Annotated in this window: 66 protein-coding genes, 2 tRNA genes and 1 other RNA gene (1 of these 69 only partly in view); 35 read left to right on the forward strand and 34 right to left on the reverse strand. The window is 34.1% G+C overall.

Features of this window, described 5'->3' with window-relative positions:
* Positions 1–165 precede the first annotated feature (165 nt).
* Positions 166–789 carry a bifunctional 2-polyprenyl-6-hydroxyphenol methylase/3-demethylubiquinol 3-O-methyltransferase UbiG gene (locus Nisw_RS01760; protein WP_141975981.1) on the forward strand — a complete coding sequence of 208 codons (624 nt, stop codon included), beginning with the start codon at positions 166–168 and terminating at the stop codon, positions 787–789.
* 38 nt (positions 790–827) lie between these two features.
* An RNA gene (gene rnpB, locus Nisw_RS01765) (RNase P RNA component) lies at positions 828–1,107 on the forward strand.
* A 5-nt stretch (positions 1,108–1,112) separates the two neighbouring features.
* Here rnpB and Nisw_RS01770 read toward each other — a convergent pair.
* On the reverse strand, positions 1,113–1,412 hold the full coding sequence (locus Nisw_RS01770) for a hypothetical protein (RefSeq protein ID WP_141975983.1): 300 nt from the start codon (positions 1,410–1,412) through the stop codon (positions 1,113–1,115).
* Between the two features lie 30 nt (positions 1,413–1,442).
* On the reverse strand, positions 1,443–2,810 hold the full coding sequence (locus Nisw_RS01775) for a hypothetical protein (RefSeq protein ID WP_141975985.1): 1,368 nt from the start codon (positions 2,808–2,810) through the stop codon (positions 1,443–1,445).
* 115 nt (positions 2,811–2,925) lie between these two features.
* Here Nisw_RS01775 and cofD point away from each other — a divergent pair, with 115 nt between their 5' ends.
* The 3 genes from cofD to Nisw_RS01790 all read left to right on the forward strand — a co-directional run bounded on the left by cofD (position 2,926) and on the right by Nisw_RS01790 (position 5,513).
* The gene (cofD, locus tag Nisw_RS01780; protein WP_141975987.1) at positions 2,926–3,846 is read left to right on the forward strand and encodes a 2-phospho-L-lactate transferase; all 921 of its coding nucleotides are present in this window, start codon (positions 2,926–2,928) and stop codon (positions 3,844–3,846) included.
* A 1-nt stretch (position 3,847) separates the two neighbouring features.
* Positions 3,848–4,486, forward strand: coding sequence for a 2-phospho-L-lactate guanylyltransferase (cofC, locus tag Nisw_RS01785; protein WP_141975989.1), 639 nt, complete (start codon positions 3,848–3,850; stop codon positions 4,484–4,486).
* Positions 4,487–4,604: 118 nt separating this feature from the next.
* Entirely contained in the window at positions 4,605–5,513 is a 909-nt protein-coding gene (locus Nisw_RS01790) for a transcription initiation factor IIB family protein (protein WP_014962921.1), read from the forward strand.
* Here Nisw_RS01790 and Nisw_RS01795 read toward each other — a convergent pair.
* Both Nisw_RS01795 and yciH read right to left on the reverse strand, forming a co-directional pair.
* Positions 5,502–6,491, reverse strand: coding sequence for a CPBP family intramembrane glutamic endopeptidase (locus Nisw_RS01795; RefSeq protein WP_141975990.1), 990 nt, complete (start codon positions 6,489–6,491; stop codon positions 5,502–5,504). The two genes, Nisw_RS01790 and Nisw_RS01795, sit on opposite strands and share 12 nt — an antisense overlap.
* A gap of 6 nt (positions 6,492–6,497) precedes the next feature.
* A complete protein-coding gene (yciH, locus tag Nisw_RS01800) occupies positions 6,498–6,806 on the reverse strand; it encodes a stress response translation initiation inhibitor YciH (protein ID WP_141975992.1) in 309 nt (102 codons plus the stop codon).
* A gap of 102 nt (positions 6,807–6,908) precedes the next feature.
* Here yciH and Nisw_RS01805 point away from each other — a divergent pair, with 102 nt between their 5' ends.
* The 3 genes from Nisw_RS01805 to Nisw_RS01815 are packed head-to-tail and all read left to right on the forward strand — an operon-like array spanning position 6,909 to position 9,192.
* Complete coding sequence (locus Nisw_RS01805) at positions 6,909–7,232, forward strand: Sjogren's syndrome/scleroderma autoantigen 1 family protein (RefSeq protein ID WP_141975994.1); 324 nt, start codon at positions 6,909–6,911, stop codon at positions 7,230–7,232.
* A gap of 42 nt (positions 7,233–7,274) precedes the next feature.
* On the forward strand, positions 7,275–7,439 hold the full coding sequence (locus tag Nisw_RS01810; protein ID WP_141975998.1) for a preprotein translocase subunit Sec61beta: 165 nt from the start codon (positions 7,275–7,277) through the stop codon (positions 7,437–7,439).
* 7 nt (positions 7,440–7,446) lie between these two features.
* Positions 7,447–9,192, forward strand: a complete 1,746-nt coding sequence (locus tag Nisw_RS01815; protein ID WP_141976000.1) for a DUF2070 family protein — start codon at positions 7,447–7,449, stop codon at positions 9,190–9,192.
* Here Nisw_RS01815 and Nisw_RS01820 read toward each other — a convergent pair.
* Entirely contained in the window at positions 9,176–9,829 is a 654-nt protein-coding gene (locus Nisw_RS01820; RefSeq protein ID WP_141976002.1) for a hypothetical protein, read from the reverse strand. The genes Nisw_RS01815 and Nisw_RS01820 overlap by 17 nt on opposite strands.
* 80 nt (positions 9,830–9,909) lie before the next feature.
* On the opposite strand from Nisw_RS01820, the gene Nisw_RS01825 reads away from it, so the two are divergent.
* On the forward strand, positions 9,910–12,372 hold the full coding sequence (locus tag Nisw_RS01825; protein ID WP_141976004.1) for an ABC transporter substrate-binding protein: 2,463 nt from the start codon (positions 9,910–9,912) through the stop codon (positions 12,370–12,372).
* Here the strand turns inward: Nisw_RS01825 and Nisw_RS01830 are convergent.
* From Nisw_RS01830 to Nisw_RS01845, 4 genes are all read right to left on the reverse strand, one after another.
* Positions 12,357–12,848, reverse strand: coding sequence for a DUF367 family protein (locus Nisw_RS01830; protein ID WP_141976006.1), 492 nt, complete (start codon positions 12,846–12,848; stop codon positions 12,357–12,359). The two genes, Nisw_RS01825 and Nisw_RS01830, sit on opposite strands and share 16 nt — an antisense overlap.
* Before the next feature lie 34 nt (positions 12,849–12,882).
* Positions 12,883–16,176 (reverse strand): lamin tail domain-containing protein, encoded by a 3,294-nt coding sequence (locus Nisw_RS01835; RefSeq protein ID WP_141976008.1) that lies wholly within the window; start codon positions 16,174–16,176, stop codon positions 12,883–12,885.
* A gap of 138 nt (positions 16,177–16,314) precedes the next feature.
* A complete protein-coding gene (locus Nisw_RS09060) occupies positions 16,315–16,560 on the reverse strand; it encodes a hypothetical protein (protein ID WP_255430816.1) in 246 nt (81 codons plus the stop codon).
* 136 nt (positions 16,561–16,696) lie between these two features.
* A tRNA-Pro gene (locus Nisw_RS01845) sits at positions 16,697–16,773 on the reverse strand.
* Between the two features lie 72 nt (positions 16,774–16,845).
* On the opposite strand from Nisw_RS01845, the gene map reads away from it, so the two are divergent.
* Positions 16,846–17,739, forward strand: a complete 894-nt coding sequence (map, locus tag Nisw_RS01850) for a type II methionyl aminopeptidase (protein WP_141976010.1) — start codon at positions 16,846–16,848, stop codon at positions 17,737–17,739.
* Between the two features lies 1 nt (position 17,740).
* On the opposite strand, the gene Nisw_RS01855 is transcribed toward map, so the two are convergent.
* Both Nisw_RS01855 and Nisw_RS01860 read right to left on the reverse strand, forming a co-directional pair.
* On the reverse strand, positions 17,741–17,920 hold the full coding sequence (locus tag Nisw_RS01855) for a hypothetical protein (RefSeq protein WP_141976012.1): 180 nt from the start codon (positions 17,918–17,920) through the stop codon (positions 17,741–17,743).
* On the reverse strand, positions 17,920–19,041 hold the full coding sequence (locus Nisw_RS01860; RefSeq protein WP_141976014.1) for a DUF1512 domain-containing protein: 1,122 nt from the start codon (positions 19,039–19,041) through the stop codon (positions 17,920–17,922). Before Nisw_RS01860 ends, Nisw_RS01855 begins: the two co-directional genes overlap by 1 nt.
* Before the next feature lie 137 nt (positions 19,042–19,178).
* Here Nisw_RS01860 and Nisw_RS01865 point away from each other — a divergent pair, with 137 nt between their 5' ends.
* Positions 19,179–19,739, forward strand: coding sequence for a TATA-box-binding protein (locus Nisw_RS01865; RefSeq protein WP_012214981.1), 561 nt, complete (start codon positions 19,179–19,181; stop codon positions 19,737–19,739).
* A 171-nt stretch (positions 19,740–19,910) separates the two neighbouring features.
* On the opposite strand, the gene Nisw_RS01870 is transcribed toward Nisw_RS01865, so the two are convergent.
* Positions 19,911–20,240, reverse strand: a complete 330-nt coding sequence (locus tag Nisw_RS01870; protein ID WP_141976016.1) for a tRNA-binding protein — start codon at positions 20,238–20,240, stop codon at positions 19,911–19,913.
* Between the two features lie 38 nt (positions 20,241–20,278).
* The gene (locus Nisw_RS01875) at positions 20,279–20,476 is read right to left on the reverse strand and encodes a hypothetical protein (RefSeq protein ID WP_141976018.1); all 198 of its coding nucleotides are present in this window, start codon (positions 20,474–20,476) and stop codon (positions 20,279–20,281) included.
* A gap of 173 nt (positions 20,477–20,649) precedes the next feature.
* Here Nisw_RS01875 and Nisw_RS01880 point away from each other — a divergent pair, with 173 nt between their 5' ends.
* The 6 genes from Nisw_RS01880 to Nisw_RS01905 are packed head-to-tail and all read left to right on the forward strand — an operon-like array spanning position 20,650 to position 27,300.
* The gene (locus Nisw_RS01880) at positions 20,650–21,066 is read left to right on the forward strand and encodes a type II toxin-antitoxin system RatA family toxin (protein WP_141976020.1); all 417 of its coding nucleotides are present in this window, start codon (positions 20,650–20,652) and stop codon (positions 21,064–21,066) included.
* 3 nt (positions 21,067–21,069) lie between these two features.
* On the forward strand, positions 21,070–22,278 hold the full coding sequence (locus Nisw_RS01885) for a glycosyltransferase family 2 protein (RefSeq protein WP_141976022.1): 1,209 nt from the start codon (positions 21,070–21,072) through the stop codon (positions 22,276–22,278).
* 38 nt (positions 22,279–22,316) lie between these two features.
* Positions 22,317–23,459 carry a S1C family serine protease gene (locus Nisw_RS01890; RefSeq protein ID WP_141976024.1) on the forward strand — a complete coding sequence of 381 codons (1,143 nt, stop codon included), beginning with the start codon at positions 22,317–22,319 and terminating at the stop codon, positions 23,457–23,459.
* Between the two features lie 56 nt (positions 23,460–23,515).
* Positions 23,516–24,685 carry a 7,8-didemethyl-8-hydroxy-5-deazariboflavin synthase subunit CofG gene (gene cofG, locus Nisw_RS01895; protein ID WP_141976026.1) on the forward strand — a complete coding sequence of 390 codons (1,170 nt, stop codon included), beginning with the start codon at positions 23,516–23,518 and terminating at the stop codon, positions 24,683–24,685.
* A complete protein-coding gene (gene cofH, locus Nisw_RS01900; RefSeq protein WP_141976028.1) occupies positions 24,682–25,941 on the forward strand; it encodes a 5-amino-6-(D-ribitylamino)uracil--L-tyrosine 4-hydroxyphenyl transferase CofH in 1,260 nt (419 codons plus the stop codon). The genes cofG and cofH overlap by 4 nt, the downstream gene beginning before the upstream one ends.
* Positions 25,942–27,300, forward strand: coding sequence for a TldD/PmbA family protein (locus Nisw_RS01905; protein ID WP_141976030.1), 1,359 nt, complete (start codon positions 25,942–25,944; stop codon positions 27,298–27,300).
* Positions 27,301–27,312: 12 nt separating this feature from the next.
* On the opposite strand, the gene Nisw_RS01910 is transcribed toward Nisw_RS01905, so the two are convergent.
* From Nisw_RS01910 to Nisw_RS01920, 3 genes are all read right to left on the reverse strand, one after another.
* A complete protein-coding gene (locus Nisw_RS01910; protein WP_141976032.1) occupies positions 27,313–28,248 on the reverse strand; it encodes a calcium/sodium antiporter in 936 nt (311 codons plus the stop codon).
* A gap of 284 nt (positions 28,249–28,532) precedes the next feature.
* Positions 28,533–28,901, reverse strand: coding sequence for a DUF6659 family protein (locus Nisw_RS01915; RefSeq protein WP_141976034.1), 369 nt, complete (start codon positions 28,899–28,901; stop codon positions 28,533–28,535).
* Between the two features lie 118 nt (positions 28,902–29,019).
* Positions 29,020–30,327: an ammonium transporter gene (locus Nisw_RS01920; protein WP_141976036.1), complete on the reverse strand. Its 1,308-nt coding sequence runs from the start codon at positions 30,325–30,327 to the stop codon at positions 29,020–29,022.
* A 117-nt stretch (positions 30,328–30,444) separates the two neighbouring features.
* On the opposite strand from Nisw_RS01920, the gene Nisw_RS01925 reads away from it, so the two are divergent.
* Both Nisw_RS01925 and Nisw_RS09405 read left to right on the forward strand, forming a co-directional pair.
* The gene (locus tag Nisw_RS01925) at positions 30,445–30,774 is read left to right on the forward strand and encodes a P-II family nitrogen regulator (RefSeq protein ID WP_141976038.1); all 330 of its coding nucleotides are present in this window, start codon (positions 30,445–30,447) and stop codon (positions 30,772–30,774) included.
* An 11-nt stretch (positions 30,775–30,785) separates the two neighbouring features.
* Complete coding sequence (locus Nisw_RS09405) at positions 30,786–30,914, forward strand: hypothetical protein (RefSeq protein WP_255430818.1); 129 nt, start codon at positions 30,786–30,788, stop codon at positions 30,912–30,914.
* 91 nt (positions 30,915–31,005) lie between these two features.
* Here Nisw_RS09405 and Nisw_RS01930 read toward each other — a convergent pair whose 3' ends face one another.
* Positions 31,006–31,587, reverse strand: coding sequence for a P-II family nitrogen regulator (locus Nisw_RS01930; protein ID WP_141976039.1), 582 nt, complete (start codon positions 31,585–31,587; stop codon positions 31,006–31,008).
* A gap of 188 nt (positions 31,588–31,775) precedes the next feature.
* Here Nisw_RS01930 and Nisw_RS01935 point away from each other — a divergent pair, with 188 nt between their 5' ends.
* Entirely contained in the window at positions 31,776–32,141 is a 366-nt protein-coding gene (locus Nisw_RS01935) for a hypothetical protein (RefSeq protein ID WP_141976041.1), read from the forward strand.
* On the opposite strand, the gene Nisw_RS01940 is transcribed toward Nisw_RS01935, so the two are convergent.
* Positions 32,133–33,785: a hypothetical protein gene (locus Nisw_RS01940; protein ID WP_141976043.1), complete on the reverse strand. Its 1,653-nt coding sequence runs from the start codon at positions 33,783–33,785 to the stop codon at positions 32,133–32,135. The two genes, Nisw_RS01935 and Nisw_RS01940, sit on opposite strands and share 9 nt — an antisense overlap.
* A 428-nt stretch (positions 33,786–34,213) precedes the next feature.
* On the opposite strand from Nisw_RS01940, the gene Nisw_RS01945 reads away from it, so the two are divergent.
* The 8 genes from Nisw_RS01945 (at position 34,214) to Nisw_RS01980 (ending at position 42,065) form a co-directional block, all read left to right on the forward strand.
* Positions 34,214–34,939, forward strand: a complete 726-nt coding sequence (locus Nisw_RS01945; protein ID WP_141976045.1) for a proteasome assembly chaperone family protein — start codon at positions 34,214–34,216, stop codon at positions 34,937–34,939.
* Positions 34,940–34,988: 49 nt separating this feature from the next.
* Positions 34,989–36,011: a phosphoribosylformylglycinamidine cyclo-ligase gene (purM, locus tag Nisw_RS01950; protein WP_141976047.1), complete on the forward strand. Its 1,023-nt coding sequence runs from the start codon at positions 34,989–34,991 to the stop codon at positions 36,009–36,011.
* A 74-nt stretch (positions 36,012–36,085) separates the two neighbouring features.
* Positions 36,086–37,336, forward strand: coding sequence for a cation:proton antiporter (locus Nisw_RS01955; protein ID WP_141976049.1), 1,251 nt, complete (start codon positions 36,086–36,088; stop codon positions 37,334–37,336).
* A 45-nt stretch (positions 37,337–37,381) separates the two neighbouring features.
* Positions 37,382–37,825: a hypothetical protein gene (locus tag Nisw_RS01960; protein ID WP_141976051.1), complete on the forward strand. Its 444-nt coding sequence runs from the start codon at positions 37,382–37,384 to the stop codon at positions 37,823–37,825.
* Between the two features lie 56 nt (positions 37,826–37,881).
* Positions 37,882–39,465 carry an elongator complex protein 3 gene (locus tag Nisw_RS01965; protein ID WP_141976053.1) on the forward strand — a complete coding sequence of 528 codons (1,584 nt, stop codon included), beginning with the start codon at positions 37,882–37,884 and terminating at the stop codon, positions 39,463–39,465.
* A gap of 8 nt (positions 39,466–39,473) precedes the next feature.
* Positions 39,474–41,063 carry a lysine--tRNA ligase gene (gene lysS, locus Nisw_RS01970; protein ID WP_141976055.1) on the forward strand — a complete coding sequence of 530 codons (1,590 nt, stop codon included), beginning with the start codon at positions 39,474–39,476 and terminating at the stop codon, positions 41,061–41,063.
* 2 nt (positions 41,064–41,065) lie between these two features.
* On the forward strand, positions 41,066–41,266 hold the full coding sequence (locus Nisw_RS01975) for a hypothetical protein (RefSeq protein ID WP_141976057.1): 201 nt from the start codon (positions 41,066–41,068) through the stop codon (positions 41,264–41,266).
* A 40-nt stretch (positions 41,267–41,306) separates the two neighbouring features.
* Positions 41,307–42,065: a DNA repair protein gene (locus tag Nisw_RS01980; RefSeq protein WP_141976059.1), complete on the forward strand. Its 759-nt coding sequence runs from the start codon at positions 41,307–41,309 to the stop codon at positions 42,063–42,065.
* Here Nisw_RS01980 and Nisw_RS01985 read toward each other — a convergent pair.
* The gene (locus tag Nisw_RS01985) at positions 42,060–42,506 is read right to left on the reverse strand and encodes a pyridoxamine 5'-phosphate oxidase family protein (protein ID WP_141976060.1); all 447 of its coding nucleotides are present in this window, start codon (positions 42,504–42,506) and stop codon (positions 42,060–42,062) included. The genes Nisw_RS01980 and Nisw_RS01985 overlap by 6 nt on opposite strands.
* 223 nt (positions 42,507–42,729) lie before the next feature.
* On the opposite strand from Nisw_RS01985, the gene Nisw_RS09065 reads away from it, so the two are divergent.
* The 3 genes from Nisw_RS09065 to Nisw_RS09070 are packed head-to-tail and all read left to right on the forward strand — an operon-like array spanning position 42,730 to position 43,407.
* The gene (locus Nisw_RS09065; RefSeq protein ID WP_185736646.1) at positions 42,730–42,873 is read left to right on the forward strand and encodes a hypothetical protein; all 144 of its coding nucleotides are present in this window, start codon (positions 42,730–42,732) and stop codon (positions 42,871–42,873) included.
* A 26-nt stretch (positions 42,874–42,899) separates the two neighbouring features.
* Entirely contained in the window at positions 42,900–43,202 is a 303-nt protein-coding gene (locus tag Nisw_RS01990) for a hypothetical protein (RefSeq protein WP_141976062.1), read from the forward strand.
* 31 nt (positions 43,203–43,233) lie between these two features.
* The gene (locus Nisw_RS09070; RefSeq protein ID WP_185736647.1) at positions 43,234–43,407 is read left to right on the forward strand and encodes a hypothetical protein; all 174 of its coding nucleotides are present in this window, start codon (positions 43,234–43,236) and stop codon (positions 43,405–43,407) included.
* Between the two features lie 288 nt (positions 43,408–43,695).
* On the opposite strand, the gene Nisw_RS01995 is transcribed toward Nisw_RS09070, so the two are convergent.
* The 5 genes from Nisw_RS01995 to Nisw_RS02015 are packed head-to-tail and all read right to left on the reverse strand — an operon-like array spanning position 43,696 to position 46,843.
* Entirely contained in the window at positions 43,696–44,028 is a 333-nt protein-coding gene (locus Nisw_RS01995) for a hypothetical protein (protein ID WP_141976064.1), read from the reverse strand.
* Positions 44,029–44,070: 42 nt separating this feature from the next.
* Entirely contained in the window at positions 44,071–44,589 is a 519-nt protein-coding gene (locus tag Nisw_RS02000; RefSeq protein WP_141976066.1) for a ferritin, read from the reverse strand.
* Positions 44,590–44,624: 35 nt separating this feature from the next.
* Entirely contained in the window at positions 44,625–45,920 is a 1,296-nt protein-coding gene (locus Nisw_RS02005) for an NRAMP family divalent metal transporter (protein WP_255430820.1), read from the reverse strand.
* A complete protein-coding gene (locus tag Nisw_RS02010) occupies positions 45,892–46,263 on the reverse strand; it encodes a carbonic anhydrase (RefSeq protein WP_141976068.1) in 372 nt (123 codons plus the stop codon). Before Nisw_RS02010 ends, Nisw_RS02005 begins: the two co-directional genes overlap by 29 nt.
* Before the next feature lie 28 nt (positions 46,264–46,291).
* Positions 46,292–46,843 (reverse strand): DNA-3-methyladenine glycosylase I, encoded by a 552-nt coding sequence (locus Nisw_RS02015; protein WP_141976070.1) that lies wholly within the window; start codon positions 46,841–46,843, stop codon positions 46,292–46,294.
* 50 nt (positions 46,844–46,893) lie between these two features.
* On the opposite strand from Nisw_RS02015, the gene Nisw_RS02020 reads away from it, so the two are divergent.
* Entirely contained in the window at positions 46,894–47,319 is a 426-nt protein-coding gene (locus Nisw_RS02020) for a hypothetical protein (RefSeq protein ID WP_141976071.1), read from the forward strand.
* On the opposite strand, the gene Nisw_RS02025 is transcribed toward Nisw_RS02020, so the two are convergent.
* From Nisw_RS02025 to Nisw_RS02060, 7 genes are all read right to left on the reverse strand, one after another.
* Positions 47,320–47,721 (reverse strand): cyclic nucleotide-binding/CBS domain-containing protein, encoded by a 402-nt coding sequence (locus Nisw_RS02025; RefSeq protein WP_255430821.1) that lies wholly within the window; start codon positions 47,719–47,721, stop codon positions 47,320–47,322. It lies immediately after the preceding gene.
* Positions 47,722–47,774: 53 nt separating this feature from the next.
* Positions 47,775–48,371, reverse strand: a complete 597-nt coding sequence (locus Nisw_RS02030; protein WP_141978449.1) for a hypothetical protein — start codon at positions 48,369–48,371, stop codon at positions 47,775–47,777.
* A gap of 172 nt (positions 48,372–48,543) precedes the next feature.
* Positions 48,544–49,893, reverse strand: a complete 1,350-nt coding sequence (locus Nisw_RS02040; RefSeq protein WP_255430822.1) for a hypothetical protein — start codon at positions 49,891–49,893, stop codon at positions 48,544–48,546.
* A gap of 185 nt (positions 49,894–50,078) precedes the next feature.
* A tRNA-Arg gene (locus tag Nisw_RS02045) sits at positions 50,079–50,153 on the reverse strand.
* A gap of 38 nt (positions 50,154–50,191) precedes the next feature.
* Positions 50,192–51,010, reverse strand: coding sequence for a hypothetical protein (locus tag Nisw_RS02050; RefSeq protein ID WP_141976075.1), 819 nt, complete (start codon positions 51,008–51,010; stop codon positions 50,192–50,194).
* Positions 51,007–51,432 carry a hypothetical protein gene (locus tag Nisw_RS02055; RefSeq protein ID WP_141976077.1) on the reverse strand — a complete coding sequence of 142 codons (426 nt, stop codon included), beginning with the start codon at positions 51,430–51,432 and terminating at the stop codon, positions 51,007–51,009. The genes Nisw_RS02050 and Nisw_RS02055 overlap by 4 nt, the downstream gene beginning before the upstream one ends.
* Before the next feature lie 38 nt (positions 51,433–51,470).
* Positions 51,471–52,175, reverse strand: a complete 705-nt coding sequence (locus tag Nisw_RS02060) for an MIP/aquaporin family protein (protein ID WP_141976079.1) — start codon at positions 52,173–52,175, stop codon at positions 51,471–51,473.
* Between the two features lie 102 nt (positions 52,176–52,277).
* Between Nisw_RS02060 and bcp the strand changes: the two genes are divergently transcribed.
* Complete coding sequence (gene bcp, locus Nisw_RS02065) at positions 52,278–52,742, forward strand: thioredoxin-dependent thiol peroxidase (RefSeq protein WP_141976081.1); 465 nt, start codon at positions 52,278–52,280, stop codon at positions 52,740–52,742.
* A 22-nt stretch (positions 52,743–52,764) separates the two neighbouring features.
* Here bcp and Nisw_RS02070 read toward each other — a convergent pair whose 3' ends face one another.
* From Nisw_RS02070 to Nisw_RS02080, 3 genes are all read right to left on the reverse strand, one after another.
* Positions 52,765–53,673, reverse strand: coding sequence for a trans-sialidase (locus Nisw_RS02070; RefSeq protein ID WP_141976083.1), 909 nt, complete (start codon positions 53,671–53,673; stop codon positions 52,765–52,767).
* A 124-nt stretch (positions 53,674–53,797) separates the two neighbouring features.
* Positions 53,798–53,989, reverse strand: coding sequence for a hypothetical protein (locus Nisw_RS02075; protein WP_141976085.1), 192 nt, complete (start codon positions 53,987–53,989; stop codon positions 53,798–53,800).
* Positions 53,990–54,057: 68 nt separating this feature from the next.
* Positions 54,058–54,741 (reverse strand): trans-sialidase, encoded by a 684-nt coding sequence (locus tag Nisw_RS02080; protein ID WP_141976087.1) that lies wholly within the window; start codon positions 54,739–54,741, stop codon positions 54,058–54,060.
* Between the two features lie 96 nt (positions 54,742–54,837).
* Here Nisw_RS02080 and Nisw_RS02085 point away from each other — a divergent pair, with 96 nt between their 5' ends.
* Positions 54,838–55,212, forward strand: a complete 375-nt coding sequence (locus tag Nisw_RS02085; RefSeq protein WP_014962859.1) for a hypothetical protein — start codon at positions 54,838–54,840, stop codon at positions 55,210–55,212.
* 74 nt (positions 55,213–55,286) lie between these two features.
* Positions 55,287–56,482, forward strand: partial view of a menaquinone biosynthesis decarboxylase gene (locus Nisw_RS02090; protein WP_141976089.1) — the 5' portion only. Its footprint extends 247 nt past the window's final position; only the first 1,196 of its 1,443 coding nucleotides appear in the window; it begins with the start codon at positions 55,287–55,289; the stop codon falls past the right edge of the window.

The following is a 56,482-nucleotide window of genomic DNA, read 5'->3' on the forward strand; positions in this document are numbered from 1 at the left end:
ATTTTGTATGCTCTGTTAGTTTTCCACCACAGTTTCTACATGATTCATCAGGCATTTCTATTCAAACAATATTTGTGAAAATTGAATATAAGGCACACGTAGAAATTATTCATATCAATGATCAGTAAGACGAAGATTATAATGTAAAATAAAATGATAAAGCACATGGATGGAGTCAGAAAAACATTTGATGAATGGGCTCAAAACGGCAAAGCAGAATTAATGGAAGTGGAACATGGAAAAAATGTCTCAAAGTTTTTGAATAAAATATCATTTGATGCGCCCTTCACATTTCTTGATGTAGGATGTGGAAATGGTTGGGTTGTAAGAAAAATTGCTAGAGAAAAGAATTGTAAAAAAGCAATAGGAATTGACAAAAGCAAAAAGATGATTACTCAAGCAAAAAAGAAAATAGATAGTAAAAAAGAAGAATTTTTCCACACAGACATAGAATCATGGGAATATAGAGGAAAATTTGATTTTATTTTCTCAATGGAGGCGATTTATTATTCAGATTCCATAGAAGAAGCACTCAAAAAAATATACAAATTGTTAAAACCAGGAGGAGAGTTTTTTTGTGGTACTGATTTTTACACAGATAACAAAGCAACTGCAAAATGGGCAAATATTATGAAAATCCAAATGCATCTGCATTCAAAAAAAGAATGGAGAGAATTTTTTAAGAATGCAGGGTTTCAAGTCAAAACAAAACACATCAAAGATTTGAAAAGTAGTAAAAAATGGAAAAGAGAATTTGGGACTTTGTTCATCATAGGCACAAAAATCTAAGGCAATATTCAAATTCGATAAATCAAAAGTATAGTTATGTGAGCTGGAGCACGACACGCTGCTACGGCAGAGGAAACTCCTCCCTCCATACAGGATATGTGATCTGGAGATAGATAATCAGAGATGATTGGCAACGGAGCAGAAAAAAATCCAATATGGCGCACTGTGATGGTGAAAACCTGAGATTTCCATAAAAGGAATGAAAAAGCCGACCCACATGGAGCAAAGCCAAACAGAACTGCAAGTTCCTGTACTAAGTTCAGGTAGGCTGCAAAGCGAAATATCGTGAAAACAGAAGGAGGGTTACTCCCAGCACACATTTTTTAATTTTTAATTTCGTAATACTCAACAGGATGAGAAAACTGTCTATTGTAATCAACTTCTCTCCAAAATTTCTCTTCATCAATTTTTTTCCCTTCAGAAATCCAAACGTTTAGGACTTTTTGCATATACATTACAGTTGTGTCATCAATCTCAGGACGAGTTCCAGTTTCTTTTTCTATTCTATCTCTTTCTTCTTTGAATGTCTTGAGTAGTCCTTTGAGAGTTTTGCCATTAGTTTGTGCAGCCTTTTTTGTTTTAGCAGATTTTAGTTCTTTTCTAAAATTAGATAAAAAGCCCATAGTAAAATTAGAAAAGATTTTTCTAAAAATCTAACTCATAGAGTTGACTTGTTCTTTACAAATATCAGCACTACAATGGCATGTTGCATCACACAAACATGCACCCTGCATTGCACAATCACATTCAGAACCCATTTCAGCTGATGCTGCACATCCACATGCTGCTTCTTCCTCAGTTGTAGGAGTTGCTGCTTGTGGTGGAGGGGTTGAATTTGAAGAGTCATCATAAACACTTCTTGTTTGCTGATAGTTAGATTCATCTGCTAATTGTGCTTCACCTCTATTGGTTTGATAACCACCAGATGAGGAACTGGTTTGATAACCGACTAGTCTACTTGGATCAATTCCTTGTTGACCTTCTTTTGTATTTTTAAGAGCACGATTACTAAACATAAAGAATGCACCACCGGCAATGGCTGCAATTGCTGCCATTCCATAGATAATCATTACAGGGAAATCACCTGTAGATGTAGTAGCATAATCCTCAGGAGGAGTTGGAGTTACACCTGCAATCTCAACACCATCAAAAACATCTAAAGCGCCAAATCCAATTGCATACAAGTTTCCTTGATCTGAGGATTGAACACTTCTAACAACATAAAGTTGGTCAGCCATAACTTCTGCTTCAAAGACTCTTTCTACTTGTCTTCCTTCTCTAAGACTACTTTCACCCATAGTCCAACTAGAGACAACATATCCGGAAATCTCTTCACTTAGACCAAATGTTCCTGCATCAACATTAATGCCAGTTGGGTCAAACAAGAAGTGCCAGTTTGTTAATGGTTGTTCTAAGATAAAGTTAGCATCAATAAGATTTCTATGTAAAACGTCTTCAGCTTCAGTTCCTACAAAGAAGTCTGCTGCTTCAGGTTCCATTTCAAGTAAAATGTTAATTGGGAAATTGAGTTCATGTCCATCAATTACAACTTCATCAGTTGCAGTTAATCCTCTCCATCCTAAATCAATCAATGTTTTTTGAGAATCTTTAGTAATTACATAGTTTGAGAGAGTTCCTTCAAGAATTACCCTATAATCAACAGAAGTGTTGATGTTTCTTGCTTTAAGGTGAATATCATAAGAGACATTCAAGTCAGAAATATGTGCCTGACTACCATCAGCTTTAATTTTATCATTAAGTTGTTTCATCAAGTTTCTAACACCAGGATCTGATGAATCAGCAGTTCCTTCAACTGTCCATTCTTGACCTCTCAAGACATCAAATAATTGTCCACCATTTGGATACTCAATGAATACAGTTTTTTGGTAATTCATCTTAAATGGAGAAGTCTCATTGTTTGGGTTTATTCTTGCATCCATTTGGGCACCAAAAACAGAACCAGTTGAACTAATTACGATAAGACTAGCGAGTAAAACGGTTAAAACGGCTACCCTAGACACGATCTAGAAAGCAATTATTTACAGTAATAAACTTATCCGACACAATGATCGCAATTTTTTGAAAAAGTAATATGGAGTAAGCGTTGCAGACTCTGCAGTTTTAGGAGAAAATGGTATGATTACGGTTTTAGCAGGAGGAACAGGTTCAGTAAAACTGGTTCGAGGATTAGTGTCTCAAGAATCCAAAGTCAATGTCATAAGTAATGTTGGAGACAATTATTGGTTATACGGACTCTACGTATGTCCAGATATAGATACAATCGTATATGGATTAGCAGATTTGTTAGATTCAGAAAAAGGATGGGGAATCAAGAAAGACACATTCAACTTTTTGCGTCAAATGGAAGTATTTGGAGAAGAGACATGGTTTAGAGTTGGAGACAGAGATGCTGCAACCCATTTGATTAGAACAAACATGTTAAAGAACGGAAAAAATCTAAGCGACATTACAAAATGGATGTGTGAGAAATTTGCAGTTAGTGCAAACATTATCCCAGTAACTGACAACAGTATTGAAACAAGAATAATCACTGACAAAGGAGAATTACACTTACAAGAATATTGGGTCAAACACAGAGGCAAAGATCCTGTTGAAGGAATTCAATATATCGGCGCAGATAAAGCTCGTCCAAATCCAGAAGCAGTAAATGCAATACATGATGCAGACATGGTAATTTTAGCTCCCGGAAATCCACTAACATCAATTGGCCCAATGCTTCAAATCAAAGGAATTAGAAAAGAATTATCAAAAATTAAGAAAAAAGTAGTCGCAATAAGCCCATTAATTGGAGATAATGCAATTAGCGGTCCTGCCGCAAAATACATGCAGGCTGCAGGTATAGAATCAAATGCTTATGGATTAGCAAAAATGTATTCAGATGTATGTTCTAACATAATTGTAGATACTAAAGATAGAATGCTCTCAAAGAAAATTCAAAGTTTAGACATGAAAGTCTTTGAAACAAAAATTACTATGAAAAATAAATTAGCTGAAGATGCATTAGCAAATTTCATTCTAAAACAAGTACACGTATAATTTGAAAATAGCTGCAATAATTCCTGTAAAGACTTTCTCTAATGCAAAAACACGTTTAGATTTACCTCCGCAGAAAATAGAAGATTTGTGCAAAGTGATGTTAGAAGAAATTCTACATACAGTTTCAATCTCACCTCAAATTGATAAAGTAGTGATAGTCACAAAAGAGAAAAAAGCAATTGAGATTGGAGAAAAATTCAATGTCCATACAATAGTTGATGAAAAAGAAGAAAGCGTCAATGGTGCAGTTGCACTTGCAGACAAGTACCTACTAGAAAATAATTTTGATGCATCAATTGTTTTTCCTCAAGACATACCATACATCAAAACACAAGATATTGATTTTATGTTAAACTACAAAGCACCACCGAATTTTGCAATAATTGTCCCATCAAGAAGATTTGATGGCACTAACGCACTTGTACGAATGCCAATTGATTTGATGGAGACACATTATGATGAAGACAGTTACAAAATACATATGAACACTGCAAAAGAACACACACTAAATGTTGCAATGGTGTTTGTAAAAAGAATCATGTGGGATGTAGATAATTCTGAAGACTTGAAATTCCTTTTAGAACAAAAAGAAAAGCCACACGTTGCAGAAAAAATCAAACAGATTTTGGAATCAACATAAAAAAAATCAAAAAAATACCCAAAAACGGCCGTTTTTTAGGTACGATCATCAGCAGACTTATAAGTAATGATTCAGAAAATGTTAAATATTATCATAAAAGGTTTTGGGAGATATAAAGATGGTTAAAACAGTAAATCCAAAGGACAGATGTCCAAGATGTGGAAAAGGTACACTAGTAACAGATGCAAATACTGGTGAAAATTTTTGTGGCAAATGTGGATTTGTAATTACAGACAAAGTAGAAGAGTCAGGTCCAGAATGGAGATCATTTTCAAATGAAGGTGAAAACAAAAGTAGAGCAGGAGTTCCAACATCACTTGCCATGCACGACATGGGATTGGCAACTGTAATCAATCCTCAAAATAGAGATGCAACAGGTAAACCACTAACAGCTTCTATGAAAAGCACAATTGAGAGATTAAGAACATGGGATAGTAGAAGTCAAGTTCATGAACCAGTTGATAGAAACTTTAGACAAGCATTTAGTGAGTTAGATAGGCTAAAAGACAAACTTGCAGTAGGAGATGCAGTTATTGAAAAAGCAGCTTACATTTACAGAAAAGCATTAGAGAAAGGATTAGTCAGAGGACGTTCCATTTCAGCTTTGATTGCATCAGCATTATATGCAGCATGTCGTGATACTGAAACACCAAGAACATTAAAAGACATTGGACAAGCAAGCAACATCAAAAGAAAAGACATTGCAAGATGTTACAGATTATTGTTAAGAGAATTAAATTTGAAAATGCCAGTAGTAGATCCAATCAAATGTATTTCAAGAATTGCAAGTAAAGCAGGTCTATCAGAAAAAACAAAAAGAAAGGCAACAAAGATTTTACAAACTGCAGAAGAAAATAAAATTTCAGCAGGTAAAGATCCAATGGGATTAGCTGCTGCAGCATTATATGTTGCATGTGTAACAAATGGTGAAAACAAAACACAGAGAGATGTAGCAGAAGCTGCAGGAGTTACAGAAGTGACAATTAGAAATAGATACAAAGGCTTGAAAGTAGCCTTAAATCTCTAGTGCAGACTCTTTTTTAGAATAATATCTATTCAAAAATAACATCCCTATAGACAATATACCTGATGCCAAAAGAAGTAATTCCAAAGTAGACATTAACGAATGGGAAAATGCATTTTCAATAGATATAGAATTAATCTGAGATAAGAAATTTGCATAAGAGAATATGAAGTAATTTGTAGCCCAATGAATCAGTAAAGATGCAACAAATCCAAACCTAAGATACACCCATCCTAGAATAATCCCACCAGCCGTTGCTTGAGCAAATTTTCCTTCAGTCCAAGATTCTGCAAATGCAATATGTGCAAATCCAAACAATATTCCAACAAAAACAATCAAAAAAATTGCTTTTTTAGAATCATGAATGTCAAGATTTCTAGGATACCATAGACATTTGAAGAAGTATTTTGCAGATGACCTATGAGAATAAAGTGCAAACAATGGAATTCCAACTAGAATTAATCGAAATCCAATCTCTTCAATTAAAGGGGCAAGTGAGACATAGAAGAATTGTATCAGATCATTTTCATCAAGTGGAGGAACGGTAACAATTCCAAATTGCTCCTGAACAAAATTAATCAATGCAGAAACCAATACCAGAATAGAAAGCCACTTGGTTATAGCAAGCATATAGTTTGAGGTAGGATCATATTTTCCAAAAGAGATTATCGAGGTAAATGATTTTAAAAATCCTGTTTTAGGACCTAAAATAGCAATTACAAATAGCACCACATAAAAAATCCACAAACCAACAAAGACATCACCGATACTAACATCAGATACAGTTTGATAAACAGAAGTGCCTTCAAATAATTCTAAATGAGTTACAGGAAAATCATAATTGATATCGCTACCAATTTCACTTTCAAAAATAACAAAAATTCCGATTGGAAAAGAGACTAAAAGTAATCCAAAGATTACTGAAAGTAATGCAGTAAAAGGAATTCCAACAGCTTGGAGTAGTTTGTTTTGATTTTGCAATTTATTTTAATGTAATTCTATGGTTTCTTCAGCAAAACCAAGATTAGTTAAAGTTTCTTTGATGGTATCGCGATGATCACCTTGTAAGAAAATGTAACCTTCTTTAGCAGTTCCACCACAAGCATATTTGCTTTTGAGTTCTTTTGCAACAGTCTCTAAATTATTTAGTTTAGGATCCAAGCCTTCGATCATAGTACCTTTTTTCTTAAATCGTCTTGTTTCTAATCGAATTATAATTTTGGTGCTATCTTTGGCAAGTTCACCGCATGCACACAAGTCTTCTGGAAGACCACAAGTATTACAAATTACTGCCATTCGTTCGAAATGAATTCAATTATACGCACTATTAAGCCTTGTTTGGAACACTCCATTTTAGAAAATAATGAGATTTTTTAGATAGAAAATTTAAGAAAAATAGTGTCAAAAGATCTTACAAAAAAAGCAGCAGAGATGTTGCTGCAAGGAGCAACGTTACTTAGTGAACCATGCCCATATTGTAAAGGAGTAAGAGTGATGAAAGAAGGGCATGCATTATGCATAAGCTGTGGCAGAGAACCTGAGAAAAAAGAGATCCCAAAAATCAAAGAAAAGGAAACCCAATCACCGCTAATTGAAACACTAGAGAAGAAACTTGCAGCCTTATCAAAAGAACTTGAAGATGAAAAAGATCACACAAAACAACAAGACATACTAAAATCGATTAATTCACTGTTAGAGACAATAGAAAAGACAAAAAAGTAGACAATAAAGTATTTATGTCAAAATCCTTGTTTTCGAATTAGAATGGCAGATAAGAAATCAGCACCACTTCCAGCATCAAGTGGAGGTCTCATGAGGTTCTTTGAAGATGAGACAAAGGGATTCAAATTAGATCCAAGAATTGTAGTATCAATTCCAATTAGTTTAATTTCAATATCATGGGTTATCGATATCTTTTTAGCTCCCTGAATAAACAATGGAAAACGCACCAGATGATGTTTCAAATATCCACAACAGGTTCTCCCTTACTTTAGTTAATCCTTCATCACATTACTTTTCATTATTCGTATCATTAGGAGTCGCAGCAATAATTTCATTTGCAACCATTTTAGGATATTTGGGAGCAAGTATTGAAGAATCATGGTATGTTGTTCCCTCAGTAATCGTTGTTCTTTTCTTAACACAATTACTAGATACAAGATTCACAAAGAAAAAAGAATACTCAAAGTCGCTACATTCATCGTTATTTGCAAATATGTTGTGGGCTGCAACGGTATTGTTAGGATTACTTGCTAGTTTTGTATTAGGCAAAGAGACATCATTGTTCTTTGTAACTTTTGGAATGTTCTTGTTTGCAAGCTTTAGAATTGGAATTTACACTACCACATTAGGGGCAAGCCTCAAAAAAGCATGGGCTATTTGTTTTGTTCAACCACTAGCAATGTTTGCAGTTCTAATTCCACAAGATTTGTGGATTCCAATGCTAAGTGACCCAATATCATTATTTTATGGAATTTCATTTATGATAATTGCAAGTGTGTGGTCAGTACTTACAGATAGAGCAGGAAGACCTGGAATGGAAAGCACTCACAAAACAATTCAAGCATACCTTGCATCACAAAAAAATGATCATACAGAAGCAGAAGAAATTATGGAAGAGCGTTCTAGTGAAACTAGAGTAGCAACTTCACAAATTAGATTATACGCAAATAATGGAGATAAGGAATTTAGAATGGTTTTGCCTGAAATTCATCCAGGCCCATATCACCCAGTTGGAGGCAGTAACATACCATATCTAATTTACAAAAATTTGTCATCTTCAGCCATGGTAATGCACAGCATATCAGATCATGCACTAAATCTTCCATCAAAAAACGAAGTTGAGAATTATCTAAAGAATTTAGAAAACAGCAAGGTCAAAGAAGAAGGATTGCAATGTACAGAACCTGTAACTGTACAAATTAACAAAGCAAGAGTAATTGGATTATTATTTGGAAAGAACCCTCTACTATTCTTATCATTATCACCACACGGAATGGAAGACATACCAAATTACATGAAAAATGATATCGAACAGTATGCCAAAAACAGAAATTACTCAAAACCACTAATCGTTGATTGTCACAATGCAATGGGAGATGAAATTTCAAATGAAGATGGCGAAGACATGCTAAAAGCTGCAAAGTCTTGTTTAGACACACTAATTACAAAAGATAGTTTCCCAATTGAATTTGGATATGCAAATTCAGATGACATGGATGTGTGGACAGAAGATTTGGGAATGGGCGGATTAGGAATTGTTTGCCTCAAAATTAATGAAAAGAAATACTTTCTTGGTTGGGCAGATGCAAACAACATGGAAAACGGAGTAAGAGAGAAAATCATAGACTTGTTTACAAAAAAAGGCCTTCAATTACTTGAGATTTGTACATCAGATACTCATTATGCACCAGTCAAAGCCAGAAATAGAAATGGATACTACCAACTAGGACTAATCACAAGTGCAGACAAACTTGCAAAGTGGTTCTTAGAAATTGCAAGTAATGCAGAATCAAGTACTGTTAGCGCAAAGTTTGAGATTTTAGAAAATGAAACCAAGGTCAAAGTTATGGGACAGGGGATCTATGAAGATTATTCAAAAGCATTAGATAATTCATTAAAAATCACCAAAGGATTCGTGATTGGAGGAGTAATATTCTTCATAACTAGTCTTTTTCTATAGTTTTCATCTGATCGATATTCCCATAAAACTCATCAACAAATGAAGAGAATTGAAATATTGGAACAATAGGTACGTTTTCAATAAAATCTACTTTATCCTGATATAATGTAACTATAACAGGCACTGCAATTGCCCCTTCTGTTTTTGCAACATATTGCTTTGTTCTTTCTATCTGTTTTTTAACAACAGATGAAAGAGACGACATACTGTAACGCTTCCAGTGTTTACAATCAATTAGTATTGCAACACCCAACCTAATTCCTACAACATCAATCTCCATTCGAGGTTTTGTGAGCATCATGTTTTTCATAACAGCAAAATTTTTTGAAGACAGTATTTCGGCAGTTAATCCCTCAAAGTCTTTCCAATCTAATGCAATAGAGATTTCATCAATAGGGAGTCCTTTTTCAAGTAAAGATATTGCTATCTTTAATTTGTCACCTTCTTCAAAGTAGTAAAAATCATCTTGTTTAGTTCCAATTTGATTTTGGGTAAATTCATCTAAAATTATTTTTGATTCATCTTCAGTCATTTTAGTTACAGCAGAAAAATCTTTAGCAGATACACCGCCAGGGATAATTCCTTTTAGACCAACAATCATTTTGGGATTTGTTTTCAATTGAATTTCATGAATCATGAAAGGAATTTAGGTTTTAAGAAATAAAAGAACAGGGTATTATGATATAGGTTTTATTATGAGCCTCTTAAATTATGGATATGAAAAAATTGCTAGTTATCATACTAGCTCTTTCAATTGTAATTATCGGACAGAATCAAGTGTTTGCAGAAAAAAATGTGTTTTTTGATTCTGTAAAATTTATTCAGTATCTAGATGAGAACACAGCATTAGAAGAGGTTCGAAATGGCAATCTGGACATGTATTATTACAGAATTTCATCAGACAGATTAGAAAACAATCAAGCAAGAGAGGGATTACAAGTGTTTGATTCAACTGGAGGATCATATAGTATTCTAGTCAATCCAGCAGAATCAGAAAATTTCAACCCATTTTCAATTAAAGAAATAAGATTTGCTTTGAATTATTTGGTAGATAGAAAATTAATTGTAAATGAATTGATGGGAGGGTATGGGGCACCAATAATTTCTTACTATGGACCATCAGACCCAGAATACCTTACAATATTAGAAGAGTTAGAGAGATTCAATTTCAAATACAATCCTGCACTTGCAGAAGAAATTATCACAAATGCGTTAAAAGAAAGAGGAGCAGTAAAAATTGATGAGAAATGGCAAGTAGATCAAACACCAATAGAGATTAGAATCTTCATTAGAAGTGATGATCCAGTTAGAAAATCAATTGGAGAAATTTTGGCAATTGAATTAGAGAGAATTGGGTTTTCAGTTAAGAAAGATTTTGGCGATTTGAATAAGGCATTTGTTGTTGTATATGGTTCAAACCCATCGGATTTGAAATGGAATTTGTATACAGAGGGGTGGGGACGTTCAGCATTTGTAAAATATGATTCAGTTGGATTAGGTCAAATGTATTCTCCATGGTTTTCAAATATGCCAGGATTTAATGACCCATCATATTGGAACTATGAGAATACAAAACTGGATGAAATTACACAAAAAATCTACACAGGAGATTTTGAAACTGCTAAAAACAGATCAGAGTTAATTCAAGAAGCAGTTGTTGAGGGAATTAATGAATCTGTAAGAATTTTTCTTGCAAGTAAGATTGATCAGTATGTTGTAAATGAAAAAGTAAGCGGAGTTGTGAATGATTTTGGTGCAGGAGTGCCAAGCAGATTTACTCCAATTAATGCACAAAGTCAAAATGATGAACTGGTGATTGGGGTCAAACAAATCTATCAAGGAGCATGGAATCCAATTATGGGTTTAACTGATAGTTATAGCAGGCATATTTGGGGAATATTATCTGACCCGGGAACATTCAAACATCCTTTTACTGGAGAAACATTTCCAGTCAGAACAAATTGGCAAGTTGAAACTGCAGGTCCAAATGGAAGTCTCATAGTTCCAACAAAAGCAGTGATGTGGAACCCAGAATTACAAAAATGGGAAAACATCAAACCAAATACAGTATCTAAAAGCAAAGTAATTTTTGATTTTAATTTTGGAAATTGGCATAACGGTCAAAAAATAGACATGAATGACATTATGCACTCGTTGTATTTTACAATAGAATGGGGAACACAAACAGATGAAAATGATAGGACATTTGACACAGAATTCACTCCAAGAGCAGCTCAAAGTATTCAAACAATAATCGGAGTAAATCAAATTGATGAGGATACTATCGAAGTTTATGTGGATTATTGGCATTTTGATGAGGGAGAGATTGCAGATTGGGCAGTTATTTGGAATACAATGCCTTGGGAAATTTCTGCAGCAATGGAAAAAGCAGTGCTTGATGGCAAAGTATCATTTTCTAGATCAGGTGCAACAAGTAAGAACGTAAACTGGTTATCATTAATTATTCCAAATGATGCAAATCTAATCAGAGAGTATTTAGAAGAATTTAGAGATTCAAAATACATACCCATTTCATTAGAGAATAATAATTTAGAATCAAAATATTTTCAAGAAAGATTTGACTCTTCCATAAAATGGATTGAAGAAAACAATCACGCCGTAATTAGCAATGGACCATTTTATCTAGAGTCATATTCACCAGAATCACGAACAATCAAAGTCAATTCATTTGATGATGATTCATATCCATTTAAAATCGGAAGTTGGTCTGAATTTGAAAATCCAAAATTCCCAACAATTACAAAAATAGAATTAGAGAATGTAATTGAGAAAGGATCAGAATTTTCAATACAAGTTGAGGCCAAAAATACGGATTCAATTTTGTATTTTCTAACAAACAGTCAAGGAGATATGATTTCATCACAATCAATGGATGTTGTGGAAGGCAAAATTAGCATCATAATAGATTCGGTAGATTCAGAGAAGTTGCAAGTAGGTGCAGGTAATGTAAAGATTTTTGCAGTATCAGATTCAGTTCTCAAACCAGATTTTTATGAAACAAGTTTCATTGTAACTGAAATGAAAACAAAGTTACCAAGCAGCTCTGCGGATGACATAGAGTTTTTAGATAACAAATCAAGTTATGAGGTTTGGATAGTTCCAATAATAATAATTATTGGAGTTGTTATTTTTCTAAGGAAACGTTACAGTAAGCCATAATCTTTTAGAATTAATTCAATCTGTTCTTCATTTTCTAATTTCAAGTATTCATCAAATAGATTTTTATTCAATTCATAGAACGTATGACCCCACTTGAATTTTTCAAGTAATTCTAAACCTTGTTCCTTTTGACCTAAAATGAACAGAGAGGCAGCTAAAGCTTCAACGGTTGTTAATTTATTTAATTTTGCATAGTTTACAGGATTTCCTGCAAGTAATGGAGGAAGTTTTCGCTTTATTCCATTAAATTTTTTTGAAAATGCCTGATCAGCTAAATTCCAAGAACAGTCAATGCCAACAATAGAGTTGATTGATGATTTGTCTTTTGGCATCAAAGTTTTATCTGAAAAAGGATCCAGGACTAGCCCCTTTGTACCAATTTTTTTAATATTTTGAGCAAGACCAAATTTTACCATTTTTGCAGCTGTGCATTTTTTGGGATCGTCTTGATAAAACATCAAAACTTGAAGTTTCATTTCAAATAATTTTCAAATAAATAGTATTTTGAACTTACTCTAAGGCTCTGTAAGTTACCTTATAGTAGAATCTAGAAACTTGCTCATCTTTGAGTACTTCTACATTCCAATTCGAATCAGGCAAGAATAAGTCAGAGGATTCAGGTAAAATACTGAATTTTTCTAGGCGTACGTCAGGACCACTATATCTAACATTTAGGCTCATTCCATCAACTTCAACAACATCATAGATTTGTCCAGGTTTTCTAGTGGATTCACTGACAAGGCAATCGGTATCAGGTCCAATTATACAAACACCACTTTGAGAGGAAACTTTGAGATTTACATCTGAAGCATCATCTCTAATTGGAGTTAGTAAGGAACCTGAAACAACTCTTGGAGATAATGATACATCACCTACAGTTTTTCCTTGTGTAGAAACAGAAATTGTTGTGTCAGGAATTCTATTTTCTTTTTCAATTACCGTTTCTAATTTAGGTGCAGGGAGTTCTTCAACAACTTTGAATTTAATATGCTTTGTTTCAAAATCAGCATCAATTGTTACCTCATAGGTTCCAATAGAAGTTAGTATATTTTTAATTGGAAATTCATGGATAAATGAGCCAGAAGGACTAGGACGAATAGATGTTACTTGACCAACATGGATTCCACAAATAAAAGACCCACAAGTGATTTCGGTGTCAGATTTTTTGATAATACTTACATCATATGCTTCCAAGTAAATCAATTTGTTTGGTTTTCCAGAAATGATAACTGTGTCACCAGGATAGTATTCAGATTTATCAGTAGATGCTAACAGGGACACAGGTTCATCAAGACCAAAAACAAAATCATTTGCAACACTAAATGTAGAAGTTGTTTGAGTAGTAGAATAAATGGCCTTTACAGTGTAAAGACCCTCACCAAATATAGTTGGAGGTAATTCAAACAAACTGGAAAACTCTCCACCTTGTTTTGGATAAACAGATGCTTCATGGATTTGCTCGTATGGGAATTTTCCATCTAAAACTTTGATAGTTACACGGTCAGGAACATTTAGACCTTCATCTCCTTGTTCACGAGGGATAACATTTCCAATTACTTTGAGTTTATCTCCTGCCTGATAGAGAGATTTGTCAGTAGTTACAAAAATAGGAGTGGTTGATATGGAATCATTTTCAGGGTCAGCAGATACTTTGAACAACAGATCTTTACTATAAGAATCACCAGACACTTTGATCTTATAAATTCCAAAATTAGATTTAGTGACATCTCGTCCATCATCAATCTTCAAAGTTTGATATCGTTCAGATACAGGGGTTGTCCAAGACCAAGAAAATCTTTGGTTATCAACAGATGTTCCATATGTGGTCTTTGTGCCATCAGGCCTAGTGACAGAAATAGTTACAGAACTTTCAGCAGTTGGGAAAATACCACTAACAGTGACTTTTTCACCTAAACCATAAACATCCTTATCAAGAGAAATACCTGCACCACTATTCAAATCATCTACAATATCAAATGAAGTAGTTGCTGAAAGGTCAAGATATTGAGCATTAATGAAATAGGTTCCTTCGGAAAATATTCCTCTACTAATATCAGCAGTAACTGAAAAGGTTCCACCAGATTCAGGAATTGCTGTAAATTCATAATTTGCAGTGACAGATCCTTCTCCACCTGCAGCCCCTTGATTAATACCACCAGGAACACCAATTATGGAAAGAGATTTTCCATCTGCATCTTTAAATGAAATTAAAACAACAGGAGTCTCAAAACTTGTTCTTTCTACAGGGTTTTTTATTTGACCACGAATTACAAGTTCATTATCTAATGTAAAATCATAAACAAGTTTGTTTGTAGTGACAATGAGAGGATCAGTTAAGGGGATATAATTTTCAGGATCTTCTACTACCACAATAGTCTTTTTGGCAGAACCAAGATCTTTTGAAACTTTGATTGTATAATCACCTAATCTAGTATCAGCGTCAGGAATAGTAAATGAATATTTGAATTTACCATCACCATCCATTCTAACCACATCTAAAATTTTTAAAACATTACCGCCACCAAGTTGGCTACCAGTTCCCAAAGAGAGACTCTTTGTTTGAATTATTTCCAAATCAAGTGATGCAACCCAAACATCATTTAGTCTTCCAGTAATAGTTACAACTTCACCAGTTCCATAAACATCCTTATCAGTCCACAAGGATATTGGGACTGTTTCTTTTACATCCTTAACAACTTCAAATGTTGTAATTGCAGATTTGTCAAAGTATTCACCAATTATTTCATAAGTGCCATAAACAGGATTTACAGTAGATAGGAAAATACTAGTTTTGAATTGACCATTTACAGGAAACAAATTTCCATTGTAAACCGTATTTCCTGAAGAATCAGTTACAGTGAATTTCATTCCTTGAAATTCTATAATATCAGTAGCAGTACCAGTAATAGTTACCATTTGTCCTGGAATGTATTGAGATTTATCAGTAGTCAAACGGAGAGAGCCATCTTGTTGTTGTTGTTCTTGTTCAAAGATTTCATATCCTACAGAAAACGAGGTGTTTGCAGTTGAGCCAGCATAAGATGCAGTAATGTTATAATCGCCTTCATTAATTCCCAAGACTTTTTGCAACCCCAAAGTTGTTTTGAAATTTAAATTCAAATCAGGATACAAGGTTAATGTTCTATCAAAATTTGGTCCAGTGATTTTTACAGTGATCACTTCAGGTTGAAAGAATGGTTTTTCAACAAACACCGCTTCAGAAACACTTCCTGTTATCACAGCAGTTTCTCCAAACAAATAGGATGATTTATCAGAAGAGAGAGTAACAGAGATTTCATCTTGCTGTTGTTCTTGTATTAGTTTTCCATTAGTAGAACCAGAAGTAGATGTGACAAACTTCCAATCATTAGAATTATCTAAATCATATCCATCGTAAATTCTCTGCCAGGATGTAAAATCATTTTGAATATCTGAAAGTATCGGAGTCTTGTCAATTACAATTCCATTGGCATTACGTAATTCAACTGACTCATTGATATCAGTGAACCAAACACTTTGATAAGAAAATGTTAAAAATTGTCCTGGTTCAATAGTAGTTCCAGGACCAATTGTCATAGTTTTCTTTAGAACAGTAGTTGAGGCAATCTGCCACCCACTCAAATCAATTTCAGAATCAGTAGGATTATAGAGTTCAACCCATTCAGAGATAGATTTAGAATCATCCCCAGGAGGATTAATATCAACTTCATTAATTACAACACCGTCAGATGTTTGAGCATATGCAGGTGTGATAATTCCTGCAAGTAAGAAGAGTGAAAATACTAAAGATAGTTTCTGATTCATTGTTATTTCCTATTTTTTCTGACTGGAAGGGTCATTTTAGAATGAAATTGAGGAAAAGTTGAGCTAGTTGTTAAAGTCATATATCTTAAAACCATCAAAAATTTTATCAATTTTTCAGTTTTAAGGCATACGTAGGAATCATACCTTAGAATAGTCACAATTAGGACATTTTTTCTCATGGATTTTAGCCCCACATTCTAGGCATATGCCTTCACCCACATCTCGCTCGATTAATTGACGTCTCTTTGCAACATAGAACTTTATGCCAAAATACATGAGAATTACAATTATTGCAGCATATGCAGGGCTCATGAATGGGATCAACCCAATCATGAAAAGCAATAGTCCAACAATCAAAATAATATCTCTTCTCTCAAATTTCAATAAAACAAGACCTCAGAGAATTCATAAAAACATGCCGGAGCTCAGAGCCATTAGTTTACTTCATATCAAAGTCATTACTCTAACTCTTCCTCATTGCTCGGCGATATTAGTATGAGTTAATTTGATAATAAGATAATGGTGGGATCGGCGAGATTTGAACGCGCGACCTCTGCGTCCCAAACGCAGAATCATACCAAGCTAGACCACGATCCCAGTAAATCCTAAAAGTCGCCCAATTTAAGCTTCACAGATAATCATTTTAAAGGCACACAAGGGAGCTAAAACGTGCAGATAGAAGAGTACATCAAAGCAGGAAAAATTGCATCAGAAGTAAGAGAGATGGTCAGAGTAAAAGACTGGGTAGGAAAAACAGTCTATGAAATTTGTGAATGGGTAGAAGATGAAATTAGAAAACGAGGAGCAAAGTGTGCATTTCCAGTCAATGCAAGTATCAATGAAGTTGCAGCTCACTATACTGCAGAACCAAATGATCCAATTACAATCAAAGATACAGATTTGGTAAAAATTGATCTTGGTGCACAAATTAATGGGTACATTGCAGATACAGCAGTAACAGTATGTTATGATCCACAATATGATGGACTAGTCCAAGCAGCTGAAGAAGGATTAGCAAATGCAATGTCAATGATAAAGGCAGGAGTCAAAGCAAGCGACATTGGCAGAACAATTGAAACCACAATAAAACAAATGGGATACAAACCAATTGCAAATCTTAGCGGTCATTCTTTGGAACAATACACAATTCATGCAGGAAAATCAATTCCAAATATTTGGTCAATTGGAGGATTTTCATTATCCGAAAATTCAGCATATGCATGTGAACCATTTGTCACAACATCAGATGGAGGAGGATTTGTCAGAAATGGACAAATAAAAAATATTTTTGCAATAAACTCTAGAAAGAAAACAAAAGATCCAGAAGCAGATAAATTACTTGATTTTATTTGGGAGAATTTTAACATGTTACCATTTGCATTAAGATGGATTACAAAAGAAAGAGAGGAGAAAGAAGCAAGAGAGTTATTGAATATTTTAATAAAGAAAAAAGCAGTACAGGCATATCCAGTTTTGATTGAAGTGAACGAACAAAGAGTGGCTCAAGCAGAACATACGTTTATTCCAACAGAAAATGGAGTCACAGTAACTACTAAAGCATAGGTCACTGTTCTATAGTTTCACCAAAGATTTTATCAATTACAGTCATTCCATCACAAGAAGGACATTTTGATATTTCTGCAAACAAGACATCACCTTCAGAGAATTTTCTTTTCTTTTGCATACCACATTTTTCACATTTTTCTAAAGTGTAAGCAACAGTGATCTTTTCTTTTGAAAACATTATTGAGGTACCCCCACAGTATTTCCAACACCGATAATAACTATAGATTGACCTTCCTTAGTATTTTCTTTAATCATTTCATAGACTTGTGAACGTACATTATCAGCTTGGTCTGCAATTTCTTTTGTCATTAAAGTTATGGCTTCTTTTACAGATTGCTTTATTACAATAGAAAAGATTGGAATTTGTTTTTCAGTTGCGACTGCCTCAATGTGGAATTTTTCAGTTCCAATTCCCCCAATGGCAGCACCAAATCCTCGTGCAATAGAAGCAGAATCCTCACCTTCCATTTTTAATGCAGCATCTATCATGATTACTGCATCAATTTTGTTTTCAGAAATAATTGATTCTAGTGCATCAGCAGGTCTACCAACTGTTGAGCCAGGACCCTCTGCTTTTAATAAAAACAAATTTCTGTTTTCAAATGTAGTTTTTGCGAGGGATGTTTGAAATGAAATTTCTTCTTTAGGACTATTTAACATCATTTTTCCAACAACCATAGGTCCAATTCCATCACCTACAGGCTGTCCTGTCTTAAATACAGGAATTGCTTCTTTCATTGCTTCTGCTTGCTCCATTATAAAAGGAAGAATCATTTGTAGTGGTAAAATTAAAGGGTAATTGTTTTGTTTTTTTGCAGTTAAGAACATGTGATTGATAATTTTATGAATCATTTGTAATGAAGATGCAATTTCAAGTAAAGTTTGGACTTTGGATAATTCAACGTCATCAATTTCTGAAAAAAGAGATTTTACATGTTCTCTAGTATAATCTTCTCTTGACCTTACAGTATGTTGTACTTTTTCAACAATTCCATTAGGATCCATATCAACTGGCATAATTGTAAAATAATCTAAGAATTGATCAATTCTTTTTTCAGGATTATTTTTTGGAGTCAAATGTTTGTTAATGTATGCAAGTAGTTCTGTTCTAGATTCTTCTCTAAACTCATCTAGTTTTTTAATTCCTTTTTTGATTTCACCTGATGTTACATACAGTTGAATACGTTGTCCATAAAAAATGAAAATTATAATTGGTAAAATCCAAATTAGCATCATCAGAGGATTGGTATCGTCTTTCATCCCAAACAACTGATCAATGTCAAAATTTGTAAAATCCACTAAATTCCACGATCGCCAGATCTCAATTAAACCATTCGTCCATAACAAAATATGTCAAAAAATTGCACAAAATGCCTACGGATGCGAAAAAATATGGCGAGTGCTTTTATTATAGTTAAAATACAAAAAAATCGAATATGCCACAAACCAAACCTATTGTAAGTGTTGAAAATGTTGTAGCTTCAGCATCTGTAGACCAAAAGATGGACTTGAATGAAATTACAAGAACATTTCCAGATGTAGAATATCATCCTGATCAATTTCCAGGATTAGTTTTCAGATTAAAGAGTCCAAAAACTGCAACATTAATTTTCACTTCAGGTAAAATGGTGTGTACTGGTTCTAAATCAGAAGAGATGGCAAGAAAAGCTGTAAAAACAGTTGTGCAAAAACTTCGTAAAGGTGGAATCAAAGTTAAGAAAGATGCAGTTGTAGAAATTCAAAATATTGTTGCATCAATTAATCTTGGTGGAAAAATTCACTTAGAACAAGCTGCAAGAACATTGCCAAGAAGTATGTACGAACCAGAACAATTTCCAGGACTTATTCATAGAATGCTAGATCCTAAAACAGTCATTTTGTTATTTTCCTCAGGAAAACTTGTCTGCACAGGAGCAAAGAAAGAACCAGATGTTTACAGATCTGTAAATAACTTACATGCATTACTAGAAGAAAAAGATCTAATGATTTATGACTAGTCATAAATCAAACATATTTTCATTAATTTTCTAAATTTTTAGTTATAAAGACAATCAGATTTTTATACAAATTTTGTAATTATACTCATCCAATTCAGAAAAATATGGTTCCCAAAGAATCTACTTGAAAAAAACGGATGAAGGGGAGAAGGCTTGGCTCCCTTTCTAAAATTATTTTATAGGACTTCCAAGTGGAATGTCTTCTTCAACAGTTAACCAAAATGGTTTATCATCAACATCTGCAGCCAAAAGCATTGCATTTGATTCGACTCCAGCCATTTTTTTTGGTTCCAAATTTGCAAGGACAATTACAATCTTTCCAACAATATCTTCAGGTTGGAAATATTGTGCACCGCCAATAATTACATCACGTTGATCATCATTTCCCAAATCAATCCTACCTTTGATAATTCGAGATTTTCCTTCAATAGGTTCTGTTGCAATAATTTTTGCTACTCTGATATCGAGTTTTGCAAAATCATCATATGACACATGAGACATGAAATAACACCAATTTTACCTGTTAAATGAATTTCGAATTACTGTAAATCTTTTTTATCAATTCCACTAGTTTCAATTTCATATCGAAGTGCAGCAGGAAGTTCCATGTACTTTTTGTTGACTAGTTCAATTATTTGATCCTCAGGTACGTTAACTTTTTTCAATAACTTTCCACGTTGATGAGCATAGGCATTTTTCCAAAAGCCTACACCATCAAAGGTTCCTATTTTTGGCATGTATTTTGAGGGTTTCATTTTCTTTCAAAGATTAATTGACTGTGACGGAAGAATGGCAAATGCCATTAGAACTGGAGTTACTGTTCTGGATTTTAGGCATGTTGCCCATCACAGTCTATTTGCAATAGAGTAGGAATCTAATATATTTAATGCGGAACAAGTAATTGCATCGCATGGCTACAATTGAAGTCAAAGTCCAGATTAACGCCCCAATTGACAAAGTTTGGGATGTAGTATCAGATATTGACAATGAGCCAAAATTTTGGAAAGGAACGAAAGAAGTGAAAAATATCTCAAAGAATGGAAATATCATTAATAGAGAAATAACAATAGCATTTCGTGATCAAAAATGCATGCAAGAAGTTACAATAGAGCCAAAAAAAAGAATTCATGCAAAATTCACCAAAGGTATTCTTAATGGTGAAAAAATAGTATCTCTAATTCCAGAAGAAAACGGAACCGTCCTTCAGACAGTATGGGATATTAAAATGACAGGGATGATGGGAATGTTTACAGGTATGATAAAAAAGCACATCAAAAGTGGCACAGAACAAGCCATGCAAAGCATCAAAAAAGAAATTGAGATGTAGAGTATGGAAATAGTATTTGATGTTTTTAATTATTCATTATCAGCAATACTAATTGGTATTTGTGGTGCATGGATATTTCTCATAAAAACAATGATTGATTCCTTTAGACTTACACCGTATCTGGACAGATTTGAAAATACTTCAAAAACATCGCCCAAAGTATCAATAATCCTTCCAGCAAGAAATGAAGAAGAGTTCTTAGGTAAATGTTTGGATTCATTAATTGATCAAGATTATGAAAATTATGAAATCGTTGTAATTGATGATTCATCAGAGGATTCTACAGGAAAAATAATTTCAGAATATGCTAAAAAAAACTCCAAAGTTATTCATGTGTCTGCAAAACCAAAACCAGAAGGATGGATGGGGAAAAATTGGGCATGTATGGAAGGATACAGAAATGCAACTGGAGAACTTTTACTATTTACAGATGCAGATACAACACACACAAAAAATGTAATATCACTTGCAGTTGCACATCTTCTTTCATTTGACTTGGATGCATTGTCAACCATTCCAAAGATGCTAACATTTGATTTTTGGACAAAAATTACACTGCCGATGATATCAACATTTTTACATACACGGTTTTCTGCACTTAATGTTAACAATCCTTCAAAAAAAACAGGTTATTTTTTTGGAAGTTTCTTCATTTTAAAGAAAAAGACTTACGAACAAGTTGGAATGCATGAAGGAGTAAAACATGAAATCATTGAAGATGGTGCACTTGGAAAAAAAGTAAAAGAATCAGGCCATAAAATGAAAATGGTAAGAGGGGAACATCTCATTGATGCAGTATGGGCACGAGATAAAGTTACACTATGGAATGCTCTAAAAAGATTAATGGTTCCTTTGTATCTCCAAAGTGGAAAAATTGCAATAGGAATTTTCTTTGCAGTTTTGTTTTTGCTTTTTGTACCATTTCCAGTTTTGGCAGCATCAGTTTCATTTCCATCAGAAACAATATCTTCACAAATTCTTTGCATCACATCATTTGCAGCATCACTTTTGATTTACATTGGTGCAATAATTGAAGCCAAAGTAGGACTAGAGTTAAGATTTGTTCACGCACTATTTGCTCCACTAGGAAGTTTTGTAGTTGTTTTAGGATTTTTGAGTGGATTACTTCAAGCAAAAAAAACATCATCAGTTACTTGGAGAGGGAGAAGTTATTCTATGAAAGATCATACTCAAAGTTCGATTAGCGTATAGTAATCCTTTTAGATGCAAAATAAGAAATTAAAAATCTCATGGACAAATCAGGGGTATTTGTAGGAGGAGCCATAGGAGCTGCAGTTGTAATAGTAATTTTTGCAGTATTGTTTGTATCACCCCCTGAACCAATGAAACCAGATATTATAGTCAGTAATGGTCACGGTCCAAATACAGTAGGGGAAACTACCCCAACATACACAAAAAAATTATCATTAATTGAGATATTTGAAAAATCAGAACCAGGAGTTGTGAGAGTTAATGTTCAAAGAGGAGAAACTTCAGATTCAGTAGGAGGAGTGGGTTCAGGTTTTGTTTTTGATAAAAACGGACACATAATTACAAATGAACATGTCATTGATGATTCTCAAAAAATTATTGTGACATTTCTTGATGGAAGATCATATAATGCAGAAATTATCGGTGCAGATGAATACACAGATCTTGCAATAATCAAAGTAAATGCAGATTTATCATTATTACGACCATTATCAATTGGTGACTCTTCTAATCTCAAAGTGGGTGAGCAGATTGCAGCAATAGGAAACCCATTTGGATTATCAGGTTCCATGACATCAGGAATAGTTAGCCAGTTAGGAAGATTACTTCCATCAGGTTCAGGATATTCAATTCCAGATGTCATTCAGACCGATGCAGCTATTAACCCAGGGAACTCTGGAGGGCCATTATTGAATATGAGAGGAGAAGTAGTTGGGATCAACACAGCAATTCAATCAGCAACAGGAGAATTTACAGGTGTAGGATTTGCAATACCATCACAAACAGTTGCAAAAATAATTCCAACTCTAATTGAAGATGGAGAATATAAGCATCCATGGATAGGAATTTCAGGAAGAGATATTGATCCTGATTTGGCCAAAGTATTAGAACTTACAGATGCAGTAGGATTTTTGGTAGTCACAGTAGTAGAAGATAGTCCAGCATCAAAAGCAGGATTAATTGGTTCAGATAAAACAATCGAGGTGGAGGGGGTAAACTATCCAATGGGAGGAGACATTATTTTGTCAGTAGACGGAATTGAAGTAAGAAAAATTGATGACATCTTGATTCATCTTCAAAGAGCAAAATCAGTTGGAGATGAGATGATTTTAGAGGTTTTAAGAGATGGTAGAACTACAAACATCTCAATTATTCTTCAAGAAAGACCTAATGGAAATTAATTTAAAAAAAGGATAAATCACACAAGCATAAATACTGCCCATCTTGAATTCATCTGTTGAACAATCTGGTCTTTGATTCTGAGAGTTTAAACCACATTTTAGAAGGAAAAAATGTATCAAATCAAGAAATTATTGAAATTTATCAAAATGCAGTAAAAGACCCAAACGAACTTTTCTCAACTGCACAAATTCTAAGAAAAAAATACAAAGGAAATGCAGTAACATTTTCAAAAAAAGCATTTTTCAATATTGTTAATCTCTGCAAAGATAGTTGTTCATATTGCACATACAAAGCAGAGCCGGGAGAAGAAAAACTATCATTAATGTCAAAACAACAAATAACAGAATTATTAGAACTTGCAAAAAAATACAGATGTGTTGAGGCATTATTTGTAACAGGAGAACAACCCGAACAAAGATATCAGGAAGCAAGAGATTGGTTAAAAGAAAATGGATTCACATCTACATCAGAATATTTGATTCATGCATCAGAGATTGCACTAGAGAAGGGACTTTTTCCACACACTAATGCAGGAAATTTGAGTTTTGAAGAGATGAAGGAACTGAGGAAAACAAATGTTTCAATGGGATTAATGCTTGAAAACATTAGTGAGAGATTAACAGAAAAAGGAATGCCACACTATTTGGCATCAAGTAAGAGACCAAAAGCAAGGTTAGAGATATTAGAGAATTCTGGAAAATTACATATTCCAATGACTACAGGGATTCTTGTAGGAATAGGTGAGACAATAGAAGAGGTTGTCGATTCGTTATTAGCAATCAAGGAGTTACATCAGAAATATGGAAATATTCAAGAGATAATTTTACAAAATTTCCAACCAAAACAAGACACCAGAATGAAAGATGAACCATCAGCTGATGAAAAATATTTCAAAACAATTGTCGCATTATCTAGAATAATTATGCCAGAGATGAACATACAGATTCCTCCAAATCTTTCTCCAAGATCGTATCAGAGCTTTTTATCAGTCGGGATTAATGATTGGGGAGGGATTTCACCTTTGACCCCGGATTTTGTAAATCCAGAATTTTCTTGGCCAGAAATAAACAAAGTTGATGAAAATTCAAAAAACGCAGGATTTAATCTGAAATGCAGATTTCCAATATATCCAGAGTTCTTTTCTTTTATTAGTAAAGAATTACAAGAGAGGATGAAAGAGATTCAAAATGAGGAAGGGCTAGTTAAAGAGGAGTATTGGAGATGACAATGAACATAGACTCACTTTTCAAAAATGCAGACCCAGTTATTTCAGAGATTCTAAACAGAGCATTATCAGAAAAAGAGATTACTGTTAAAGAAGGACTAGAATTGTACGACACATCAGGTATTGACTTTCATTTAGTAGGACTAGTTGCAGATGAACTAAGAAGGAGAAGAGTAGGAGATATCGTATCATATGTAGTAAATAGAAATATCAATTTTACAAATGTCTGCATAAAACAATGTGGATTTTGTGCATTTAGTAGAGACTTTAGAGAAGAAGAAGGGTATTTTCTTCCAACTGAGGAGATTGTTCGCAGAGCAAAAGAAGCACATCAATTAGGAGCAACAGAGGTTTGCGTTCAAGCAGGTCTTCCACCAGATATGGAAGGAGATGTGTATGAGAATATTTGTAGAGAAATCAAAAAAGAAGTTCCGGATATTCATATTCATGGTTTTTCACCAGAAGAAATTTTGTATGGAGCAACACGTTCAGGAGTAGATATTAAAGAATTTCTAAAGAGAATGAAAGAAGCAGGTGTAGATACACTACCAGGAACATCAGCGGAAATTCTTGACCAAGAACTCAGAGATAAAATTTCACCGGGAAGAATAAGTGTAAAAGATTGGGAAGAAGTCATCAAAAATGCTCACAAGATGGGAATAAACACCACATCAACTATGATGTTTGGACATTTGGAATCAAATGAAGACAGAGTAAAACACATTGAAAAATTAAGAAGTATTCAAAAAGAAACTGGAGGATTTACAGAATTTGTTCCACTAAACTTTATCCACACAGAAGCGCCAATGTACAAACACCAATTACATGAAGGAATCAAACAAGGAGGTAGTGGAAATGATGTTTTGCTCACCCATGCAATTGCAAGAATAATGTTGAATAATCACATCAACAACATACAAATGTCATGGGTTAAAGAAGGACAAAAAATGTCACAGTTGTTACTAATGTGGGGAGCTAATGATTTTGGGGGAACGCTAATTAACGAAAGTATTTCTACGTCTGCAGGATCAGAGCACGGACAATTGTTAAGACCAAAAGAGATTAGAAGAATGATAAGAGAAATTAAAAGAATTCCAGCAGAAAGAAACACAAAATACAAAATATTGAAAAAATTTGAAGGAGATAACGAACCCGAAGATAAATTAGATAAAGTTACAAATACATCACAATTTGGATCATATGTAGAATTAATTAAAATAAATAAATTCAATTATGAAAATCCAAGGAGAAAATAATTGTCTGCCTTAGAAAAGGCATTACAGTATTCAAAGAAAAAACAAATTGATGAATGCGAAATAGTTTCTGTTAAAAAAAATATTACAACAATTAGAATTACTGATTCAGAAATTGCAGAAATCAAACAAAATTTTGATGAAAGTTTTGGGATAAGAATAATTCATCAGAAAAAAATCGCATCAATTCAGACAACAAAAAAAGATGGGATCAAGGAATCTATTGATTCAGCATTTTCAACAATTCCAAGCCTAAAACCAAGAGAATTTTGGCAAGGGTTACCCACGACAATCTCAAACAGAAATCTAGAAGGCACATTTGATGAAAAACTAGAGAGAATTTCAGGGTCAAAAATGATGGATATCGCACAATCCATGATAAACTCAGCAAATTCTGATAAAATTAATACGATTACAGGCTCATTAAACATTGTTTCAGAAGATTTTGAGATTGTAAATTCCAATGGACTTTGTTTTGAGGACAAATCAACATACATCTCAGGAATTATCAATGCAGAATCCGAGCAAGGAATTGTGCCAGTTTCAGGAATAGGCCATGCAAGCGGTAGAACTTTGTCAAATTTTACAGCAGAACAAATTGGCAAAGATGCAAAGAAAATGTGCATTGAATCAATAAATCCAAAAAAAATTGATTCGGATGTTTATGATATAATTTTTGAGCCGTATTCTGTAGGAGAATTATTGGCATTTGTTGTATCATCAAATTTTAATTTTAAAACATTTTCAGAAAAGAAAAGTTGTTTTTCAAATAATTTTGAAGAAGAAATTTCAGTAAATGATTTGAATTTAACAGATGATCCACATGTTGCAGAAGGGGTAGGAACAAAAGCCATTGATGATGAAGGAGTCATTACACAAAAAAATAATTTAATTGAGAAAGGAGTTTTCAAAAGTACGTTTTCAAATCTTTATGACAGTTACAAAGAAAATAAAAAATCAACAGGAAATGGTTCAAGAATCGGTTCGCCAATGGGTAGAAGTTCAGAGCCAATTACAATTTCAGCCCCACACAATCTGAAAATTGATTCAGGCAAATCATCACAAGAAGATATGATCAAAGACACAAAACGAGGAATGTTAGTTGGAAGGTTATGGTATACTTATGCAGTAAATCCAATCAAAGGAGACTTTTCATGTACTGCAAGAAGTGGAATTAGAATTATCGAAAATGGTGAAATTAAAAATCCCGGAAAATCAGTTAGGATTATCCATAATCTTCCAACAATGCTCAAAAATATTTCAGAAATTGGAAATAATCAACAAAATGTTATCCAGTGGGCATCACTTCCATCAATTACCCCCTCTCTCAAAATTGAAAATATTTCAGTAAATTCCATCTAATTTCAAGGAAAATTATTGAAAAAATGCAGAAACAAGATATGCAGTGTAGCCAATAGCTAATGCAAGCCCCAAAGATTTGTTGATGATGTTTGTTTTTATGGCAATTAACAAAGATAAACTGAAAAGTATCATTATCGCATAGTCAATGTAAACATCAGATGCTATCACAACCCCTCCAAGAGTAGCACCCACACCCATAATCAACAAGATATTGTAGATGTTACTTCCAATGATATTTCCAATTCCAATGTCAGTTTCACCTTTTCTTATTGCCATGATAGATGTGATCAATTCAGGTAAAGAGGTTCCAATAGCTACAATGGTCAAGCCAATAATTTTTTCAGACAAGCCAAATTCTTTTGCCAAAATTACAGCATTATCAACAGTCAAAATTGCTCCTACATACAACAAAGCAATTCCAATTCCTATCAAACCAATTGATTTTACAAATATGTTACCCTGACCTTGTTCAATTTCTTCCTTGTTAGCTTCTCTTTGTTTCATAGCATCTTTGAATGTATAATATCCAAAAATTCCAAATCCTACAAGTAACAAAATCCCATCATATTGAGAAATTTCACCATCAATAGAAATGAGAACTAAAAGTATCGAGACTCCAATCATTATCGGAATCTCTTTTTTCAAAGTAGCTTTTGTAACAGCTAAAGGAACAAGAACTGCGGCAATACCAATTACCATACCAACATTTGCGATGTTACTTCCAATGATATTTCCCAAAATAATTGCGCTGTGTTCTCCAGCAGCTGCGACACTTGCAGCAAGTTCAGGAGTAGAAGTACCATAAGCTACAATGGTCATACCAATTACAAGATTACTAATACGAAATTTTCGTGCAATAGCGACACCACCGCTAACTAACCAGTTACCACCAAAACAAAGCAATACCAATCCCACAACAGTTAGAACTGCACTAACTATGACTTCCACAAGAAAGTTTCAGTCTTTAGGGGTTTAAAGTAAGGCATTTACTATAATTTTACAATTCAAGCAATTAGAGTTAATTTCTAAACTGTAAAAATTAAATGATAATAGGCACAAAAAGGAACAAAAAATGAGGCATGAAACGCTTTTTCAGTGCACGGTTTGGTTGCAAATTTATAATATTTTAAAAACTAATGTGTTTTTGAGATTTTGTGATTTCTTTGGCCTAAAGAGTATCAATTTTTTATTAATTCACATCAACCATAGCCACTGTAACTCTTCGTACTAAATTAATTACCAGATAAATTAAGTTCGGAACGAACAGTATCAATGATTTTCAAATAATCAGCACGAGGTTCAGTGCTAATTAGGAATAGTTCATTGGAATTTATTGGAATAGTAATCATTGTAACTTTTTCATATTCAGTGATAGATGAATGTTCATTACCTATTTTGTATGCCAAATTAGTATACAGATCTCTTTTTTGTAAAGCATAGTGAATAGACATTTTGACTTCATCTCCAACCAATAGTTTTTCGACATCATCTTTTTGCCCTCCTGCAACAAGTTCTCCTTTGTTATTTGCAACACCGGCAAATCTAACTTGAGAATCTAAATCAAGAATTTTTTTTGCTAGTTCATCATAATTGTTAGTCAATCTTTATCTCTGTATACCTAGCACAGATTGCAATATTTCATTCTTTTGATCATTATTTACCAAATCAGGTCCTAGTAATGACTCAAGTAATTATTAAAACAAAGGTAAGAAACGACAGTTATTTCTTTTTTCTAAAGATTTCGTCGTTCTCTTGTAATGCATCAGTGTAAGAATCCATATCCAACATGAATTCTTCTTCATCAGAGTACGCAGACTCAGCATGTTCACTGATGTCCAGACCGACATCTTCAACTTCAGGACTAACCCTAATTCCAATAAGATGTTTGATTATCTGCATTAAAATCCATGTTCCACCGAATCCTATTGCGGCTGCAACAGCTACACCTACGGCTTGAATCCATAATTGATCAGGATTGCCAAACAACAGTCCGTCAACACCACCAGGATTAATCATAGTACTTGCAAAGATACCAATTGCAAGAGATCCTACAATACCGGCAACGCCGTGAACAGAGCTGACATCAAGTGCATCATCAATGTGTAATTTTTCTTTGAATAACACCACACCAGAGTAAGAGATTACACCTATTGCAATTCCTATAACAAATGCGTGTTCAGCACTGACAAATCCAGAGGCAGGAGTGATACCAGCAAGACCAGCAATTGCACCATTAATTGTAGCAACTACAGATGGTTTTCCTGTTCTTACCCATGAAAGACCTGCCCAAATTAAAGCAGAAACAGAAGAAGCCATATGAGTTACAATTACAGTGTTACCTGCAACACCACCTGATGCTGCAAGGGCACTACCTGCGTTAAATCCAAACCATCCAAGCCATAGCAAAGATGAACCAAGAACTGCAAGTGGAATACTGTGAGGAATCATTATGGCAGGACCGTAATTTCTTCTCTTTCCCAATACCAGTGCAGCAGCTAAAGCAGCCATACCAACACTAGTGTGAATTACAATACCACCAGCAAAGTCTACAACACCTAGTTGGGCTAACCAACCGCCACCCCATACCCAGTGGACAAGAGGGTAGTAAATCAACATAGACCATGCAGATATGAATACAATAAATGAACTAAACTTCATTCTTTCAGCAATTGTTCCTGTAAGAAGCAATGGAGTGATACATGCAAACATCAATTGGAACTTTACAAATAATACACCAGGAATAGTTGGAGCAAATGGCAGTGCATCATCAGAAGGTACACCCTTTAGGAAAACCCAGTGCATATCTCCTATTAATCCATGTTCTGAAGGGCTAAATGATAAACTAAATCCAAATACAAACCACATGACACTCAAAAGTGCCAATCCGAAAAAGATCTGCATGAAAATTGAAGCTGCATTTTTCTTTCTTAATAAACCAGATTCAAAAAGACCCAGTGCAGGGATCATAAGCAATACAAGACTTCCAGCTACAAGCATCCACGCTGTATCTCCAGAATCAAGTACCATTAGAAAAAAAAATTAGTTTTTAATTAATAACAATATCCTAATTTGATTGTCAAATGATAATCATTTGGTATACAAAATCAGAAATTATATTTATCAAGTTGAAATTACAATTATCAAATGCTCAAAATAGAAGCTATTCTTGGCGAAAATGACGTCATGGCAATAAGTGAAGCACTAAAGAATATTGGAATAGGAGGTCTTACTGTCACAAAGGTAAGAGGCAGAGGAAAAAGACCAGGTCCTGAAATTCACGCATCAAAAGGAAGTGAGATTTTTGTACCCCAATTCAATGACAAATATTTCATCGAAGCCATCATACCAGATTCAAAAGAAGATGAGGTAGTAAACATCATCAAAGAAAATGGTAGAGTAGGTAAAATTTTTGTCTCACAAGTATTGCGTGCAGTAGATATCGCAACAGGTGAAGAGGGCGAATCCACAATCTAATGTGATTTTGCATGGATGTTCGTAAAAGCAAATTATTCAAAAGAGAAAAGATGCAGCCAATCAAGCCTAAAGACTATCCAAAGGTAGTTGCAATCATTGGAATAATTGTTATACCACCGATATTATTATTCTTCATATGAACACATCTAAGAAAATATCCATTGCAAAAGTGATAATGGCTGCAGTAGGTCTAACTTTAGTGGGGTTGTGGTTGTTTTCAGAGTATATTTTTTAAAAATCACCAAAATTGTTTTCATAAACAATTGTAGGATTCTTTAATTGTTTTTCCAATGTTGGAAGGTATTTCATAATACAGTGATTTACAAAATCACTAAATGATTTTATTCTGTAATCAGTTCGAAGAGTGTCTTTGTTTTCTTCATAAATTACTTGGAGTTTATGTAAGGTGAATTTTTGTAATGGAACAAATCTACTGCGTTTTGGTAATGTTATGGGTTCTGGTTTTTCATCTAAAACAAGTTCAAGATCTTGTGTAGCATCGTTTGTTTCCATGTCTACAACTTCTTCCATTTCAGAGACAAAGATTTTTCCTCCATGATTTGCAGTTAATCCAGAATTTTTTGAAATCATCTCAACTACTCGTCTTGCATCTTTGTCAGGTACCACCATTTCGATTTTTGCAAGAGGAATTGATTTGAGACCAGTAGAACCTACACGAGATCCTTTTGACTCATCATAGATGTTGTTATCTTCTAAGTTTCGTTTATCAATAATGTATGTGCCAACTAGATGTAAGTGGCTTTTGATAGTAGGAAAATTCTTTCTTTTGATTACAGCCTCTATCTTTTTCATAAATAATTTTCAAAAAAAGGGCCTATTTATGAGATTAGGCCATTATCACACCCAATAGTAGATCGTGTTCAAATCATATTTGATGAGGTAGTGGTTTAGGCATTCAATAAAGGTGTAAAAAAATCAGCTAGAATGATCAACAAAGCTCAAGTTAAAGACTAATAAAGTAATGTACCGTACCATACGGTATGATGCGAGCAAGACTAACATATGTGCCACTAGAAGTGGCAGAACAATTCGAAGATTTCATAATCAAAAGAGACGAAGAAATCATGGGAGCAGTAAAAGCAAGAACCAGAGATTATAGTACTTTATCTTTGTTGAAATTATTGTACCAATTAAGAGGAAGTCCAATGACATTTTCTGAATTGTATTCAAAATCAAAGATCAGAATGAAAAAATCATTCTTGAACTATCTTCACCTATGTGTGGATTACAATTTTGTCAAAAAAGAGGCAGTTGGATCAAACATGATCTATACAATTACAGACAAAGGACATACAATGCTGAGTCTCTTTATGCAAAAAAATAACTGGATGCCAAATTTAGGATAATTGATCTGGAGAAACCACAGAAATCAAAATTGTTTCTGTGTGAGATACAAAATCCAAGTTAGGACCAAGGAAAACATCTGCATAAAAATTACCAGTGTTTTTTGGAATCCAAGATAATCCCAAGTTGAGGGTTTGGTTTGAATCAAGTTGTCCCGTAATCCACTTTAATGGTTGAACGATTTGATTTTGTTCATCTCTAATTTCAACTAGATAAACAAATTTTTTTGAAGTGTCATCATGATTTGTAATATCAGAAGCAATCTGAATTAATTGGCCGAGTTTTAGGGAATGTATTTTTTTGCCAAATGCATTTTTTAGACTTGTGTCATCTACAACAAGACCAAAAAGATCATCATCAAAACTAGTCTTAATTATTGAACTTGATTCAGATTGTGGAAAATTGTAGGCAGGTGAATAAAATATAGGATAACTGTAATTCCATTCTATTGCAATTTCATCATCAGATTTGTAAATGTCTATAAATTCCTCTACTGAGAGTATATGCTGATTTTCTAAAATTTTTAAAACCTCATCTTTTTCAACAAGAGTATTTTTTTCTAAGTCGTTGAATTTTTCACGAATATCCATAATTTGCTGACTCATGATCTTTTTTGAATCATAGTTAGATTTGAGAGGGTTTTCAAGAATTCGTCTTTCTTCAACATATTTATCAGATTTAATATCGGCTAGGAGAGAATCGTATTTTTTGATAATTTCCAAAAGTTGTTCTTCATAATGTGCTTGCATAGATTCAATTTTTGAGTTTAAGTTAGATACTTTTTGTAAAATCCTATCTTTATTGAATTTCTGTTCGGTTATCACAGGATTTGGTTCTTCATAGGAACTATCAACAATCTTTCCCATGTTATGGCGCATCCACATCTCAGCAGTGTATTCTGTCGTGCAAACATAATCATCTGCATGGTTTCTGTAAACTAAAACATGACCAGGCCTACATTCAGTACTAGGATTTGTTTTACTCAGATCCTCCCAAGATGTAACATCAAAGGGATTTGCATCTAGATATTCAGGATTAGTTCTAAAATCTTGATAATATTTTCGCAATTCTTCTCCAGAGAGTTCATAGTTGAATTTACCATCAGACTCAAAGAGCACCTGTTGGTTGTAATAGGCATTATTGTTTAGAACATTGTAAAGTGCATTTACAGATAACATTTCAGCTCTTGTTATTTTTGCAGCTTTGGTAAATGCATCTCTTGCTTGTTCAGGACTCCCTCCTTCCAAGATGATTTTTTGCAATGCCTCTCTGCCAGCATCAATCTTTGATGCAGTGAATTTCAAAGGATGATCATATATGCTAGATGTATCTTTTGCAGGACTATTTTCTAATGCCCTTTCAAGTACATTATCAAATGTGTAATAACTCCAAAGTTCTTCCCATTTTCTTAAATCATCTTCTAAACTTTGGAGGACTTCGGCACGTTTTTGTTCTAATTCTAATTGTCTTTTAGAGTTTTCAAAATTTCTTTGTTCTATTTGTGCAATCCATTTTTTACTTTGTTCGATTTTTTTAAGAATGTCTTGAGCAACAGGGTTGTTTTGTAGATCACCTGACAGAGTAATTTGGTCCTCTGGGGTTTGAGCATATACCGAATTAAAGAAAATTGTAAAAAATATGCTCATTGCAAATATGTAACCAATGCCCCTCACGCACAAAAATTTGAGATTTTGATATTTAGCAGACACTGATGAATTATCAGTAAAATTTTGATTTTTACGCACAAAGTAAAGGAAAAAGTCAGGTCAAAAATGACCTGACAGAAACACTATGGTCTGGCACACGGTTGATGAATGACTCCCATCAATTGTACAAATCAAATAGACATAATTTACATAAAAAAGACACGTAGAAATGATTCATACAAATCATCAGAATATGCTAAATACTGTTTTTACAAAAATACATCATAATTAGAACTGTCACCAAGAAACTAATTGTTTTTGGTCTTAAGTTCTAATTACTACAAAAATATTACTAAATTATGTATAACAAAAAGTGTACAAAATACTTATTCAGTAAAGTAATTAGACAGAATAAATCGACGTAAACAGTGACAGAAGAATTTCCAGAAGCTGAAGTATTTGAGATAAAGAAAACAGAATTGAAAAGTCCCGTAATTTTTGCAGGATTTGTGGGCGCAGGTCTTGTAGGACCAGTTGCAATTAATCATATAATTGAGAAATTGAAAATGGATGAAATTGCAGTGATGAGATCAAAATATCTTCCACCTTCAACTGTATTTATGAGAGGCAGATTACGACACCCATTCAGATTCTATGCAAACAAAGAGGGAACAGTTTGTGCAATAATTTGTGAGATTACATTAAGAATGGAGGGTCTTTACTCATTAGTTGCGTCAATTTTGGATTGGGCAACAAAAAAAGGATCAAAAGAGATTGTGATTTTAGACGGAGTTGCAAGCACCGAACATGATGATAAAGCATATTGTGCAGCAGAAGAAGATTTGGTTAGAACCATGGCAGATAAAGACATCAGTATGATTCCACAAGGATTCATCACAGGAATTCCAGGTGGAATACTAAACGAGTGTTTGGTAAGAGAAATTCAAGGATTAACATTATTGGCAAAGGCAAGTAGAGATACTACAGATTCAGGTGCAGCTGCCACATTAATTGAGGCTCTAAATCGATTCTATGACATGAATATAGATACAACGGATTTGCAAGAGGAAAAAGATAGAATTCACTCAGAATTTAGTGAGTTATCTCAAAAATATGTAGAACACAGAGAAGAGATAGCTGGAATGTACATGTGAGTAAAATAATGAGCAAATTCTTTTATTCAGAACAAATAGGTATCAAATTATGGTTCTAACATACAAGAAAGCAGGTGTAGATATTTCTAAAATTAAACAAAGCCAAATGGCAATTGGGAAACTAATTTCATCAACTCACAAACTTCAGAAAAAAGCAAAGATAGCACATGGGTTTGGACATTATGCAGGTATTGTTGAAATTCCAGGTGGAAAACTTTTAGCAACGCATACTGACGGTGTTGGAACAAAAGTGGTAATTGCAAACATGATGAAAAAATACAACACAATAGGAATTGACTGTGTTGCAATGAATGTTAATGATATAATCTGTATTGGTGCAACACCGATATCATTTGTAGATTACATTGCGGCAAACAAAAATGATGTTCCAATTTTTAAAAAGATTGTAGAAGGATTGGTAAAAGGTGCAAAGAAATCTGCAATGCCAATTGTGGGAGGAGAAACAGCAATTATGCCAGATGTTATAGAAGGAAAAGGTTTTGCATTTGATTTAGCAGGGATGGTCGTAGGATTGGTAGAGAAAAAACAGTTGGTGCTTGGAAACAAAATAAAATCGGGAGATGTAATAATTGGTGCAAATAGTACAGGAATTCACTCAAACGGATATTCATTAGCACGAAAGGCATTATTGAAAAAATATTCAGTTAAAGACAAAGTAAAGGGAGTAGGAACCATAGGAGACGCATTACTAAAACCAACTGAAATCTATACAAAACCAGTTTTAGAGATGGTGGAGAAATGCAAAATCAACGGTCTTGCTCACATTACAGGTGGCTCATTTACCAAATTGTTACGCCTCAAGAAAATAGGTTATCAAATAGACTCTTTGCCAAAAATACCACCAATTATGGGACTAGTGGAAGAGCAAGGAGTAAAACCTGAAGAAATGTACAAGACATTCAACATGGGTGTAGGATTCTGCGTAGTGGCACCAAAAGAACAAGCAACAAGAATCAGATCAATATTCAAAAAACATAAGATCTCAAGTCAAGAGATAGGTCAGATTGTTTCTAAGAAAGGTGTTTTTGTTAACTCACAAAAAATTGCTTAATTTAACAATAGCAAAATAATTTTCAACCTAGTATCGCCTTATATTACACATTTTTCCAGAATTATAAGAGAAAGATGGCTGCAGAGGCACAGTTTATTGAGACAATCATTGGTGTAGGAATACTTCTTTTTGCAGCAAAGCTCATGGCAGAGCTTTTCTTGAGATTAAAGCTTCCAATTGTGTTGGGGGAATTATTAGCAGGTATGATTGTTGGACCATTTGCATTAGGTCAATTTTTCATCATTGATGGAAAACAATTGTTGCACATCAATGAAGAGATAAAAATTCTGGGAGAGATGGGTGCAATTGTAATTTTGTTTATGGCAGGATTAGAAATGACACCAAAAGAATTCCTAAAGGGTGGAAAGGCATCATTTACAGTTGGAACACTAGGAGTAGTTGTCCCATTCTTTGCAGGTTTTGTAATTTTTGGATTGTTTGGATTTGAAGCGCTAGAATCAATGTTAATTGCAACAGCACTTACAGCTACTAGTATTGCAATTTCTATTCAAGTGCTTAGTGAGTTTGGTAAGCTAAAGGCACCTGAAGCTAGATTGATTATTGGAGCAGCAGTAGTTGATGATATTTTAGCAATTGCAGTTTTGTCAGTTGTGATTTCAATTACAGGTTCAGATGCAGGAATTGAGAGCATAAACATTACAGATGTAGCAATTACGATTTTGCAGGTATTGGGATTCTTTGCAATTATGCTAGTTGTAGCAGTAATAGTAATCCCCAAAGTCATCACCCCAAGACTATGGAAGGCAAAGGGTAGTGTTGAGGGAATTGCGACAGCCTCATTCTTTGGAGCAGCAGCGCTTGCAGGGTCGATTGGATTATCGCCGATTGTAGGAGCATTTGCAGTAGGAATGGCGCTATCAACAACCAAAGTCTTTGAAAAGGTTGAAAATTACATTGGAAAGATTGGATTGATTTTTGCGCCATTATTCTTTGCTATTATTGGTGCGCAAGTAGATCTTCGTGCAGTTGACTTGAATATTTTGATGGTCAGTGGAGTAATCATTGCAGTTGCAATAGTTACAAAGTTGTTAGGTTGTGGATTGCCTGCAATGTTCTTTTTGAAAAGCAAAGCTCAAGGAATGAGAGTGGGTATTGGAATGATTTCAAGAGGAGAAGTAGGATTGATTGTTGCAGGAGTAGGAGTAACTGCAGGAGTATTAACGTCAGAAGTTTATTCAACAATTGTAATCATGGTCGCAGTTACAACAATAATTACACCAATATGGCTAAAGATGGAATATAGAAAAGAGCAAAAAAGTGGAAGCGGCGAACCAGAACAAAACATAGAACAAAAACCAGAGTAAAACCAGCAAGTCTTAAATTCTATAAAAATTTGGGAGAATCAGAACATGTCAGTTGATGTAAACAGTAACTCATTCAAAGAAGACATGATTGCAGAGATCAAAAGAATTCAAAGTGAGTTAACTGAATTAAAAAACCTCAAAAACAATATCTCAAAGAATTCACCTACAAGAAAACCAGCTAAAAAGACAACAAAGAGAAAGACAGTTCCAAAGAAAAAGACAGTGAAGAGAAAACCAGCTAAAAAGACAACAAAGAGAAAGACAGTTCCAAAGAAAAAGACAGTGAAGAGAAAACCAGCTAAAAAGACAACAAAGAGAAAGACAGTTCCAAAGAAAAAGACAGTGAAGAGAAAACCAGCTAAAAAGACAACAAAGAGAAAGACAGTTCCAAAGAAAAAGACAGTGAAGAGAAAACCAGCTAAAAAGACAACAAAGAGAAAGACTACAAGAAAAACATCCAAATCAAAAAGAAAATCTAGGCAAAGATAGGCTCAAAATTAGCCAAATTATTTAACGAATTTATGTCCAATTCAGTGTGAGTAGCCATGAGTAAGCTAGATTCAGTATTTTCCAAGGCATGTAGTGAAATCACTCAAAATTTACTAACAATTAATGAACCTAGTAAAAAGCAAGTAAAAGAAGAGATTAAGAGGATCTGTGCAAAATACTCACTAGAAAGAATTCCAAGAAATCATGAAATATTATCAATGGCAAAAGAATCAGATTTTGATAAACTAAGAAAAGTTTTGCTAAAAAAACCTGCCAAAACTGCATCAGGTGTTGCAGTAGTGGCGCTAATGCCAAAACCATATGCATGTCCACATGGAAGATGCACATATTGTCCAGGAGGAATTGAATTTAATTCTCCAAATAGTTACACAGGAAATGAGCCATCAACACTAAATGCAATTGAAAACGAATATGATCCAAAATTACAAATCACAACAAAAATTGATAAACTAATTGCATTTGGACATGACCCATCAAAGATGGAAATAGTTATTGTGGGAGGAACATTTCTCTTTATGCCAAAAGATTACCAAGAAAATTTTATCAAATCATGTTATGATGCACTAAATGGAACAAACTCAAAAGATTTGCAAGAAGCAAAATCAAACAACGAGCATGCAGTAATCAGAAATGTAGGATTTACAATTGAAACAAAACCAGACTTTTGTAAAAAGGAACATGTGGACTGGATGTTAGATTATGGAGTAACAAGAATAGAGATTGGTGTTCAGTCATTACAGGAAAGGGTTTACGACATTGTGAACAGAGGTCATAATTACAATGATGTTCTAGAATCATTCCATATTTCAAAAGATGCAGGATACAAAATTGTGGCACATATGATGCCAGGATTACCAACCATGACTCCAAAGGAAGACATTGCAGATTTCAAGAGATTGTTTTCAGATTCCAAACTACGTCCAGATATGCTCAAAATATACCCATCATTAGTAATTGAAAACACTCCAATGTACCAAGAATACAAAGACGGTAAATATACACCATATTCAGATGAAGATATGATTCAAGTGCTAACTGAAGCAAAGAAAAGCATTCCAAAGTGGGTCAGAATTATGCGGGTTCAAAGAGAAATATCCCCAAATGAAATCATTGCAGGACCAAAATCAGGAAATCTAAGACAGATTGTACATCAGAATCTAGCAAAGCAAGGAATGAAATGTAAATGCATCAGATGTAGAGAAGCAGGACTAAACAAAAAATCAGAGCCAGAAGATGTCAAACTAACCAGAATGGATTATGATTCTTCAGGAGGTAAAGAAGTGTTCTTATCTTATGAAGACAAGAATGAGTCAATCTATGGGTTTTTGAGATTAAGAAAACCAAGCAGTGAGGCACATAGAGATGAGATTGGAAATGATTCTTGTATAGTAAGAGAACTTCATGTATATGGAAAATCATTAAAAATTGGAGAAAAAGAAGAAAGTGAAATACAACATTCAGGTTTAGGGAAAAATTTAATGAAAGAAGCAGAAAAAATTTCAAAAGAAGAATTTGATGCAAAGAAATTATTGGTGATTAGTGCAGTTGGAACAAGAGAGTACTATCAAAAGTTAGGGTATTCGTTATATGGGCCATACATGTCCAAAAAATTGGATTAGGGAAAAGAATGTCAGAGCAAGAAATTATTGGTAAAGGAACTTGGATTGACAAGTTAGCTTCAGAATTACTTGAGCGTGAAAAATCACTTGGAAGAAATTTAGATCTTCTTAGAGTAGAAAGTGGTCTGGGTGCATCAGGAATACCACACATTGGAAGCTTAGGAGATGCAGTAAGAGCATACGGAGTAAAATTAGCATTAGAGAATCTAGGTTACAAATCAGAACTTATTGCTTATTCAGATGATTTAGACGGATTGCGAAAAATTCCAGAAGGAATGCAAGAGTTTGGATTAGAAGAGCATTTGGCAAAACCAGTGTCATTAATTCCAGACCCATACGGATGCCATGACTCATACGGAATGCACATGAGCAGTATTCTTTTAGACGGCCTTGACAAGGTTGGAATAAAATATGAATTTCGAAGAGCAGTTGACACTTACAAACAAGGATTACTCAAAGATAACATTCACACCATTTTGCAAAACAGTGCCAAGATTGGAGACAAAATATCAGATCTAGTAGGACAAGAAAAATATCAAAAATATCTCCCATACTTTCCAGTTTGTGCTAACTGTAATCGCCTCTACACAGCAGAGGCAACAGAATACATTGCAGACGAAAGGAAGGTCAAATACAGATGTCATGATGCAGAGATTGGCTCACAAATGATCAAGGGTTGTGGTCACGAAGGGGAGGCCGATATTGGAAAAGACCTTGGAAAGTTAGCATGGAAAGTAGAATTTGCTGCAAGATGGGCAGCATTTGACATTAGATTTGAAGCATATGGAAAAGACATCATGGATTCTGTAAAAGTAAATGATTGGGTAGCAGATGAAATTTTAGATTTCCCACACCCTCACCATGTAAAATATGAGATGTTCCTAGATAAGGGAGGAAAAAAGATTTCAAAATCATTGGGAAATGTACTAACTGCACAGAGATGGTTAGAATTTGGCAGTCCAAAATCAATTCTATTATTACTTTACAAAAGAATTACTGGCGCACGTGAACTTGGTGTAGAAGACATACCATCTTTGATGAATGAGTACAACGAATTAGAAGATATTAACTTTGGAAAAATCAAAATAGATAATCAAGCAAAACTTGTAAAATCAAAAGGACTATACGAATACGTTAATCTCCTAAACCCTCCAAAACAAGCAAGTACTCATGTAAACTATAGACTATTAATTGAACTAGCAAAAATATTCAAAGAAAATAGAAATGAAAGAGTAATGAAAAAACTTCTCGATTATGGGGTAATAAAAAATCCAGAGCCAGAAATAGAGAAACTTATTGAGCTTGCAGGGAATTTTTCAGACGAATTCGATGAGCAAGAAAAAATACAAGTTGATTTAGATGAAACAACAAAAAAAGCACTAAAGATTTTATCAGAAGCACTTGGCGCAGAAGAAGAACCAGAAGATATTCAAAATACAATCTATCAAATTGCAAAATCAAATAATATGCAACCAAAAGATTTCTTTAAGACATTATACCAAATTATTCTTGGTACATCTAGAGGACCAAAGATAGGACCATTCATTTCAGACATAGGCAGAAAACAAGTAGCAAAAACACTATCAGAGTATACGTAAAAATGGTTCATTCTGAGCACAACAAATCAAAAAACAATGGAGGATTTGCATTAATCATTTTAGGAGCATTGTTGCTCATCGTAGGTCCACAAGAGGCAATTATTCCAAAAGGCATGAGTGTAGCAACATGGATTGCAGGTTTGTTGATTGGAGGGTTAGGATTCTACCTCAAATTCATCAGACATAGAACAAAACAACAATAAAGAAAGATTCATCTTTTAGAGAAAGACGGTGAAAAATGAAATGGGACTTTTTGGTAAAAAAGAAGACATTGTATCAGAAAATAGCGATGAGTATATTCTAAAAGAAGAATTAGAAACAGAAGTTGAAAACCTCCAAAATGAGTTTAGAGAAAAGCAAGAGGAACTAAACAACATTCAACAAAAAATTGATTCAGTCAAAGAAGAATATGAAACGGCAGTAAGCAACTTGATGATAGTAAAAAAAGAACTTAATCAAAAAAGAATGGAACTTGATATTGTTATTAGAGAACACAAAGAAATTAAAGAAAAAATAAAAAATTCTGAGCAGATCAAAGATTCAAAATCATTTGAAGAGTATGGTAAAACAGAAGAGAACCTATCAAAAATAAAAGAAGAATTGGAAGAAATAACAAAAGAATACGAAGAGACAAAAGAAAAAATTTCAGCAGAACAATCCACATTATCTCAAATTAGAAAACAACAAGTTGAAGCAGAAAAAGAACTAGATGAGGCAAATTCAAGATTATATAATGCAAAAGAAGAATTAAACAAAAAAGATGAATTTCAAGATACAAGTATTCTTACTCCAAAAGAAAAAGAATTCATTCAAGGCAACAACAAGAGCGCTGCAGGAGTAATTGAGGCAGCAAGTGCTGTTGTAGGTTCATTAAAATCAAAACTAAGCATGACACAAAAAGAATTGGAAGCAGTTCAGTTACTTTTGGAAAAAGAAAGAGAAGCACACGAAGAGACAAAAAAAGAATTAAACAAACTCAGTTCAAAAGATCAAGAATCATAAGCTATCAAAATGTTTTTTCCATTTTGATTTAATTTCTTCTTCATTAATTCCCAGATCATACAAAGGAGATGTCACTTCAGAGATTTGAGTTATATCAACTAGAACAATTGAGTTAATTGGACTCTTAATTCCATTTCTACGATAATGTTTCAAAATGTCATCATAGAGGGGGACGTCTTGTATGATTTTAGCTAGACCTTTGAACAAAAACCCCTTTCGCAACAAGGGATCAATTACATTAATTTCCACATTAGGGTTAGTCTTCAAATTTTTCATAGTGTCAGGAGAACGAATATCTGCAAATGCTAGTTGGTTTTTTGACCATCGCATAATGGTACCTTTGGGAGAAATATTCGGGGCACCATCAGAAGAAACTGTTGCAACATAGCCTAACTTTTGTAAATCCAAAAATTCTTTGATCTCATCAGTAATTTCAGGCAATATTTCTAGAAACTATTACAACATAATTAATTTTTGATAATTATCGCATAAATTCAGCAGCTTCTATAGAAAAGAAAAAGAACCCTATTCCCCCTCCTATAATTCCAATCCAGATGGCAATCTGTTTAAGTCTAGACATATGAATGAGATTGAATAATCTCATTATTGAATCTAATCCAATCAATTAGGCAATTATAATTAGAATGAATATGATTAAGCAACATTGGCAAGCATAAAAGATGTAGGTAAATTTTTTGTATTCATCATTGGAGGTCTAGTAGCCATCATTGTAGGCTCTTTTATGATCAGAGGAACTATGCACATGTGGGATAATCCAGAAGATGCCAATGATGAGAAAAAGGACTAAAGGCAAGTATTCTAAATAAATTATAATTGCTTCAAGACGCTACAATAAGAAAATCACTTGATCAGTATATAAAAAATAGAATTTTAGAAATAGATTCAGAGATAAAACAGACATTTCCAAATATTAAAAAAATTTGGAAATGCAAAAACGAGGTGGATTTTCTTTATGGGTATTATGTTGGAAAAATTGAGGAAGGTGCATTACACTATTTGTTAAAAGCAACTCGGGCATCAGCAGGAGGATATGTAGATTCATTTGAGATAAGAGGAATCATTGAAGAACACAGAAGTGAATTGATCAATACAATAGAATTTGCAATAAATCAGTGAACTAGAAATACTACATCATACATGTAAAATCATGGTAGGACCACAAGACGGAGGTTTTGGATTTGACCAATCAAAAAAATACACATCTGTTGAAAATATAGATGAGATTTGTGTTCAGTGTCAAGCAGGTCAACACAAAAACTGCTTGAAAAAAGCAAAGAAACAAGATGTTTGTGAATGCGAGCATTGTATGATTTATGGATAAATTAGTCAAAAATCAGGAAATTTTTTAATAATATTATGTTCCAGAATTATCCTTGTCAAATGAATACACATTTCATTGCAAGTTTTGCGGAAAAGATTTCGGCAGTAGTGTAATTGACCTTGCTACCCATATTGGCAAAGACCATGATGAATCAAGGTAATTTCTGATTTGAGGAACTAAAATGAAATGTAATAATGGAGAAGTGGGATGTTACCATGATAATTCAATCCACATGGAAGGTGATGGAAAATGCCTAGTTCGAGGCTGCAAATGTGAAAAATACCAATCTTAAAGTGCAGATAGTTTGTTTTCAAGTTCTGTAATTTCTTTTTGATAAGAATCAGCAATATTTTTCGCAAATTCTTTGTGTGCAGAAATTATTGTAATAAGTGCATTCTTGTATTCAGGATGACCATTCTTTAGAACATCACAAGACTCCAAAGAAGTTACATGTCCAGTAACTGTCGCCATTGCATTTTTTTGATTAAATTTTACAATTCCACCAAAGGCTTCAATCAACATGTAAGCTGAATCTGCTTTACATTTGTAAGTGACACGACCATTATCAGTGTTGAACAATTGTGTTATTCCACCTGGTTTTCTTGTAACAGTTACTGTCATGAAGGGTTTGAAAACAATGCAGTATTAATTATTTTAGAAATTTTATGCTGCAGGATCTGCATCAGGAGTTGCTGCCTCGGCTGCAAGAATTTTATCAATTTCATTGATTGCAATTTTATCTCGTCCTATAAGATCAAACTTTTGCAATACTGTTTCAAACTTTGTTTCTTCTTGTACTTGTTCATTTACAAACCATTCCAAGAATGCATAAGTTGAATGATCTTTTTCTTTGTGAGATAGTTCTACCATTTTATGAATTGCTTTAGTAACAGTTTGCTCATTTTTTAGTGCAGTTTTAACTAGTCCCTCAAGAGATTTGTAAGTTCCAGAAGGGGCTTTGATTGCAGGAATTGTTGCAGTTGCACCAATATCATTAAGATAGTGAATTATTTTGATCATGTGAGTTCTTTCCTCATCAGATTGTGCGTAAAAGTAATCAGCAGCGCCTTTGTATCCAGTTACCTCACACCAAGATGCCATTGCCAAATAACTACTTGATGCAAGTCCTTCCAGGGCAACTTGATCATTTAATGCTTTTTTCATTTTAGGGGAAATTCTCATAAAAATACTAATTTTTAATTAAATTTAAAGGATTATCATAGGAATTTCATTACTAGGAAGAATATTGCAAATCCACTAAGGAAGATTATTCCTGCAAAACTCAAAATCTTCAACATCATGGAAGGTTGAGATTCTTTACTCAAGAATTTACCAGTAACCAATCTAAAATTAAAGACTGCAATTATCGGGGCAATAACAAATGACAAAACAGTTGCAAAGTCAACAAGTTCTTTTAGACTATTTCCAAATTGAAATATCACGGTAAGTGAACCTATTGAAATTACAAGTAAGAAAATGACATACAAAACTCTGAATTTTGTGCGTATTTGCTCTTCTTTTTTTGTAAAAATCAATTCTATTGTTCTTTGAAGGGAGCGTGAATATCCATCAAGAACTGCAATTATTGTTCCAAACATCACAGTAAATGCAGAAGCTGCAATTATGATGTAACTCCAATCACCAATGGTGTGAGTATACAAAGAAACAATCTCATTTGCAAATAGTGCATTATTGTTTGGCAATTCATCACCAGAACCATAAAAGATGAAGGCACCCAATGTAACAAACATGATTGCTAAAATTCCTGTAATCAAGTATGCCAATCTAAATTCAAACAAAGTCTCTTTGAGTTTTGGTTTGTAATCGGTCTGCTTCATTCTTTCCAATGTCCACAAACTATTCCAACTAGAAAGATCAACTGCAGTGGGCATCCATCCCATTAGGGCAAGTAAGAAAAAGATTCCAGATACATCCCAAAGATCTTTTGGCTCAAATCCTGCAACAGGTTCTATTGGGCCATTATACAATGTAAACAAAAATGCAGAAACAGTAGATACTAACAAAACAATTGCAATAATCTTAATTAAACTATCAAGAACATGATATTTTCCAATTGCCAATATTCCAACACATACTACAAACAAAATGATTATCGTCGATTCTCCAAGAAAGTCCAATCCAAACAGATTCTCAAAAAATCCCGCAGTGACAAACCCTACTGCACCTGTGACAAAAAACATGGATGCAACTGTGATTAGAAAATACAACCATAATGCAGGAGTTCCTAGTTTCTTGTATCCATCAATAATGCTTGTTTGAGTAGAGTTTGCATAACGTGAACCATATTCAAAGAAAGGATATTTCAATAAAGTAACCACAATAACAAAACCCAAAATCAGTAAACCATAATCTGCGCCTGCTCGAGTGGATTGTACTAGATGAGACACACCTATGGCAGTACAAGCAAATAAGATTCCAGGACCAGCTGTTTTTGAAAAATGAGAGAGTTTTGAATCCATTATTCTATAATACGTTGACATTCCAAGTATCATCAACCCAAACTCCGATAACTTTAGCACCAGTGTTCCAAGATGAAATTACCTCAACACCTTTCTTGATTTGAGATTTGTGTTCTTCGTCTGAAACGGGATTTCCAGCGCAGTCATAGTGGCCGGATACTACGATTAACTCGGATTTGTGTGCATTAATTGAAATTCCAACTTTGGTCTTAATTGATTCAAGATCAGAATTGTCTGCAACTTTTTTGTCAACACCTGGTTCTGTGATTGCATCTACATAATCAACAGAGTAGTTCTCTTTGATCCATTTTGCAAGAGGTAGTTGGATTCTACCATCCATGCAAGTTACAGATGTTGCAAATTTTCCTTCTGCCATAATTTGTCAAGATTGTGGAAGAATAAAATTATTTTCCATGTAAAAAGCACTCAGAGGTGTGATCACTGACCATTCCTATTGCCTGCATTAATGCATAGCATATTGTAGGCCCTACAAAACTAAATCCACGTTTTTTGAGGTCTTTGCTTAGTTTTTCAGATATTTCAGTAGATACAGGTAAATCAGATAGTTTTTTGAATTTATTTTTGATGGGCTTGTAATTTACAAAACTCCACAGATATTTGTCAAAAGAACCAAACTCTTCTTGTATTTTGAGAAACTGTTTTGCATTATTAATTGCAGAGTTAATTTTTAGTTTGTTTCGAATGATTGATTCGTCTTGGAGTAATTTTGATACTTGTTTTTGAGAATATTTTGAGACTTTACGGGCATCAAAATTTGAAAATGCATTTTTGTAACCATCCCTACGCTTGAGGATAGTCACCCATGAAAGACCAGCCTGGGCACCCTCCAATATCAAAAATTCAAATAATTTTTTATCATCATGTTGTGGTCTTCCCCATTCTTTATCATGATAAGTTATGTTTGGTTCCTCAGTTGCCCATTGACATCTTTTCATATTTTCTACTGAGTCTAACAAAATATTAGTTATCAAATTTTTAAAAATTCATGAAACTAAATCAGCAATTACTAAGAATTAACAGAAGTTTTCTGATTTGTTTTGTAATTTCAGCATCGCTTTCAGCAACATTTGCACAGTTACTAGTAGATTATGACAGTTTTCTTACAACAACATTTACTATAATTTTTGGATATGGAGTATATTTTGGAATTTTTTCGGCATTGTTCTATTGGGATAACAAGGATCGCTACAAATCAATGAGAAAAGAGTTAATCAGAAGAGAATTACTTGCACTAGTTTCATCATTTGGCATAGGAGAGATTGTGTATTTGGGAATAAGATGGCCAACTTTTTATTATTTCTTAGAAATTGGCATAGAACCATTCTTGGCATCATTGATTTCAGAAGTAATTTCTACTGGGTGCTATATGGTATCAGTTACATTGTTTCTTAGAAAGACAAAAACGTATTAGTTATTTTGCTAATTGGTTAACTAAATCAGTAGAAGTAATTATTCCAGTTATAGTACCATTATCAGAGACAGCAAGTTTTCTTATTTTTTTACTTGCCATTGTTTCTGCAGCTACAGAGAGTGGTTCACCCTGATTAATCGTAATTAGGGGAGAAGACATTATTTTTTCAACAGTAGTATCAAATGGAAGATTGTTTGCAGCAATCTTTGTTGCATAGTCTCGGTCAGTAACAATACCAACAAGATTATTACCGTCTTTTACAATAACAGCACCTATTCCTCCCTGTTCCATCATTTTAGCAACTTGTAGTGCAGTAGTGTTAAGATTAACAGTGATTAATGCACGTGTCATGATATCTTGTACTTTGATGGATGAGTAGTTGAAATCTTTTCGACTCACCATTGTCATATTACGTTATAATATTTAAGATATTCATACTGTAGGAGTCTTAAATTCTAAATTGCAGTCTTGGCATATAATTGACTTGTAGCATTAGAAATTTTTCTCTTAAACGAGATCCTATAGAAAATTAAAATTCCCAATAACTCCAAATATTCTACAAATCCAACAGTGTAAAAATGCATTAGCCATCCGTCAAGAGATTGATCAATAGATGCAATTGCTGCACTCATTTTAGGAAATTCTGTTAACAATGCAGATGGAACTAGTAAGAATCCAACAAACCAATCAGAGGGAGTCATGTTATTTGTCATTTCTAACACTTGCTCTGGGGAATTGATCATTTTGGTATTCTGAGAGTTTTGTAGCATGTATTCAGAATGAGTAGAACTACCCTGGTCTATAGCTACGATCATTGTACCTAAAATTAAAAGTAAAAATAGAGATTCACCAAAAATGGCGATACCTCGCTTTCCTTTCTGAAATTTGTAGATTTGTCTTTCAAGCATAGGACCAAAAAATCCCAATTTCTGTTTCTTTGCCAAAATTATTACAGATACAGAAATAGCAGTAATTATTCCAAAAGAGCCTAACCAATCATCAGAAACGAATTCCACAAATAGCAGTCTGGCTGGCAATAGTAAACCAGTCATTATACCAAATACAATAAAGGATTCAAATATTCCTCTCAAATGCAGGTCCCCTTCTGAAATAAGTATTCATACTGTAAAAAATGCAGAATTGCTTTTAACTAAATCAAAAAAAAAAATCTAGTGCTAACTTTTGAGAAAAAATTTGTTAAAAAGTGAAATTAATGATTAAAGACTACTCGTCTTCTTCATCATCGTCATTGTCTTCTTCATCATCGTCGTCTTCTTCATCGTCGTCTTCTTCATCGTCGTCATCGTCTTCTTCGTCATCATCGTCAGTATCAATTTCAGATTCGATTTCAAATTCAATGACTTCCTCTATTTCTGCCACGGTAAGCCCAGTCATTGTTGCAATTTGTGCAATAATGTCCTGTTCATCAGTCCACTCAATCTCAAAATTAGTCTTATCACTATTGTTTTCTACCTCAATTTTGGCAATTCCATCTTCGACTTCAACTTCAATTTCTAATTCATTCTCTGTGTCATCTTCAGAATCATCCCTAGTATCATCTATGTCTTCAGCAGATTTTCCTAGATATTTCATTCTAGATTCGGATGCCAAGTCTTTTGCATCTTCAGCTAATTCTTCTGCTTCAGCAAAATCATCAGAAGCAAAGTGATCTTTTGCTAATGCCAAAAGTTCTTTTGCCTCATCTAGTTTTTCTAGCGAAACGGAAACATCTTTTCCATCAGTTTGAGCCTCGGTTATTTTATTTTCAGCTCTTGCAATGGCTTGTGTTGCCTCACGAATTTCTTTTGCTGCATCTTCTGAATCATCAGATCCTTCTAGAGATGTTCCTAGTTCTTCACGTTCTTTCTTGTGTTTTTCTTTAAGTTCTTCACGTTCTTTCTTGTGTTTTTCTCTTAGTTCTTCACGTTCTCTTTTTTCAGCTTCACGTTGTTCTTTCTTGTCTTCTCTTGTTTCCTCATCCATCTTTTGTCTGAGTTCACGAATCTTATCTTTTCTGTCTTCTCCGTCTGAATCTGATTCGATGTTAGCTAATGCGGCTTCTTTTTGAGCCATTCCAACTGGCAATCCCTTTGCATCTTGGATAAGTATCCTCATGCTGTCTCTAAACTCTTTGAATGCTTTCTTGTAAGTGTCTCGAAAGTCTTTATAATCATCTTTGATTTCTTTAAGATCAGTTTTACATTGATCTCGGATTGCCTGTCTATTTTCAGGTTCTGCAGATCTCATATCATCTCTGCATTGTTTAATGACAAGTTTTGTTTCCTCTTTTTGTTTCTCAATTAACTCTCTTGATTCTCGAACAAATTCTGAAACTGCTAATCCTAGATTCTTGTAGATTTCATCAGTTTCTGTTTCATCAGTTTCTGTTTCATCAGTTTCTGTTTCATCAGTTTCTGTTTCATCAGTTTCTGTTTCAGAATCATTTAAAGTGATTGAGATAGATTCTTCTAATTCAATAACAATATCTTCCCCACTGTCATTTGTTTGAGCAAATGAGAGAGGACTAGAAATTAACCCTAAAACAAGTACAGAAATTACAAAAAGATTGAACACAAATCTCATAACAAAAATTTGGGTTAATAGTATATAGCAATTACCATGAACTTTTACTTTTTCACATTATTTTTTGATATTCTATAACAACATAATGACAAGTTTCTAAAATAACAAAAGAAGATTGTTTGTTCTAGTATGCACTGTCTTGCAATCATATGAATTTCTTATAAGACAATAGTAAGCGGACCCGACCGGATTCGAACCGGCGACCTAACGCTCCGCAAGCGTTCGCACTATCCAAGCTATGCAACGAGTCCGAAAACTTTGGTGAATTTACGCTTAATTTGGATTACGATTACTGAGATTCTGCAAAAATATAGGGAGTTTCATCAGTTTCATGAAATGTCCAAACGGTTGGCAAAGAAATGGTTTCTATTTTTCGAAGTTTGTTTTCTTCAATCAAAGTACCCCAACCAGCCTCATTTTTTGGATCCGGTGCATATTTTTGAGAGTATGTGCCTGCAAAAACCCAACCAGTGTTTTTCCAAAAGTCCTGGGATCGAATTTTGTTGATTACACCAGTAGCCAAAGAAACACCACCCATTTGTGCGAGTCCTCCAATGAAAAATATCGGTTTATCCAAATTCAAAGATGCGTAATCAAAAGTTATTGCATTAGAACAAAAAGGATGAAAATCAAGTGTAGTGATAAGTGTTTTTTGTAGATCAATTAACTGTTCATCAAGTTCTATACTATAGGATTCCATATTCAAAACTTTAGCACAAAAAGCAATTCTACCATCACCAGAACCAATATCAATCACTTCTGAATATCCAAGATCTTTTGTCATTGATGTTGCAACATATGCAGACATTATCCAAGTGGGGGAAAAAGGTGCATTACTAGAACCATGCTGAATACTATTCAACCAATACTTGTTGATATCACCTTCATAGACAACACATTTTGTGTCACCAACAATATCTTCGTATGAGTTGTAATAGATAGGATTTTTTGTAGCAAATTGATGTAACAATTCCAAATCTTGTTGGTCTATTGGGAATAGTTTGGAAGAAGAAATAGGAATAACTTCTTGCATCTGACTTTTTCCAGAATATGTTTTTTCAAATTCTTTTTTTAGAAAAACAAGGTTTTGTGCAAGTTGTTGAATCATGCCAATCCTTTGTCATATTGTTCAACAAACTCTTTGGTACTCATTTTTTTTCTAAGTTCTTCAAATAGTTGAGATTCATGTTCAATTTGTTCTTTGGTTTTTTCGCCAGGACTTGACTGTAGTGTAGAGGTTGCTTCTTGAATTGAATTTGAAAGATTTTCTAGTATTTTGGGATGTATGTCGTTGTTGAATTTTCCTGAAATAAGTTGTTCTGTTTTATCAATTCGTTCCAGCAGTGCCTTGTGATTTTCAGAGTCTAATTGCTGTTTAAGCATAGAAATCATAGAAGAGACATTCATGACTTGATAGTAAGTTTCTACAATTTTATGAATTCCCATGTCATCAGATACATTAGAAAGGAATTTTTCAAGTTTTTGAGATTCTGTATTAAACATTGAAGAAATTTCATCAGCAGAACTCATACTTGAGAAAAGATTTCAAATTTTTAAAAAGGTTGGGATTATGCTTCTTTTTCTGCTTGTTTGACAAATACATAATTCATTATCAAACCAGCAACAATGCCACCTAAAATTGGGGCAGCCCAATACAACCAATGGAATTCCCAGAATCCAGAAATAAGTGCAGGACCAAATGTTCTTGCAGGGTTTACTGATGCACCTGTAAGTGGAACACCAATCAAATGTACAAGGAAAACCATTCCACCAATTGTAAATCCATGCCATCCAGGAGATGCTTTCTTGTGAACAGCACTCATGAAAATTACTGTAACTAAGAAGAATGTCAATACGGCTTCAACAGCAAATCCAGAACCAATACTGTTGTTTAACAGATCACTAGGTCCACCTTGAGTTGCAAAGTTTACTTTAGCACCAATTTCAGGTAATATTGCTTTGAGTGTTGCTGCTGCTGCAACTGCACCAATTAATTGTGAAATAATATAACCCACCCCATCTGCAATTCCAATCTTTCTTGTAATCATCATAGGAATGGTAACTGCAGGATTTATGTGAGCACCAGATACATGACCAAATGCATAGATCATTAATGCAATGGCACCACCGTGTCCAAGAGAAATAAACAGAACAGACATGGTTGTTAGTTCTTCTCCAAATGATGCAATTGCCAAAATTACTGAAAGAGGACCGAAAAATACCAATCCATATGTTGCAATTGCTTCAGCAAGGTATGCTCTTGGATTAACCATTAAGCAAAAGCCCCGTCAATTTCCATATAAAAGATTCGGAACAGACTATGATCAATTCAGATCAAAAAGTAATTAATTACAGGCACATGCAGTTCTCTACATATGATTTCAGAGGGGGATTCAGTTCCAAAATTTGAGATAGAGGATGCAAATGGTAACAAAATAAAATCTTCAGATTTCAAAGGAAAAAAACATGCTATCTATTTTTATCCAAAAGATTTCACTCCAGGATGTACAACAGAAGCAGATGAATTCTCTAAAGATTATAAGAAATTTCAAAAAGAAGAAATTGAAATTATAGGAATTAGTCCTGATGATGTAGAATCACACAAAAAATTCTGTGAAAAGATGAAAATCAAATACCCACTCTTAGCAGATGTAGACAAACAAGTCTCAAAAATGTTTGGAGTTTGGGGAAAGAAAAAATTCATGGGTAGAGAATACATGGGAGTTATGAGAAGTACTTTTCTCGTAAATGAAAAAGGAAAGATTTTCAAGATATATCCAAAGGTGAAACCTGCAGGACATTCAAAACAAGTGTTTGATGATTTTAAAAATTTAGAATAAAATAAAGTAAAAAGGTGAAAGGTCAGAAACCTTTTGGAAGTGTGCCCTTTGGTTTTGCAGGTTCGGGTTCCGGTGCAGGTTCAAAACCTTTTGGTAAGCTACCACGTGTTTGTTTAGCTCTTGCTTCAACTTCTGCTTGAAGTGCTTCTTGGTAAGCTTGTTCACGTTCTGCTTTTTCTTGTTCAATTCGTTGCAAGTAATCTTTTTCATATTCTTCTAGTTGTTCTTGTCTTGATTTGCCATCTCCACTAGTACTAGTTTGAGGTGCATCACCCATTCCTTTTGGAAGAGTATCAGAATGCTTCGGTGGTTCTGGTGTTGGTGCTTGTTGTGCTTGTGCTGCAACGCCTTCAACACTCATGTTTACTCCACTAAAGGCTCCAAAGGTTTTGTCAGCAGGATGATATGCCAATCTTGCTCTAGTTGCATAGTATTGGTTTGAACATGCTGTGTAACCAGTGACTGTAGCTTTTTGTTGATTCCAATCAGATGTTGGAACTTTACCAACAGGAGCAGTCAATCTAACAAAGTATCTGTTAGGAGCTGGAGAATAACCTGTTACTTTTGCTCTGTACTGATGGAAGTCAGACATTGGAGCATCATAGTATGCGGCCTCTAAAGCATCTTGTACTGTTGCTGGAGGTTGTGCTGTTGTTTCAGCTGGTTTTGGAGCTTCCTGAGGTTTAGGAGATTCTGCTGGTTTTTCACCCATACCTTTTGGTAATGTTGGTTTTGGTTTGGCTGTTTCAGCAGGTTTAGACTCAGATGGTTTTGTCTCAGCTGGTTTCACTTCAGCTGGTTTTGTCTCAGCAGGTTTAGTTTCTGCTGGTTTGGCATCAATCTCAGACGATAATTTTGAGAGTTTTGCTTCGAGTTCTGCGATCTTGTTTTCAAGATCTTTTTTTGTACTTGCTTTTCGTTTTGCTGCCATTTCTTACAATAGATAGCGCATTGTTTATTTACATTTTGTTTAACAGTCAATCTTTGATGAAAAAAATTCGTAAAATCAATAGATAATATGTAAAAATTATAATTCCAAATAAATCAATTTAGACCTAATCAGGTTCCCAAAATTGCATCACATACATACAGTTGTTGCATCTCCAAATTCTAACATGAGTTCCATTTTCAGTGTCGGCAACATATTGTCCGTTATCCAATTTAGATACTCTTGGAAGATAACTTAGTTCTTGATTTTCTAGCCATTCATTTTGTTGGCAATTAGGACATAGAATTTTTGGAGGCATGTAAAGTGTAGAATATGATCAAAGAAAAATATTATTATTAAAAATAGAAAATAAAAGATGTTTTTGAATTAGAATCCTTTTGGAAGTGTGCCCTTTGGTTTTGCAGGTTCTGGTGTTGGTGCTTGTTGTGCTTGTGCTGCAACGCCTTCAACACTCATGTTTACTCCACTAAAGGCTCCAAAGGTTTTGTCAGCAGGATGATATGCCAATCTTGCTCTAGTTGCATAGTATTGGTTTGAACATGCTGTGTAACCAGTGACTGTAGCTTTTTGTTGATTCCAATCAGATGTTGGAACTTTACCAACAGGAGCAGTCAATCTAACAAAGTATCTGTTAGGAGCTGGAGAATAACCTGTTACTTTTGCTCTGTACTGATGGAAGTCAGACATTGGAGCATCATAGTATGCGGCCTCTAAAGCATCTTGTACTGTTGCTGGAGGTTGTGCTGTTGTTTCAGCTGGTTTTGGAGCTTCCTGAGGTTTAGGAGCTTCTGCTGGTTTTTCACCCATACCTTTTGGTAATGTTGGTTTTGGTTTGGCTGTTTCAGCAGGTTTAGACTCAGCTGGTTTTGTCTCAGCTGGTTTCACTTCAGCTGGTTTTGTCTCAGCAGGTTTCACTTCAGCTGGTTTTGTCTCAGCTGGTTTCACTTCAGCTGGTTTTGAAAGCTGAGATGAAAGTGAGTTTAGCTTTGCTTCTAATTCGGCAATCTTGTCTTCAAGATCTTTTTTAGTTTGCTTTTTAGCAGCTGCCATTAAACTGGATGGATAATCCGGGGTTTATGAGCATTTGGGTTATTACCATACACAAGTTTGATCAAGTTTTATAAGCACAAATCACTAACAGATCCCATGGATGACTTTGAGAAAGAATTTCCAGAATTTGACTGGAAAAACACACCTGCATACAAACATCCAGGCGGAAAAGATTGTCCATGCCCAAAACATGAATACATTCGAGAACAGATCAATTTCACGAAGCAAGTTAATGAGAAGGGTAAAGAGCCTGCCAAAGTTACACTCAAGTTTTGCCCCGATCACTACAGAGTCTACATGGATGAAGTGATTCCAGCAATGCCATTAAAATACAAAATTCTCACAAAAATTGCACTAAAACTTGGTGCAATCCAAGTTGAGCAATTAAAGTACATGGAATCAGAATTATGTTTCTACTGTAAATTTGGCTCTGGTGGACATGATAAAAAAACAGAACTTCCACCAATGTAAATTTAGATTTTTCAAGTGTGAACCCATCAAACAAATCTAGTTAAGCTTATACTTGAACCAGATTCAGAATTAATGTGCCAATAGAAGATATTCATGAATTCATTTCAGAACTTGAAAAAAATGGAGAGTTAAAGAGAGTCAAAACACAAGTAGACTCGAATTTAGAGATTGCAGAAATTATGAGAAGAGAGATGTATTCAGACGGACCTGCAATTCTTTTTGAGAATGTAAAAGATTACAACATGCCAGTATTAGGAAATGCATTTGGTTCTATGAAAAGATTAGAGATAGGACTTGAGATGAAAGACTTTACTGAAATTGGACAACGTATTGCAGATATGACAAAGATGGATGTTCCATCAGGATTATTAAATAAAATAAAAAAACTTCCAGAACTCTCAAAGATGACAGCATCATTTCCAAAATCAGAAGTTAGTGGACCAGTTACTGAAATTACATCAACGGATGCATCATTTGATGATTTACCAATTTTAAAATCATGGCCAAATGATGCAGGGCGATTTATCACATTAGGTTTAGTTGCAACAAAACATCCAGAGACAGGGATTAGAAATCTGGGAGTATACAGAATGCAGATTGTAGATAAAACACATGCATTAATGCACTGGCAAAAACACAAGAGAGGAGCACATCACGGAGATATTTCAAAAGAAAAAGGAGAAAAAATCCCAACTGCAATAATTATTGGTGGAGAACCTGCAACAGTTTTTTCATCAATTGCTCCAGTTCCAGAAGGACTTGACAAATACTTGTTTGCAGGCATTACAAGAAAAGAAGGCATCAAGACTGTAAAATGTAAGACAATTGATTTGGATGTTCCAGCAAATGCAGAAATTGTTTTAGAAGGATATGTAGATCCAGCAGATATTAGAGATGAAGGTCCATTTGGAGATCATACAGGATACTATACTCCTGTTGAACCATATCCAACTTTTACATTAACAGGAATAATGAGAAGAAAAAATCCAATTTACGTGACAACAGTAGTTGGAAAACCAATACTTGAGGATGCATATATTGGAAAAGTAATTGAGCGTTCATTTTTACCACTAATTCAGATGTTCCATCCAGAAGTAGTGGATTTCAGTATGCCAGCAGCTGGTTGGTTCCAAGGATTTGCAATAATTTCAATTAAAAAGAGATACCCAGGTCAAGCAAAAAAAGTGATGATGGGATTATGGGGAATGGGACAGTTATCATTAACAAAAATGTTTGTGGTGGTAGATGAGGACATCAATGTTCATGATAT

Origin of the sequence: Candidatus Nitrosopumilus sp. SW (assembly GCF_006740685.1) — an archaeon.
In the GTDB taxonomy this organism is placed as follows: domain Archaea; phylum Thermoproteota; class Nitrososphaeria; order Nitrososphaerales; family Nitrosopumilaceae; genus Nitrosopumilus.

What these genes read in the sequence shown, in the direction of transcription:
- Nisw_RS01760 (WP_141975981.1), top strand. Translation starts at nt 166, where the DNA reads ATGGATGGAGTCAGAAAAACATTTGATGAATGGGCTCAAAACGGCAAA.
- Nisw_RS01770 (WP_141975983.1), bottom strand. Translation starts at nt 1,412, where the DNA reads ATGGGCTTTTTATCTAATTTTAGAAAAGAACTAAAATCTGCTAAAACA.
- cofD (WP_141975987.1), top strand. Translation starts at nt 2,926, where the DNA reads ATGATTACGGTTTTAGCAGGAGGAACAGGTTCAGTAAAACTGGTTCGA.
- Nisw_RS01790 (WP_014962921.1), top strand. Translation starts at nt 4,605, where the DNA reads ATGGTTAAAACAGTAAATCCAAAGGACAGATGTCCAAGATGTGGAAAA.
- yciH (WP_141975992.1), bottom strand. Translation starts at nt 6,806, where the DNA reads ATGGCAGTAATTTGTAATACTTGTGGTCTTCCAGAAGACTTGTGTGCA.
- Nisw_RS01810 (WP_141975998.1), top strand. Translation starts at nt 7,275, where the DNA reads ATGGCAGATAAGAAATCAGCACCACTTCCAGCATCAAGTGGAGGTCTC.
- Nisw_RS01815 (WP_141976000.1), top strand. Translation starts at nt 7,447, where the DNA reads ATGGAAAACGCACCAGATGATGTTTCAAATATCCACAACAGGTTCTCC.
- Nisw_RS01820 (WP_141976002.1), bottom strand. Translation starts at nt 9,829, where the DNA reads ATGATTCATGAAATTCAATTGAAAACAAATCCCAAAATGATTGTTGGT.
- Nisw_RS01825 (WP_141976004.1), top strand. Translation starts at nt 9,910, where the DNA reads ATGAAAAAATTGCTAGTTATCATACTAGCTCTTTCAATTGTAATTATC.
- Nisw_RS01830 (WP_141976006.1), bottom strand. Translation starts at nt 12,848, where the DNA reads ATGAAACTTCAAGTTTTGATGTTTTATCAAGACGATCCCAAAAAATGC.
- Nisw_RS01835 (WP_141976008.1), bottom strand. Translation starts at nt 16,176, where the DNA reads ATGAATCAGAAACTATCTTTAGTATTTTCACTCTTCTTACTTGCAGGA.
- Nisw_RS01855 (WP_141976012.1), bottom strand. Translation starts at nt 17,920, where the DNA reads ATGTTTTCAAAAGAAAAGATCACTGTTGCTTACACTTTAGAAAAATGT.
- Nisw_RS01865 (WP_012214981.1), top strand. Translation starts at nt 19,179, where the DNA reads ATGCCACAAACCAAACCTATTGTAAGTGTTGAAAATGTTGTAGCTTCA.
- Nisw_RS01870 (WP_141976016.1), bottom strand. Translation starts at nt 20,240, where the DNA reads ATGTCTCATGTGTCATATGATGATTTTGCAAAACTCGATATCAGAGTA.
- Nisw_RS01875 (WP_141976018.1), bottom strand. Translation starts at nt 20,476, where the DNA reads ATGCCAAAAATAGGAACCTTTGATGGTGTAGGCTTTTGGAAAAATGCC.
- Nisw_RS01880 (WP_141976020.1), top strand. Translation starts at nt 20,650, where the DNA reads ATGGCTACAATTGAAGTCAAAGTCCAGATTAACGCCCCAATTGACAAA.
- Nisw_RS01885 (WP_141976022.1), top strand. Translation starts at nt 21,070, where the DNA reads ATGGAAATAGTATTTGATGTTTTTAATTATTCATTATCAGCAATACTA.
- Nisw_RS01890 (WP_141976024.1), top strand. Translation starts at nt 22,317, where the DNA reads ATGGACAAATCAGGGGTATTTGTAGGAGGAGCCATAGGAGCTGCAGTT.
- cofH (WP_141976028.1), top strand. Translation starts at nt 24,682, where the DNA reads ATGACAATGAACATAGACTCACTTTTCAAAAATGCAGACCCAGTTATT.
- Nisw_RS01920 (WP_141976036.1), bottom strand. Translation starts at nt 30,327, where the DNA reads ATGGTACTTGATTCTGGAGATACAGCGTGGATGCTTGTAGCTGGAAGT.
- Nisw_RS01925 (WP_141976038.1), top strand. Translation starts at nt 30,445, where the DNA reads ATGCTCAAAATAGAAGCTATTCTTGGCGAAAATGACGTCATGGCAATA.
- Nisw_RS09405 (WP_255430818.1), top strand. Translation starts at nt 30,786, where the DNA reads ATGGATGTTCGTAAAAGCAAATTATTCAAAAGAGAAAAGATGCAGCCA.
- Nisw_RS01930 (WP_141976039.1), bottom strand. Translation starts at nt 31,587, where the DNA reads ATGAAAAAGATAGAGGCTGTAATCAAAAGAAAGAATTTTCCTACTATC.
- Nisw_RS01935 (WP_141976041.1), top strand. Translation starts at nt 31,776, where the DNA reads ATGATGCGAGCAAGACTAACATATGTGCCACTAGAAGTGGCAGAACAA.
- Nisw_RS01940 (WP_141976043.1), bottom strand. Translation starts at nt 33,785, where the DNA reads ATGAGCATATTTTTTACAATTTTCTTTAATTCGGTATATGCTCAAACC.
- purM (WP_141976047.1), top strand. Translation starts at nt 34,989, where the DNA reads ATGGTTCTAACATACAAGAAAGCAGGTGTAGATATTTCTAAAATTAAA.
- Nisw_RS01955 (WP_141976049.1), top strand. Translation starts at nt 36,086, where the DNA reads ATGGCTGCAGAGGCACAGTTTATTGAGACAATCATTGGTGTAGGAATA.
- Nisw_RS01960 (WP_141976051.1), top strand. Translation starts at nt 37,382, where the DNA reads ATGTCAGTTGATGTAAACAGTAACTCATTCAAAGAAGACATGATTGCA.
- Nisw_RS01965 (WP_141976053.1), top strand. Translation starts at nt 37,882, where the DNA reads ATGAGTAAGCTAGATTCAGTATTTTCCAAGGCATGTAGTGAAATCACT.
- lysS (WP_141976055.1), top strand. Translation starts at nt 39,474, where the DNA reads ATGTCAGAGCAAGAAATTATTGGTAAAGGAACTTGGATTGACAAGTTA.
- Nisw_RS01975 (WP_141976057.1), top strand. Translation starts at nt 41,066, where the DNA reads ATGGTTCATTCTGAGCACAACAAATCAAAAAACAATGGAGGATTTGCA.
- Nisw_RS01980 (WP_141976059.1), top strand. Translation starts at nt 41,307, where the DNA reads ATGGGACTTTTTGGTAAAAAAGAAGACATTGTATCAGAAAATAGCGAT.
- Nisw_RS09070 (WP_185736647.1), top strand. Translation starts at nt 43,234, where the DNA reads ATGGTAGGACCACAAGACGGAGGTTTTGGATTTGACCAATCAAAAAAA.
- Nisw_RS01995 (WP_141976064.1), bottom strand. Translation starts at nt 44,028, where the DNA reads ATGACAGTAACTGTTACAAGAAAACCAGGTGGAATAACACAATTGTTC.
- Nisw_RS02000 (WP_141976066.1), bottom strand. Translation starts at nt 44,589, where the DNA reads ATGAGAATTTCCCCTAAAATGAAAAAAGCATTAAATGATCAAGTTGCC.
- Nisw_RS02005 (WP_255430820.1), bottom strand. Translation starts at nt 45,920, where the DNA reads ATGATACTTGGAATGTCAACGTATTATAGAATAATGGATTCAAAACTC.
- Nisw_RS02010 (WP_141976068.1), bottom strand. Translation starts at nt 46,263, where the DNA reads ATGGCAGAAGGAAAATTTGCAACATCTGTAACTTGCATGGATGGTAGA.
- Nisw_RS02015 (WP_141976070.1), bottom strand. Translation starts at nt 46,843, where the DNA reads ATGAAAAGATGTCAATGGGCAACTGAGGAACCAAACATAACTTATCAT.
- Nisw_RS02020 (WP_141976071.1), top strand. Translation starts at nt 46,894, where the DNA reads ATGAAACTAAATCAGCAATTACTAAGAATTAACAGAAGTTTTCTGATT.
- Nisw_RS02025 (WP_255430821.1), bottom strand. Translation starts at nt 47,721, where the DNA reads ATGGTGAGTCGAAAAGATTTCAACTACTCATCCATCAAAGTACAAGAT.
- Nisw_RS02030 (WP_141978449.1), bottom strand. Translation starts at nt 48,371, where the DNA reads ATGACTGGTTTACTATTGCCAGCCAGACTGCTATTTGTGGAATTCGTT.
- Nisw_RS02050 (WP_141976075.1), bottom strand. Translation starts at nt 51,010, where the DNA reads ATGATTCAACAACTTGCACAAAACCTTGTTTTTCTAAAAAAAGAATTT.
- Nisw_RS02055 (WP_141976077.1), bottom strand. Translation starts at nt 51,432, where the DNA reads ATGAGTTCTGCTGATGAAATTTCTTCAATGTTTAATACAGAATCTCAA.
- Nisw_RS02060 (WP_141976079.1), bottom strand. Translation starts at nt 52,175, where the DNA reads ATGGTTAATCCAAGAGCATACCTTGCTGAAGCAATTGCAACATATGGA.
- bcp (WP_141976081.1), top strand. Translation starts at nt 52,278, where the DNA reads ATGATTTCAGAGGGGGATTCAGTTCCAAAATTTGAGATAGAGGATGCA.
- Nisw_RS02070 (WP_141976083.1), bottom strand. Translation starts at nt 53,673, where the DNA reads ATGGCAGCAAAACGAAAAGCAAGTACAAAAAAAGATCTTGAAAACAAG.
- Nisw_RS02075 (WP_141976085.1), bottom strand. Translation starts at nt 53,989, where the DNA reads ATGCCTCCAAAAATTCTATGTCCTAATTGCCAACAAAATGAATGGCTA.
- Nisw_RS02080 (WP_141976087.1), bottom strand. Translation starts at nt 54,741, where the DNA reads ATGGCAGCTGCTAAAAAGCAAACTAAAAAAGATCTTGAAGACAAGATT.
- Nisw_RS02085 (WP_014962859.1), top strand. Translation starts at nt 54,838, where the DNA reads ATGGATGACTTTGAGAAAGAATTTCCAGAATTTGACTGGAAAAACACA.